Source organism: Chitinophaga sp. 01L420, from assembly GCF_056399985.1.
Genome location: NZ_JBFTSK010000004.1, coordinates 173,015 through 230,685, shown reverse-complemented (window position 1 = coordinate 230,685; position 57,671 = coordinate 173,015). Strand labels below are relative to the sequence as shown.

Annotated in this window: 44 protein-coding genes (2 of these 44 running past the window's edge); 12 read left to right on the top strand and 32 right to left on the bottom strand. The window is 45.7% G+C overall.

Annotated features, from left to right (window positions below; all coding sequences use genetic code 11):
• From AC1DP6_RS06220 to AC1DP6_RS06200, 5 genes are all read left to right on the top strand, one after another.
• Positions 1 to 279, top strand: the final stretch of a protein-coding gene (locus tag AC1DP6_RS06220) for an alginate export family protein (RefSeq protein ID WP_477054050.1). It extends 1,044 nt beyond the left edge of the window; only the last 279 of its 1,323 coding nucleotides appear in the window; its start codon lies beyond the left edge, outside the window; the stop codon is at positions 277 to 279.
• 17 nt (positions 280 to 296) lie between these two features.
• Positions 297 to 1,586, top strand: a complete 1,290-nt coding sequence (locus AC1DP6_RS06215; RefSeq protein ID WP_477054049.1) for a NarK family nitrate/nitrite MFS transporter — start codon at positions 297 to 299, stop codon at positions 1,584 to 1,586.
• Between the two features lie 22 nt (positions 1,587 to 1,608).
• Entirely contained in the window at positions 1,609 to 5,106 is a 3,498-nt protein-coding gene (locus AC1DP6_RS06210) for a molybdopterin-dependent oxidoreductase (RefSeq protein ID WP_477054048.1), read from the top strand.
• A gap of 2 nt (positions 5,107 to 5,108) precedes the next feature.
• A complete protein-coding gene (locus AC1DP6_RS06205) occupies positions 5,109 to 6,563 on the top strand; it encodes a rubredoxin (RefSeq protein ID WP_477054047.1) in 1,455 nt (484 codons plus the stop codon).
• A gap of 156 nt (positions 6,564 to 6,719) precedes the next feature.
• Positions 6,720 to 7,874 (top strand): MFS transporter, encoded by a 1,155-nt coding sequence (locus AC1DP6_RS06200; RefSeq protein WP_477054046.1) that lies wholly within the window; start codon positions 6,720 to 6,722, stop codon positions 7,872 to 7,874.
• A gap of 116 nt (positions 7,875 to 7,990) precedes the next feature.
• On the opposite strand, the gene AC1DP6_RS06195 is transcribed toward AC1DP6_RS06200, so the two are convergent.
• Together AC1DP6_RS06195 and AC1DP6_RS06190 are read right to left on the bottom strand one after the other, a co-directional pair.
• Positions 7,991 to 8,806 (bottom strand): tyrosine-protein phosphatase, encoded by an 816-nt coding sequence (locus tag AC1DP6_RS06195; protein WP_477054045.1) that lies wholly within the window; start codon positions 8,804 to 8,806, stop codon positions 7,991 to 7,993.
• A 29-nt stretch (positions 8,807 to 8,835) separates the two neighbouring features.
• Entirely contained in the window at positions 8,836 to 11,712 is a 2,877-nt protein-coding gene (locus AC1DP6_RS06190; RefSeq protein WP_477054044.1) for a TonB-dependent receptor, read from the bottom strand.
• A gap of 229 nt (positions 11,713 to 11,941) precedes the next feature.
• On the opposite strand from AC1DP6_RS06190, the gene AC1DP6_RS06185 reads away from it, so the two are divergent.
• The gene (locus AC1DP6_RS06185) at positions 11,942 to 13,075 is read left to right on the top strand and encodes a helix-turn-helix domain-containing protein (protein ID WP_477054043.1); all 1,134 of its coding nucleotides are present in this window, start codon (positions 11,942 to 11,944) and stop codon (positions 13,073 to 13,075) included.
• Positions 13,076 to 13,304: 229 nt separating this feature from the next.
• Here the strand turns inward: AC1DP6_RS06185 and AC1DP6_RS06180 are convergent, their stop codons facing one another.
• The 14 genes from AC1DP6_RS06180 to AC1DP6_RS06115 form a co-directional block, all read right to left on the bottom strand.
• Positions 13,305 to 13,448, bottom strand: coding sequence for a hypothetical protein (locus AC1DP6_RS06180; protein WP_477054042.1), 144 nt, complete (start codon positions 13,446 to 13,448; stop codon positions 13,305 to 13,307).
• Between the two features lie 73 nt (positions 13,449 to 13,521).
• On the bottom strand, positions 13,522 to 15,039 hold the full coding sequence (locus tag AC1DP6_RS06175) for a right-handed parallel beta-helix repeat-containing protein (RefSeq protein WP_477054041.1): 1,518 nt from the start codon (positions 15,037 to 15,039) through the stop codon (positions 13,522 to 13,524).
• A gap of 76 nt (positions 15,040 to 15,115) precedes the next feature.
• Entirely contained in the window at positions 15,116 to 16,414 is a 1,299-nt protein-coding gene (locus AC1DP6_RS06170; RefSeq protein ID WP_477054040.1) for an IPT/TIG domain-containing protein, read from the bottom strand.
• Between the two features lie 31 nt (positions 16,415 to 16,445).
• A complete protein-coding gene (locus AC1DP6_RS06165) occupies positions 16,446 to 18,281 on the bottom strand; it encodes a RagB/SusD family nutrient uptake outer membrane protein (protein WP_477054039.1) in 1,836 nt (611 codons plus the stop codon).
• Between the two features lie 21 nt (positions 18,282 to 18,302).
• Entirely contained in the window at positions 18,303 to 21,758 is a 3,456-nt protein-coding gene (locus AC1DP6_RS06160) for a TonB-dependent receptor (protein WP_477054038.1), read from the bottom strand.
• A 115-nt stretch (positions 21,759 to 21,873) separates the two neighbouring features.
• Entirely contained in the window at positions 21,874 to 22,284 is a 411-nt protein-coding gene (locus tag AC1DP6_RS06155; protein WP_477054037.1) for a hypothetical protein, read from the bottom strand.
• Between the two features lie 183 nt (positions 22,285 to 22,467).
• Positions 22,468 to 23,658, bottom strand: coding sequence for a FecR domain-containing protein (locus AC1DP6_RS06150; protein ID WP_477054036.1), 1,191 nt, complete (start codon positions 23,656 to 23,658; stop codon positions 22,468 to 22,470).
• Positions 23,633 to 24,175, bottom strand: a complete 543-nt coding sequence (locus tag AC1DP6_RS06145) for an RNA polymerase sigma factor (protein WP_477054035.1) — start codon at positions 24,173 to 24,175, stop codon at positions 23,633 to 23,635. Before AC1DP6_RS06145 ends, AC1DP6_RS06150 begins: the two co-directional genes overlap by 26 nt.
• A gap of 293 nt (positions 24,176 to 24,468) precedes the next feature.
• Positions 24,469 to 25,581, bottom strand: coding sequence for an acyltransferase family protein (locus AC1DP6_RS06140; RefSeq protein ID WP_477054034.1), 1,113 nt, complete (start codon positions 25,579 to 25,581; stop codon positions 24,469 to 24,471).
• A gap of 28 nt (positions 25,582 to 25,609) precedes the next feature.
• Complete coding sequence (locus AC1DP6_RS06135; protein WP_477054033.1) at positions 25,610 to 26,473, bottom strand: PKD domain-containing protein; 864 nt, start codon at positions 26,471 to 26,473, stop codon at positions 25,610 to 25,612.
• Between the two features lie 12 nt (positions 26,474 to 26,485).
• On the bottom strand, positions 26,486 to 28,006 hold the full coding sequence (locus tag AC1DP6_RS06130) for a RagB/SusD family nutrient uptake outer membrane protein (RefSeq protein ID WP_477054032.1): 1,521 nt from the start codon (positions 28,004 to 28,006) through the stop codon (positions 26,486 to 26,488).
• Between the two features lie 10 nt (positions 28,007 to 28,016).
• The gene (locus AC1DP6_RS06125; RefSeq protein ID WP_477054031.1) at positions 28,017 to 31,250 is read right to left on the bottom strand and encodes a SusC/RagA family TonB-linked outer membrane protein; all 3,234 of its coding nucleotides are present in this window, start codon (positions 31,248 to 31,250) and stop codon (positions 28,017 to 28,019) included.
• A gap of 205 nt (positions 31,251 to 31,455) precedes the next feature.
• Positions 31,456 to 32,583, bottom strand: a complete 1,128-nt coding sequence (locus AC1DP6_RS06120) for a FecR family protein (RefSeq protein WP_477054030.1) — start codon at positions 32,581 to 32,583, stop codon at positions 31,456 to 31,458.
• 54 nt (positions 32,584 to 32,637) lie between these two features.
• The gene (locus AC1DP6_RS06115; RefSeq protein ID WP_477021924.1) at positions 32,638 to 33,198 is read right to left on the bottom strand and encodes a sigma-70 family RNA polymerase sigma factor; all 561 of its coding nucleotides are present in this window, start codon (positions 33,196 to 33,198) and stop codon (positions 32,638 to 32,640) included.
• Between the two features lie 650 nt (positions 33,199 to 33,848).
• On the opposite strand from AC1DP6_RS06115, the gene AC1DP6_RS06110 reads away from it, so the two are divergent.
• The gene (locus AC1DP6_RS06110) at positions 33,849 to 34,211 is read left to right on the top strand and encodes a hypothetical protein (RefSeq protein ID WP_477054029.1); all 363 of its coding nucleotides are present in this window, start codon (positions 33,849 to 33,851) and stop codon (positions 34,209 to 34,211) included.
• A gap of 39 nt (positions 34,212 to 34,250) precedes the next feature.
• Here the strand turns inward: AC1DP6_RS06110 and prfH are convergent, their stop codons facing one another.
• Entirely contained in the window at positions 34,251 to 34,865 is a 615-nt protein-coding gene (gene prfH, locus AC1DP6_RS06105) for a peptide chain release factor H (protein ID WP_477054028.1), read from the bottom strand.
• 4 nt (positions 34,866 to 34,869) lie between these two features.
• A complete protein-coding gene (locus tag AC1DP6_RS06100) occupies positions 34,870 to 36,270 on the bottom strand; it encodes an RtcB family protein (protein ID WP_477054027.1) in 1,401 nt (466 codons plus the stop codon).
• Positions 36,271 to 36,898: 628 nt separating this feature from the next.
• Between AC1DP6_RS06100 and AC1DP6_RS06095 the strand changes: the two genes are divergently transcribed.
• The 5 genes from AC1DP6_RS06095 (at position 36,899) to AC1DP6_RS06075 (ending at position 43,469) form a co-directional block, all read left to right on the top strand.
• A complete protein-coding gene (locus AC1DP6_RS06095; RefSeq protein WP_477054026.1) occupies positions 36,899 to 37,525 on the top strand; it encodes a TetR/AcrR family transcriptional regulator in 627 nt (208 codons plus the stop codon).
• A 5-nt stretch (positions 37,526 to 37,530) separates the two neighbouring features.
• A complete protein-coding gene (locus AC1DP6_RS06090; RefSeq protein ID WP_477054025.1) occupies positions 37,531 to 38,850 on the top strand; it encodes an ABC1 kinase family protein in 1,320 nt (439 codons plus the stop codon).
• 219 nt (positions 38,851 to 39,069) lie between these two features.
• A complete protein-coding gene (locus AC1DP6_RS06085; protein ID WP_477054024.1) occupies positions 39,070 to 40,110 on the top strand; it encodes a sensor histidine kinase in 1,041 nt (346 codons plus the stop codon).
• Positions 40,110 to 40,814 carry a LytR/AlgR family response regulator transcription factor gene (locus AC1DP6_RS06080; protein ID WP_477054023.1) on the top strand — a complete coding sequence of 235 codons (705 nt, stop codon included), beginning with the start codon at positions 40,110 to 40,112 and terminating at the stop codon, positions 40,812 to 40,814. The genes AC1DP6_RS06085 and AC1DP6_RS06080 overlap by 1 nt, the downstream gene beginning before the upstream one ends.
• A gap of 105 nt (positions 40,815 to 40,919) precedes the next feature.
• Positions 40,920 to 43,469, top strand: coding sequence for a TonB-dependent receptor (locus tag AC1DP6_RS06075; protein ID WP_477054022.1), 2,550 nt, complete (start codon positions 40,920 to 40,922; stop codon positions 43,467 to 43,469).
• A gap of 16 nt (positions 43,470 to 43,485) precedes the next feature.
• Here AC1DP6_RS06075 and AC1DP6_RS06070 read toward each other — a convergent pair whose 3' ends face one another.
• From AC1DP6_RS06070 to AC1DP6_RS06005, 14 genes are all read right to left on the bottom strand, one after another.
• The gene (locus AC1DP6_RS06070) at positions 43,486 to 44,241 is read right to left on the bottom strand and encodes a metallophosphoesterase family protein (RefSeq protein ID WP_477054021.1); all 756 of its coding nucleotides are present in this window, start codon (positions 44,239 to 44,241) and stop codon (positions 43,486 to 43,488) included.
• Between the two features lie 36 nt (positions 44,242 to 44,277).
• Entirely contained in the window at positions 44,278 to 44,793 is a 516-nt protein-coding gene (locus AC1DP6_RS06065; RefSeq protein WP_477054020.1) for a DUF2199 domain-containing protein, read from the bottom strand.
• Between the two features lie 20 nt (positions 44,794 to 44,813).
• Positions 44,814 to 45,545, bottom strand: a complete 732-nt coding sequence (locus AC1DP6_RS06060; RefSeq protein WP_477054019.1) for a metallophosphoesterase family protein — start codon at positions 45,543 to 45,545, stop codon at positions 44,814 to 44,816.
• An 8-nt stretch (positions 45,546 to 45,553) separates the two neighbouring features.
• Positions 45,554 to 46,099 (bottom strand): 2OG-Fe(II) oxygenase, encoded by a 546-nt coding sequence (locus AC1DP6_RS06055; protein ID WP_477054018.1) that lies wholly within the window; start codon positions 46,097 to 46,099, stop codon positions 45,554 to 45,556.
• 5 nt (positions 46,100 to 46,104) lie between these two features.
• Entirely contained in the window at positions 46,105 to 46,794 is a 690-nt protein-coding gene (locus AC1DP6_RS06050; RefSeq protein ID WP_477054017.1) for an NUDIX hydrolase, read from the bottom strand.
• Positions 46,795 to 47,289: 495 nt separating this feature from the next.
• Positions 47,290 to 47,943 (bottom strand): Rossmann-fold NAD(P)-binding domain-containing protein, encoded by a 654-nt coding sequence (locus tag AC1DP6_RS06045; RefSeq protein WP_477054016.1) that lies wholly within the window; start codon positions 47,941 to 47,943, stop codon positions 47,290 to 47,292.
• Positions 47,944 to 48,020: 77 nt separating this feature from the next.
• The gene (locus AC1DP6_RS06040) at positions 48,021 to 50,156 is read right to left on the bottom strand and encodes a catalase (protein WP_477054015.1); all 2,136 of its coding nucleotides are present in this window, start codon (positions 50,154 to 50,156) and stop codon (positions 48,021 to 48,023) included.
• 71 nt (positions 50,157 to 50,227) lie between these two features.
• Positions 50,228 to 51,613: an undecaprenyl-phosphate glucose phosphotransferase gene (locus AC1DP6_RS06035; protein ID WP_477021909.1), complete on the bottom strand. Its 1,386-nt coding sequence runs from the start codon at positions 51,611 to 51,613 to the stop codon at positions 50,228 to 50,230.
• A 30-nt stretch (positions 51,614 to 51,643) separates the two neighbouring features.
• On the bottom strand, positions 51,644 to 52,867 hold the full coding sequence (locus tag AC1DP6_RS06030; RefSeq protein WP_477054014.1) for a WcaI family glycosyltransferase: 1,224 nt from the start codon (positions 52,865 to 52,867) through the stop codon (positions 51,644 to 51,646).
• 18 nt (positions 52,868 to 52,885) lie between these two features.
• Positions 52,886 to 54,319: a capsule assembly Wzi family protein gene (locus AC1DP6_RS06025; RefSeq protein ID WP_477054013.1), complete on the bottom strand. Its 1,434-nt coding sequence runs from the start codon at positions 54,317 to 54,319 to the stop codon at positions 52,886 to 52,888.
• Positions 54,316 to 54,897 carry a WcaF family extracellular polysaccharide biosynthesis acetyltransferase gene (locus AC1DP6_RS06020; RefSeq protein WP_477054012.1) on the bottom strand — a complete coding sequence of 194 codons (582 nt, stop codon included), beginning with the start codon at positions 54,895 to 54,897 and terminating at the stop codon, positions 54,316 to 54,318. Before AC1DP6_RS06020 ends, AC1DP6_RS06025 begins: the two co-directional genes overlap by 4 nt.
• Before the next feature lie 6 nt (positions 54,898 to 54,903).
• Positions 54,904 to 55,809, bottom strand: a complete 906-nt coding sequence (locus tag AC1DP6_RS06015; protein WP_477054011.1) for a glycosyltransferase family 2 protein — start codon at positions 55,807 to 55,809, stop codon at positions 54,904 to 54,906.
• Positions 55,810 to 56,940, bottom strand: coding sequence for an XrtY-associated glycosyltransferase XYAG1 (locus AC1DP6_RS06010; RefSeq protein ID WP_477054010.1), 1,131 nt, complete (start codon positions 56,938 to 56,940; stop codon positions 55,810 to 55,812). It abuts the gene before it with no gap.
• A 9-nt stretch (positions 56,941 to 56,949) separates the two neighbouring features.
• Positions 56,950 to 57,671, bottom strand: partial view of a glycosyltransferase gene (locus AC1DP6_RS06005; protein ID WP_477054009.1) — the 3' portion only. 355 nt of this gene lie beyond the right edge of the window; 722 of the gene's 1,077 nt are visible here — the last part of the coding sequence; its start codon lies off the right edge, out of view; the stop codon is at positions 56,950 to 56,952.

Below are 57,671 nucleotides of genomic sequence, written 5' to 3'. Positions count from 1 at the left end.
AAGTTGAAACCCGGCACCCGTTGGGCATTTACAGGAGATGTACATGAATTTTACGCGACTTCTGCCATCACAGGTATGAGCAAGCAATTTGGTACAGAGGCAGATGTTACTGCCAATTATACCCTGACCAAAATGATTGGCCTGGAAGCCGGCTACAGTCACTTCTGGAATACGGCCAGCCTCTCCTCTCCCACGGTAAAAAATATAAAAAATGCCGGCAGTAACAGCAACTGGGCGTATCTCTCTGTAAACATACGCCCCGAATTTCTGATTAAATAACCTGTAAAATCACTACTATGCTCGCTCCACTCAATAAAATAAAAATCTTTAGTCTTGATACCATACAGATGCGCACGTTTCATATCACGTGGCTGATGTTCTTTGTCTGTTTCTTTGGCTGGTTTGGTCTGGCGCCATTGATGCCCACTATCCGTGCTGACCTCGGCCTAAGCAAATCCCAGATAGGCAACATTATTATTGCTTCAGTATCCGGTACCATCATTGCACGGCTCGTCATTGGCCGTCTCTGTGATACCTGGGGTCCCCGGAAAACGGCCGTGCGGCTGTTGTTGATCGGTTCCTTGCCGGTGTTCCTGGTGGGGTTATCAAAAGATTACACATCCTTTCTCCTCTTTCGTTTAGCCATCAGTGTGATAGGTGGATCATTCGTTATCACCCAGTTCCATACATCACTGATGTTTGCGCCGGCCATTAAAGGCACTGCCAATGCCATCACCGGCGGATGGGGCAACCTGGGTGGCGGTGTCACCAATATGGTAATGCCGCTCATCTTCGCCGCTATTGTGGGCTTTGGTTACACCAAAGCGGAAGCCTGGCGCTATGCGATGATTGTGCCCGGCGTAATGATGCTGATAGTTGCGTACCTGTATTACCGTTATACAAAAGATACACCCAATGGCAACTTCGATGAGCTGGGGCATCATAAAAAGAATAGTAAAACGGATTGGTCCGTGTTAGCCGACTGGCGCATATGGGCACTCACCATGGCCTACGGGATGTGTTTTGGCATGGAGATCACCTTCGACAATGTTGCGTCTTTACATTTTGTGGATACATTTCATCTTTCTCAAGGCAGCGCAGGGTTCTGGGCGGGCATATTTGGTTTTATGAATCTTTTTGCCCGTGCATTGGGTGGCATTATTTCAGACAGGGTCGGCGCAAAGTCCGGCATGAAAGGCAAAGGATGGTTATTGGCCCTGATGCTGCTGGCAGAAGGAATTGGCTTATTACTATTTGCGCAGGCGGGATCGCTGGTAGTAGCAATTGTGGCAATGCTGAGTTTTGCGTTGTTCCTGAAAATGGCCAACGGCGCCACTTACGGCATTGTACCTTTTATTAACGAAAAAAATGCGGGGCTGGTCAGCGGTATTGTTGGCGCGGGTGGTAATGTGGGAGGCATGTTATTCGGCTTCCTCTTTAAATCAGACAGCATCACTTATGTACAGGCATTCACGTATATCGGCTTTATTGTGATAGGCATCTCCTGTATTGTAATGCTGACCAGGTTTACCCGGCAACCCGCTGCGGAAGCAGTACCTGTAAGAACGCCGGTAGCCGCATCGTAAATCATTTATTAAAACTTCCGGCATGCAAGCATCATTTAAAACCACCTGCTGTTACTGTGGCGTCGGCTGCGGAATAGTAGTACATAAGGACCGGCAGGGAAAGCTGCATGTAGAAGGTGATAAAACACACCCGGTAAACAAAGGCATGCTTTGCTCCAAAGGCATGAACCTGCATTATACCGTTATGGATACATCAGACAGGCTGCTGTATCCGGAAATGCGATACCATCGTAACCTGCCAAGACAAAGGGTTACCTGGGATCAGGCATTGGAAAGAACGGCAGCCGTATTTGCTGCTATCATCAAAAAACATGGTCCGGATGCCGTAGCCTTCTACGCATCCGGGCAATGCCTTACGGAAGAATATTATGTCGTCAATAAGCTCATCAAAGGGTTTATTGGCAGCAACAACATCGATACCAATTCGCGTTTATGTATGAGCAGCGCTGTAGCCGCTTATAAGCTGGCGTTGGGAGAAGACGCGGTACCCGGCACTTACGACGACATAGAACTGGCCGACTGCATCTTTGTAGCGGGCGCCAACCCGGCCTGGTGTCATCCCATTTTATGGAGGCGGGTAGAAGCAGCCAAAACCGCAAATCCCGCGCTGAAAATTATTGTCAGCGACCCGCGCGTTACACAAAGTTGTTCCGCAGCCGACCTGCACCTGCAGGTAAATCCTGGCACCGACATCGTACTGCACCACGCCATTGGTCGCGCACTTATCACCGCCGGCCATACCGACAGTTCTTTTATACAAGCCCACACCAACGGATTTGATCAATACAAGGATACCGTAATGGAGCGCAGCATTGAAGAAGCAGCTGCCATCTGCGGCATTGCGGCAGCGGATATTTATACCGCCGCAGATTACATAGGCAATGCCACCGGCTTCATGACCCTGTGGACCATGGGACTCAATCAAAGTGTGGTTGGTGTGAACAAAAATCTCAGCCTGATCAATCTGCACCTGATCACCGGCCATATCGGCAAACCCGGCAGCGGTCCTTTTTCCTTAACCGGGCAACCCAACGCCATGGGCGGACGGGAAGTAGGAGGACTCTCCAACCTGTTGCCCGCACATCGTGTACTCAATAATCCTCAACACCGCAAAGAAGTGCAGGACTTCTGGGGCGGTACGGCCTTATCAGATAAGCCCGGTCTCACTGCAACGGAAATGTTCAACGCCATGCACGATGGCAGACTAAAAGCGATCTGGATCATGTGCACCAATCCGCTGGTGAGCTTACCGGATGTTCGTTTTGCCGAAGCCGGACTGCTAAAAACCAAATTTGTGGTGGTGCAGGAAATTTCCAATAAACCGGAAACCCTGCGTTATGCCGATGTAGTACTGCCTGCGGCCGCCTGGACAGAAAAAGAAGGTACCATGACCAATGCTGAACGCCGCATCAGCTATCTTACTAAACTCACAGATGCACCTGGTGAAGCATTACCCGATGCGGAGATCATTTGCCGCTTTGCACAAAAAATGGGTTATCACGGATTCGACTATACGAATATGTCGGAGATCTATGAAGAGCATTGCCGGTTAACCGCCGGTACCAATATAGATATCAGCGGACTGAATTACAAAACATTAAAAGCTGAACGCAGCATACAATGGCCTTACCGTTCCGGCAATGGTACTGCAAGACTGTTTGAAGATCACCAGTTTTACACACCTGATGCCAGGGCAGTTATCCACAGCTTCGAAGATGCCAACCACTCAGAATCACTTACCAAAGAATTGCCGTTGATACTCACCACCGGCCGCATACGCGATCAGTGGCATACCATGAGCAAAACCGGGAAAGTGARTAAACTGAAACAACACATATCTTCTTCTTTCCTCGAAATACATCCCGAAGATGCCCTACAGCGAGGCATACGGGCAGATGATATTGTAACCATCCACAATGGCAGAGGAGAAGTACGGGTAAAAGCACAACTCAGCGACACCATTAAAAAAGGGGTTGTTTTTTTACCGATGCATTGGGGCAAAATACTCAACAATGATTTGCACCGGGCCAATAATCTCACTAACCACCTTCTGGACCCGATATCCAAACAACCCGACTTTAAATATACCGCCGTACAGGTACAACGCTATCAAAAGCCGGTGCAGAAAATTGTGGTCATCGGTGCAGGAGCCGGCGCCTGTGGCTTTGTAAAGTCGTACCGGGAACTGAATACCACCGATGAAATAGTGGTATTCAGCAAAGAAAACCTACCCTTCTATAATCGGGTGATGCTGCCTGATTACATCAGTGGTACCCAGCAATGGAAACAACTGATTAAAATGACAAGGGCGGAAGAAACGGCGCATAACATTACGCTCCACCGCGGTGTGAGCATCACACATATTAACCGCGCCAACAAATTATTAACCGATAGTAACGGTCAGGTACATACGTACGATATCCTCCTGATGGCCACTGGCAGCAGGGCCGCCACCCTTCGGGACATTCCGCCTATTCCGGGTATCTTTACCATGCGTACCCGCATGGATGCAGACGCCTTCAAACAACATATAGCTCCTGCACGCGGGAAAGTAATGATCGTAGGTGGAGGATTATTAGGGATAGAGCTGGCGGCATCTCTCAAAGAAATTAATATAGACGTTGGCGTTATACAACGTACTTCCCGGCTAATGGACCGGCAACTGGATACCCTCGGCGGACAACTCCTTTACGAAGAGCTCACCGACAGGGGTATTGACATTTATTACAATGATGAAATTGATCGTTTCTCCGGCCAGGATAAACTGGAAGGGCTACGCATGAAAAGCGGGTTATACATTCCCTGTCAGGCAGTGGTGATGTCTATTGGTACCGTTCCTAACATAGAACTGGCACAGGAAGCTCAACTGCTTTGCAATCGCGGTGTAGTGGTAAATGAATATCTCCAAACCAGCGATCCGGATATTTATGCCATCGGAGAAATAGCCGCTTTCAACGGCACCTTATATGGTATCACCGCCGCAGCGGAACAACAGGCTGCTGTAGTGGCCCGCTATCTGAACGGAGATATCAGCCAATACTACCAGGGCTCTCTTTTTATGAACATTCTTAAAATGCACGGCACCGACCTCTGCTCACTGGGCATGGTAGAAACCCCTAAAGATCCGGCTTACGAAGAAGTGATTTTTATTGATAAAGCAAAACGATACTATAAAAAATGTATCATTCACCAGGACAGGTTAGTGGGCGCCATCCTGATCGGTGATAAATCAGAGTTCATTGAATTCAGGGATCTTATTCAACAAAAAATTGAGCTGTCAGATAAACGACTGGAGTTATTACGTTCCGGCAAAAAAGGCACACCGCTTATCGGCAAACTGGTATGCTCCTGTGGCAATGTAGGAGAAGGTAATATCATGGAAAAAATAGCTGCTGGTTGCAACAACCTGCAGCAACTCTGTCAGGCCTCCGGCGCCGGTATGGGCTGTGGCAGCTGTAAACCGGAAGTAAAGGCATTGCTGGAGAAATCTATTCCTAAAAACGTTGCAGCACTCGTATAACTATGGCGAAACTCACACATACTTTTCCGATCAATTTCACCGGCGGCATTATTTCGCCGGGGTATCTGCTGGAAATACTGGATACTGCCAGCGCCGCGCAGGCTACGCATATCCGTTTCGGATTGCGGCAGCAACTACTCGTAGACATTCCTGATAAATGTGTTACTTCATTTAAAAGTCAGTGCGCCGAAAAACAGATCAACTTTGCCGACACGCCTAATATCATGAGCTCTTATCCGGCAGCGGGCATTTTCATTCACAACAGCTGGTTAAGTGAAGGCATCTACAAAGATGTGTTTAATCTTTTTGACTATGCACCGGTGTTGAAGATAAACATCTGTGATAGTCAACAAACCTTTGTGCCCTTATTCACCGGGCATATCAACTGGATTACTTCTCCCAACCTCCATTACTGGTATTTATATATCCGCGTGCAGGGCAGTCAGCAGTTATTTGCATGGCCGGAACAAATCTATACCAACAATATTGCAGCCGTGAGCAAGCAGGTGGAAACAGCGCTCAGCAATGGTGATTCCCCTGAACAGGTATATGCACATATAAAAAAAACGTTGACTTATATCAGTCGTATTAAAGATAAGGAACCAGACCTGCCGGCATTTCATTTACCTTATTACGAAGGATTTAATAAATACGATAACAGCTACTGGCTGGGCATCTATCGCCGCGATGAAGATTTCCCCATTCCTTTTTTGAAAGAAGTATGCACTATTTGCCTGGAAACCCGCACCGGACAACTGTATACGACTCCCTGGAAATCACTCATCATTAAAAACATAGATGCCATTCACCGTACGCTATGGGATTATGTGCTGGGCAAGCATGGTATCAATGTTCGTCATGCAGCCAATGAATTGAACTGGCAGGTAGAAGACAACTGTGAAGATGGCCTGATTCTGAAACGGCATATCATCCGTTATTTCGATACCGCCGATGTACGTACCTACGGATTGTGTTTCAGCGTGAGAATCAACCGCCCAGCGAGTCTTTTTGGTACGGTAGTGATCCGCAAACAGGAAAATAAACATGGCAGCAAACTCAAATACATGCAACGCTATGATATCCTGTACACCGCTGATTACAACGCCAATTCCGCACAGCTGTTGCTATACCGCGAAGGGGTATCTAAAGAGCACCTGGGGCCTTACATTGTAGCATTATGCAAAACTTTTTATGAGCAAAAAAGTGAAGCGAATGTACTACAGCATTATGTACGGGAACAGCAATCGCTGGTAACGATACCGGTGGTGGAAAAACAGGTATATCAATGCCGGCATTGTCTTACCGTATATGATGCAACTGTAGGAGATGCAGAACAGCAGGTACCTGCAGGCACGCTGTTTAAAGACTTACCGGGGGGGTACGAATGTTTTGTATGTGCGGCGCCGTTAAGTGAATTTAAGGAAGTGAATGAGGCGGCATTACATGCCGCCGGGTAGTTCAAAGAGATTCAAATGTCCGGGATGGTAAATTTACACCGCAAATTCAATACTACCGCCGTTTTCCGTGTCAACCAGACAATCTATCCCAACTTTTTCCGCAGATTTAGCTAATTTTGCCAACTTCAGCGCCGCAAACAGGTGTGTACGCAGATCATGTTAGCAGATATTCATAACGAAACCGATGCACGGCAATACCGAATCGCCACTTCTGTATTCTTTTTTATTTCCGGATTAGGTTATTCTTCCTGGGCATCCAGGATACCTTCTATCAAGCAACAGTTGCACTTAAATGAAGCACAGCTGGGGGCCGTATTATTTGCCCTGCCCATAGGGCTGATGCTCACCATGCCTGTAACCGGCAAGCTGCTGGGTAACTTCAGCAGTCGGAAGATCATGATGTTTGGCGCCATGGTATTTAATGTGGTACTGAGTTTACCTGGCTTTGCCAACAGCATTGCACAGCTGGCACTGGTATTATTCTGCTTTGGTTCAGCCCGTAATCTGCTGAACCTCTCTATGAATGCCCAGGCAGTGGCAGTGCAGCACCTCTATTCCAGGTCTATCATGACTACCTTTCACGGAATCTGGAGTGTGGCGGGATCTGTGGGAGCGCTCACCGGTTTACTGATGGTGACTATGAACGTAGCACCCTCCTATCATCTCCTGATGGTCAGTGTGCTGCTCCTGGTATTCACGGTTTATTATTACCCCAAAACGTTCCCCGATCAACCGGTAAAAAGTACAGTAAAAAAGCCGGCCTTCTCCCTGCCAGATAAATCATTGCTGAAATATTCGCTGATCTGCTTTGCCTGTATGGCTACCGAAAATACGATGTACGACTGGAGTGGATTGTATTTCCAGAAAGTAGTGGGCACCAGCAACGCTACTGCGGTAGCGGCGTTTGTAATTTATATGGTGGCTATGACCACCGGGCGTTTCATGGGCGATAAACTGGTAAAACGTATAGGGATCAAATCTATCCTCTTATATAGTGGCTGGCTTATCCTCATCGGCTTGCTGCTGGCTATTTTACTGCCTTATCCGGTTACTGCCGGCATAGGATTTATTTTTGCAGGATTAGGGGTTGCCTGCGTGGTGCCGCTGGTATTCAGTCTGGCAGGTAAATCAAAAACCACCAACAGCGGACAAACACTTGCCTCTATTTCCTCCATCGGCTACCTGGGATTCCTGGTAGTGCCGCCACTGATCGGGTTTGTAGCCCAGGCTACCAGTCTACGCCTCTCATTTGCCATTATGGCGATATGCGGACTACTGATTGTGTTGATGGTAAGAAAGCTGGAGGAATAGCGATTTAGCTTTTAGCCATTAGCTTTTAGCTTTTAGTAAATGCAGCGGAATATTAAATGCAGCGAAACGTAAAATGCAGCGGAACAACCAGTGTGTTCCGCTGCATTTAGGAGATATTAGATGCCAGCCGTATATTTTTGTTTCAATATTGCCCGCTCCTTTTCCCCCATTCCTAATTCTTTTTCAAAGAAATTCTCCACTGTTCCGTATTTCGTTTTAATCGCATTAAAGAAACTGTGTAACAGTTCCGGTTTCAGCTCCAGTGCCTTACGGATGGTTTCTACATCCAGGCCGGTGCTCTGCTGCATACCTTTAAACATTTTCGCATTCATCGGCATCAGGTATACATTGCTCGCCGTAAAATCTGCTTCGATGGTGCTTTGTGGCACACCCAACGCATACAGGAATAAGGCGGTAGCCATCCCTGTTCTGTCGCGCCCACCTGTGCAATGATACATAATGGATTCGCTGGCGGGTAAAGTCAGTAACTTCTGAAACAGTGGTTTGTAGCGCGCACCGAGATACTGGGTGTTGCCGTAGAACTTCTCCAGAAAATTACCGCTCTTAATAATCTCTCCCATCTGAGCAGCACCCGGTAAACTATCGCTGCCCGCAGGACACAGCTGATAATCGGTATGTGGCAACAGGTGATCCGGCGCTACCGCCGCCTCTTTTACACCACGAAAATCAATCACAGTATGGATATGTTTCTGTTCCAGCAACAACAAATCCTGGTCTGTTAAATGGATCACATCTGCGGAGCGGAATACTTTTCCCCATACCACCTGCTTGCCATCGGTAGTTTTATATCCACCTACATCGCGGAAATTCACGGTTCCCTGCATGCGTACCACGCGTTGGGCACTGTCTGACAATTGAGCAAAAGCTGCACCTGGCATAGCGATAACCAGCGCCAATATTATTTTCTTCATGTTGTTATTTTTATTTTTTTTGGAGAATATTATTTGATGATGTCCCAACGGATCCCTGCCTGGCCGCGACTACCGTACCATTCTGCAGATGCAATACGGCGCTTATCGCCCAGGTAGGTTTTTAACGGTTCATTGGTGATGTTGTTCAACTCTGCAAACACTTTAATGCTGGCCGTAATGCTTACAGTGGCAGACGCATCTACCGTAAAATTTTTATCTGTCCAGATATAAAAATCTTTTCCCAACTGCTGATTGAGTGTTTCTACTGATGCGCCGCGGTAATTGCCGGCAATACGCACCATTACACCTTTGCGCTCGTAGAACAGGATACTGTTGAAAAGATGTTTGGACTGATTTGGCAAACTGGTCCGATCACTTACTTTGACCCCATTGGTTGTTCTGGGAACATCTACAGCAGAATGTATAAAAGTATAGTTCAGCTCTGCACCAAAGCCACTGAAAAATCCCGGCAGAAAATCAAACCGTTTATTGATACCTGCTTCTAGTCCGGCGAGAGATGCGTTGTTCAGGTTTTTCGCCTGCGCTACCATGTAGTTATTTCCATTCTCTGTATAATAGCTTTTGTCGGCAAAAATGACATTCTTAATTTGTTTGTAAAAAACACCTCCGGAAAGCAAACCTATATTGGAAAAATAGTATTCTCCCATCAGGTCGAAATTATTGGAAAACGTAGGTTGCAGGTCAGGATTACCTTTGGTGATGGTAATGGTAGATCCGGTGTTATCCACTGATTGTCCTGGTGTAAGATCCGTGAAATTAGGGCGGATAAAAGTACGGGTATAGGCTGCACGCAGACTAGCCTGATCGTTGATATTATATTTCAGGTGTAACATTGGTAACAGCGCATTGTAATTATTATTTACTGTTGCTGGTGTTACCGTAGTCACTTTAGGCGTACCTGCGGTAGTGGCTTTGGATCCATGCAGCGTAAACGCGGTATATTCATTTCTTACACCGGCAGTCATTTTCAGTTTATCTGTCAAATCAATTTCCACCATTGCGTAGGCAGCTGCTACGTTTTCTGTGCCTGTGTAAATATTGGTGGCATTGGAAGCGGAGGTATAATTCCCGAATCCGTTTTTGCGCAAAGCCGCGGTATCGTATAAATCAAACAACTGTTGTTTGGTAAGCGGATCCATAATAAAGGAATTGTAATTGCCGCCCATACCTTTAAAGAAGCCACTGCGTCGTGGAAAATCAGTGCGCTGTAGCTGATCCAGCACCAGCAGATCCGGTGATTTGGGGATGCCTAATGCCGCACCGGGCAGGTATACAATGTTGGAACCATACATGCCTGATCTGTCTTTACGCCGGTATTTGGCACCAAACTTCAGATTCACCCGGGAAGATGCATTTACCTTAAAATTCAGCTGGGCTGTTTTATCTTCTTCCTTTGTGTCCAGTTGTGCAATGACCAGTTGCTGCAAGGTCAACTTCGCCGGATCCATTACTTCTGCTGGATTCTTTACACCGGCATCAAAATGCAAGGGATCACCACCTATACCCTGCGGGGAATCAAAGCCCCAGTATCTTTTACCATCGGAAGAAAGATTATTGAAACCACCATTGATCTTTTGCCGGAAGGTGGCAATAGGCAATCCTTTGTTACCATTGGTAGGCGGTGTTTCCAGGAAATATTTGGTGTAGTAGTCGCTCATGGTCCAGTCCATTTTCACCTTGGAAGACAACTGATGTTCACCCCCCAGCTCACCTCCGTTCAATACCGTCTGATAATAGGAATAACGGTAATTGTACTGAAAACGACTGTTGTTATAGTCTACATAAGATTCATATACCGGGCGGATATCATTGAATTTATCCATCAAACCACGCAGGAATATTTTATTGGCCGCATTGAATTTATATTCCAGTCCTATATTACCGCCATACGTTTGCCGTTTGCCCATATAGCGTTTCAGCAATACGGTGCTGATAGATTTCTGCTGTGCCGGATCCGGCAAGCCGGTATTGTACGTTACCTCATAGGCGTCCGTACCCCATTGCCGGTCCCAGATAGCACCGGCAACCATTACGCCGAGTTTGTCTTTGAAGAAGCGATCTCCATAAACCAGGGAAGCATTGTAGGTAGCATTTTTGGAGAAGGTATTATAACCACCGGCGGCGCTTACATTCAGTGTTCTTTTAGCTGGCGCGGTGCGGGTAATAAAGTTAATAGATCCGCCAATCGCATCCCCTTCCATATCTGGCGTAATGGCTTTCGCCACCTGTACGTACTGGATCATTTCAGAAGGAACAGCGTCGAGTACCGAGTTGCGGTTGCCCAATACATTGGCGCTGGGTAATCGGCTACCATTGAACATCGTAGACGTCCAGGCAAATGGCGTACCTCTCACAGTAGCAGCATCTGCTTCGCCATGGTAACGGGCTACTGCCACGCCCTGCACACGTTGTACGGCTTCTGCCGCATTACGGTCCGGTAATTTACCGATAGCATCTGCTGCAATCACCTCCATAATCGCCAGGGAGTTTTTCTTAATGCTCAGCGCCTTTACCTGAGAAGGTGCCATGGTACCGTGTACCAGCACTTCGCCAAGTTTACCTCCTGTAGGTGAGAGTAAAATATTGCCGGCATCGTTGATACCGGATTTTACATGCAGTTCCAGCTTCTTTGTTTCATGACCTATATAAGATACCAGCAAAGTGATTTTACCGGTGGTATGTACATTCAGTGTAAACGATCCGTTAAGATCTGTGGCGGTACCTGATGGGATGCCGGCAGCCTTTACGGAGGCGCCGGGTAAATGTCCTTCCCTGCCATCAATAACCCCTTTGATTGTTTGCGCCTGCACCGTTCCTGCTGTTGCCAGCAATAACGCCAATATACAGTAGCGGGGATGGGATAATTTCATAAAAAGGTGATTCATATGAAGGTAATTTTCAGCAAAAGTGGTGGCTGTGTGTCAATGCGGCGACCGCATGCAACAAGGGGCACCTGTACAGGTATTTATCCGCTTAAACGTACCAACTTTCGTTGAAAACCAATGTATTAACATGTGTTACCAAATCATTACCAAATAGCGTATGGGTATGGCAAAATGCATGGTTTAACATTCCGGTAATATTGCTTTTCTACTTTGGGGGCATATCCAGGCTATGATTTATGTAATTGCTATCGGGGCATTTCAGGCACTTACTGCTGTTGCGTTATTATGCAGCAGCAAATTGCGGAGCAAAGCAGATTTTTTGCTGATACTGCTCCTATGTAGTATTGCTGCACATCTGGCGATTAAATTCTTTATTTACTCCTTTGTGGAAGATGACCATGTGCGAACACAAATGAATACATTCATTGGCTTTTGCTATGGACCGTTATTGTATTTATATGCACGGCGGCAGCAGGATGCCAGCTTTATTCCGGCTTCTCACTGGTATGTATTCCTTCCATTTATTGGGGGCGCAATAGGCTATCTGACAGTGATGTGTGTGCTGGCCTGGTCGGCAGCCGCAGGGCATGCAGTACTGTACTTTTACAATGAATCTACTACCTGGACGATCCTGCTGATGGGCTTTCTTTTTTCGGCGCTGGCGATCCGTATCAGCCGGAAATACCTGGGTGACAAGCCTCAGGAGAAAAAGCTGATCAACAGCATCAGTTACCTGCTGATGAGTATTAGCGCCATTTCACTGGTATTTAAGCTGGGGCAATCAGCTAATATCATTAACGTTCAGCATATTATTATTTGCAGAGACATCGTGTATTCCTTGCTGTTAGTAATTTGTCTCGTTATTATCCGCTACAAATATGTAGGGATCATGGGTACGTCACCTGTAAAAGAAACAGTTGTGGCGGAGATCCCCGTAATAGCTGAAATAGCTGTTATCCGCAAAACACTACTCACTGCCACCGAACATCAGCACATCCTGCAAACGCTGGAAGCACATCTCCATAAAACAAAAATATTTACAGACGCAGAACTGAGCCTGGATAAGCTGGCACAGGGTGCGGGTATCAGCAAATACCATATCTCTGAAGCGTTGAACAGCTATGCGTGCAAATCATTTTATCAGTACATCAATGAATGGCGTATACAGCGGGCCACAGAACAGATCCGGTTTATGAATGAAAAAGCATTGCCGGTAAATATGCTGACACTGGCCTATGATTGCGGCTTTAAAGCCAAATCTTCTTTCAACCAGTATTTTAAAAAGATTACCGGCCTTACACCTACTGAATATAGCAGAAAGCAAAAGGCAGAAAGCAAAAAGCCATTGAAGCAAATGATCTAAGCGGAAAATAATATTTGTTACAGCCATTTGCTTCAACCAGCTGCAGTTTACCCGCAGCAATTTCCCGTCTGCATAAAAAATCAGGCACAACAGAATAGCCGGTTTCTCCACTTAAACAGCGGATGATTACCCGGTGTATGAAATAACAGAAAAGGCTTAAATAAATGAACCCGCCGTAGTAGCGGGTTCAATGACTAAAACAAAACTTGAGCCATTGGGTAACCGGCTATTAGCATACCCAAAAAGTTTCTCCGCAGCTGATAAACCGCGTTGTTGGCAAGGTGCGCTGTTTATCTGTTTCCTGCGGTGCTTTGCTCAAACTTGCCACCGTGATTTTTGTGAGCTTCAGTTTTGAAGTGATTTTCTTTTTCATGATTGTACAGATTATGGTTAATTGAATCTACGCAAAGAACCTATCAATAACAATCACGTAAAAAGGGGATTTATTATTGTTGTGCCCCCTTACTGATCTGATTATTTACAATCCGGGCTTTGCCGTCTATATCCAGGCTCCCATTCACTTCTGCCGAAATCACCACCCCTGTATTTTTCGCAGGGGAATTTGCGGAAATATGCAGATCAGGTAACGTAGTACTGATCAGCAAAGGATCTGCGCCATATACGGAACTGGCATCTGCACCGGAAGCTGCTTTCCACGCTGCAAAATCTGTAATCACATTGTCTTTCGTACTTCCCCAGATCCATTGCGGTGTGCCGGTGGTATAAAAAAGGTTATTGTCTATCACATTGCCGGAACCGGTGTTGGTATACTTATGTATAAATATATCTACCGGTCTCGCATATACGATATTATTTTTGATCACATTGTCAAAGCATGATTCTGTCAACCTGATCTCTCCTTCAATTTCACCAAAGGCGCCCACTTCTTTATTATTAAACAGCAGCGTGTTGTTCACCACATAGCAGTTACGGGTACCACCGGAAGTGTAGCCCAGGTAACCACCCAGATAAATACCGGTGCGCCAGCAGTTAAACACAAAGTTATTTCTGACAATGCAGTTGCTGGTAGGGTAGGCATCGTTTTCGCTTACAATCCCAATACCGCGATCGGCTTCATGTATGCGATTTCTCTCTACGGTAATATTCCTGGCTCCGTCTACATAAATAGCAATGGCGCCATGTCCGTGGGTACCGCCTACAGGACCACGCGTCATATCAATGTTATACAATTCATTGTCGCTGATCACACCGTTGCGGGCGTAATTAAAAGCAGGGTTGGTGTTGGCGGCATAACCACCTGCTGCATCAATACCGATATTTTCTGTATTGTAGATGGTATTTCTGCGGATGGTAAAGCCATCTACATATCCGTTGATGGTAAGGTTCTCGCTGTAGCCCGTTTTGGTATCATGGATGATATTATCTTCTACCAGGATATTCTTCATCACGTCAGGGGTATTGCCAATGATTTCTATGCCATGACCACTTCTCCCCTGAGAAGGATCCACATTATGTTCGATGTTATAAATTTTATTTTTACGGATAATGATATTGCCTGATCCTGCGTTGGCGGTGATCCCATTTACGCTTGCCCAGGATACGCTGCTCTTTAGGTTACAGATATCAAAACCCTCCAGCACTACGTAGCTGACGTTACTGATGGTAACGAGGGCTTCCTGACCGGAAACTGTCAGTCCTGTGCCATCAATAACAGCTTTTTCACCGGCGTATGCTTTTAATGTAATTAGTTTTTCGAGCCGGCCCGCTTTGGGGAAAGATACTTTTTCGTAATAATTACCTGCTCTCACAATAACGCTGTCGCCCGGGATCGCCTTTGTTAAAGCGCTGTTGATACTACGCATGGGTGTACCGATAGCGCCATTTGCGGCATCATTACCGGTAACAGACACATAATAGGTATGTGTTTTTGCAGTTACAACGGGTTCGGTTGTACTGCCTTTACTACAAGCACCTGCAAGGAATGCCAATAAGAAAATATACATGTTCCTGTTTAACATAGTTATTAAAGTATAAGGCGGCAATACGATGTATTGCCGCCCCGGGTTCGCATTTAGATTATTATTCTGTAACTATCTTTCTTACCCTGTTATTATTCTTATCCAACACATACACGATACCTTTTTTATCCACCGCCACACCCATAGGTGCATTGAAAGAGGCGGCTTCTCCGATAGCATCTGCAAAACCAGCTTTGCCGTTACCGGCATAGGTAATTACATCCCAGGTATTAGCGGAGATAAAACGGATACTTTCATCCACATTAGCACCATAACTACCGTTGCCTGCTACATAAATATTCCCACTGCCATCAACTGCTACGCCCCATGGATTGGCAAACCGTGCCGCTGAGCCAATACCATTTACAAAGCCAGGAACTCCGGTGGCGCCAGCAATCACACTACGAGCCCAGGTACCTGCTTTAAACTGAAGAATGGTTTGATCTCCGTAGGCGGATACGTAAAGATTACCCGCTTTATCGAAATTCATACCACCAGGATTATTAATGCCACTGATAATCTCCTGGCTGCTGCCATCCGGCTTCATTTCGATGACGTTTCCTGCACCAACACTGGAATAGTATACTTTCCCGGTTGTTTTATCTACCGCTATATTCCACGCTTCTGCAATGGCATTTCCCAGTGTGGTGGTAGTCCCATCCGGTGTAATTTTACGAATAGCTCTTCCCGGATCCGCTACATATACATTTCCTGCGGCATCAGTAGCTACCCCGTATGGAATCCCAAAACGTGCTGTCGGTCCTTTTCCATCGTCAGTACCCGTGCTGCCCGGAAAGCCAGCCAGCACACTCACGTTGCCTACACTATCGATTTTACGGATGCAGGCATTACCCGGATCGGCCACGTATACGTTTCCGTTATCGTCTGTTGCCATCCCCATCATTCTGTACCAACCTTCTTTATTAAATGCAAACATCGCATCTGTTCCTGCGCCATCTGCATAACCTGCTTTACCATTACCAGCCAGCGTAGTAACTGTTCTGGTAAAGATGTACCGGAAAGTACTGTCGCTGGTCACCGTGTCATTTCCAATTTTCACTACCACTTTACCGGAGCCACAACGCTTTGGCACCACTACCATAATTTGTTTGGTATTAGCGCCCACAATAGCGCATCGTTTACCATTGATGGTGACACTTATTTCCGAAGTATCTGTAGAAAAATTATTACCCGTAATTAATATTTCGGTGGTGGCTCCGCCCTGTGCCGGAATGAAGTCAGCCACTGAAATGGGTGAACCTGTGGTGTGTTTTAAATCATTGTCTTTTTTACAACCGGCCAATACCGCTGTCATCAAAAAACAACCCGTCAATATATATGAATTCAGTGACCTGATCATAGCAGTTAATTAAGATTGAATAAATAAAAGATTACCAGCCCGGGTTCTGCATTAATGATCTGTCTCTTTCCAGGTCACCCTGGGTGATCGGAAACAGGTACATTTTGTTATTCCAAACCCTTCTCTGGAAAACAGTGCGCTTATAATAACCGGTGAAAGAAAATCCAAGGTCATTGTCATTGGCATTTACATCCATGCCATAGATCACCTGGTTTTCAGGATTGCCGAGCATTTTCCTCCGCAGCAGTGTAAACGTGCGATCACTTTCGAAGCACAGCTCTACCTGTCTTTCTCTCAGGATAATTTTCCGCATCTGGTCTTTATTGCCTAAAGCGCCGGGATAAACGTCTTCTATGCCGGGTAGTCTGGCTCTTTTCCTTACCATGTTCAGGTAAGTCACGATGTCAGCATTGCCAGGATCGTACTCATTCAATGCTTCCACATAATCCAGCAATACTTCTGCATAACGGATAAGGATATACGGCCCGCGGTATGCGGTGTTATCAAGGCGGATATTATCATTCGGACTAATTCTTTTCAGTGGCAGGTAGCCGGTAATATTGCTGCTCGCCATCGCTCTCTGCCCGGATTTACCGGTATAGTAAAACTCTTGTCTGCCTGTACCATTTATATTGTTGGTGGAAGAGTAATAGTTTTTGTCATCTACTGTTACTGCTGGTAATACCGGACGTCCGTTATAAGCGATGTAGGCATAGAACCGCGGCTCTCTTTTCACATACATGTTCCAGTCTCCCTGCTTGTAATCCCAGTCATGCGTACCATTGTCAGGTGAAAATCCTGTTTCCACATATCCCGAAGCCGGATCATCAATGGTACGGCCGTTATCCATGGAAAAAGCGTCTACCACGTTCTGTGTAGCATTATACATGTTATAACCACCTGGTCCGGGAGAGGCACATTTGGTGAATCCCCAGCGGCTCCAGTCGAGACTGGCCAGGATGATTTCATCATTCCAGGACGTAAGGAACAGGTCACGAACGGAAAGGTAGGGATCCACATTACCATTTTTATCCGTGGCGGTATACAGTTTATAACGTGACGAGTCGATGATATCTTTTGCTGCTTTCGCGGCAATCCTCCATTTATTGGGATCTGCTGAAACTGGTGCCAGTGCAGTTCCATCCAGATTTTTGAAGTTGCTGAAATCAGGATTACCATTCCATAAAGGACTGGCGGCCAGTTGCGCTGCTTTCTCTTTAATGGCCATGCAGGCGCCTTTGGTGATTCTGCCGAGGTTACCAGAAGAACTCCACGCAGAAGGCAATCCTGCTGCAGATTGATCCATCAGGCTATTGATATTGGTCACACAGGCATCGAAAGGTGCACGGGAAAATTTACTGTAATCTTCATCCTGTCCCAGCAGACCGGGTACAATTACATAGGGGCCATATTTTCTTAGCAGCAACCAATAAAAATAACCGCGCAGAAAATAGTTTTCTGCTTTGTACTGCTTTTTTAAATCCTGGCTTAGCTGTATTTCCGGTACCTTATCAATATTCTGCTCAAAGATGAAAGTCTTCCGAATGAAGGAATACTGCGTCCCCCAGTTATCCCAGGGTGAATTAGAGGGATCCCAGTTGCCCGATACCATGTTTCTTACAGCAACGGTAGGAATGGCGCATGAGGATTCGTCCGAAAAGCCAAGGGTAGCCCAATCGCCACCATCCGGACCACGCAGGCCGGTGTAAATATTATTCAGATAGGCTTCTGCGTTAGCTTTTGTTTGCCAAATCTGGTCTTCTGTTAACAGGTTATCCGGTTTCTTATCCAGGTATTTGCTGCAGGATACCAGGCTAATGGAGATAATACCACAAAAGAAGAGAAACAGGTATTTATATCTGGTCATAACATGATCTTTTTTGCTTGATTAGAATTGCGCTCTCACGCCAATGGTCACTGTTTTCGGATAAGGATACTTGGCTGAGTTATTACCCAGTTCAGGATCCCATAATTTAAACTTCGTGAAAGTGAGGAGGTTGGTAGCTGCACCATACACCTGCAAGCTGCTGATACCTCTGCGCTTCATCTGAGGCGTAATAAAAGAGTAGCTGAGGGAGGCCTGTCTGAGACGCATAAAACTGCCGTTTTTCATCCACCAAGTACTGTTTACATAGTTATTGTCGCTGGTACTTGCCTGTGTTAATCTTGGATAATGCACATTCTGGCTCGGATTATCAGGTGTCCACCTGTTCAGCATGTCTGTAATGCCGTTAGCCGGATACTGACCCATCCCTGCAAAAGGTACCACACCTACACCAGCCGCACCGTCCTGGTCATGGGATATATCTGCTCCGTTTGCCATGATGCTTACATCCGCCACACCGGCGAAAACAGCGGACAACTCAAAGTTTTTATATCCTACATTAAATCCATAACCATATGACCATACCGGGAAGTATGACTTGCCAAGATAAGTTTGATCGTTAGCATCTATTTTTCCATCACCGCTTAAATCAGCATACTTTATATCACCAGGATATACCTTTCTTGTTTGCGTAGGACTTTTATCTACATCCGTTTGATCTACAAACAATCCCAGGCTCTGATACCCGTAAAACTCACCAAAGCTATGGCCTTCCAGCTGTTGATAAGGGAAGATCGCTTTAGGCCTGTCGGCATACAGGATCTTGTTTTTAGCGTAGGTAATGTTACCAAATACGCGGAAAGTAATGTCTTTGCCGATGCGATCGGAATACTCTACACTTCCATCGATACCTTTATTTTCCAGTTCCCCAAGGTTACCATAGATATTAATGCCACTATAACCACCAATAGACGAAATAGAGCTACGTTGCACCAGGATGGAAGTTCTTTTATCGCGGAACGCATCCACCACCACATTCAGTTTATTCCAGAATCCCAGTTCCAGGCCAATATTTGTTTTAGCTGATTTTTCCCAGGTAAGATTCTGTGTACCAATTACAGTAGCGGCGATACCGCCATAATAAGTAGGAGTGCCAGAACCACCAAAAGAGGTGCCGTTAGCACCTTCCAGATAGGTCAGATAACCAAAACGGTCGGCTCCATTTCCATTTCCAATCAGGTCATTACCTGTCATACCATAAGAGCCTCTGATCTTAAGCAGACTGATTGTTTTGGTCAATGGCTGGAAAAAATCTTCCTTTGAAATGACCCATCCTATGGATGCTGCCGGGAAATATCCCCATCTTTTTCCTTTCTCAAAATTTTCAGAACCGGTAGCACCCATATTCACTTCCGCCAGATATTTATCCATATACGAATAAGTAACCCTGGCCGCAGCATTCTGACTGCGGAAAGGAATGGATCTTTTCAGATTATCGGCAGATCCTATTAACCTGTTCCGGAGTGCTCCTACCACCAGCGCACCTATGTTATGTTTACCAAAGCTACGATCGTAATTAACGGTACCTTCCAGGTACATCATGCGTTCTCCCTGAGAGGAGGAACTATAATAGAGATAGGTATCGCCTGTACGGGTACGCTCAAAATTCAGGCTACCATCTTCGTTCCTTCTATCGGCATACCAGAGATCATTTGCTCCACTCCGGCGGTTATCAAATTCACCATAGGTATCAAAAGAAAATTTTCCGTTGGCACTCAAGCCAGGTGTAATAGCATCCAGTTTTTGATTAAGACTTAACACGGATTGCACAGAAGGTCTGAACTCTGTGGCATATCCGGAATTTTGTACCAGGTTAAAGGGATTGGTACCTCCATTATTTCTGGGACCAGCCCATTTATTACCGGGGTATTGAACAGGGAATGAAATAGGATTAGTGCCATAGGCAGAGTACCAGATGGCGCCGGCAGAGTTGCCGGGATAGCGGCTGTTCACCAGCATCGAAGCAAGGTTGAGGGAAAGAACGGTTGTTTTGGTGACATTCAGATCTACATTGCTTCTGAAATCGTATCTCTTAAAATTAAGGTTGGGATTATATTTTTCTTTAGATACATTATATTGACCATCCTGGTTGTAAAAGGACATGGAAACATAATAACGCATGGCTTCTCCACCACCGCTGACGTTTACATTGGCATTGGTCATGGATGCCCATTTCTTGTAAATTGTATTGAGCCAGTCTACATTCGGATACAAATAAGGATCCAGTCCGCTTTCTGTTTTCCTGATTACTTCATCAGAATAAGTTGCTTTATTCCCCATATTCACCTGCGCTTCATTATACAGCTTCATATAGGTAACTCCATCCAGCATCTTAGGTAATTGCGTTAAACCACTGAGACCAGTTTCTGCTTTAGCGGATACTTTGGGTTTACCAGCAACACCTCTTTTGGTAGTAATGATCAGTACACCATTAGCGCCTTTGGCGCCATATACCGCTGTAGCAGATGCATCTTTCAACAGGGAAATGCTCTGAATATCTTCGGGATCAATATTATTAAAAGCCCCACCATAGGTGCTGTTTACATCTTCTCTTTGCACCCCGTCTACAATAACCAGCGGAGAGGTGCTACCTGTAAAACTTCCGATCCCACGAATGGTAAAGTTAGGATTGTCGTAGCCTGGTTCGCCACCCCCGCTCTGCATGGAAATCACACCGGCTACTTTTCCCACCAGTGCATTCGTTAAAGAACGAACCGGTGTTTTCATATCCGCCATGTTTACAGACGCCACGGAACCCGTAACCGTTACCTTTTTCTGCGCGCCGAATCCCACTACCACTACTTCATTCAGCTCATCTACTTTCGCAGCCAAACTGATTTTCAGTGTTTTCTGGCTACTCACCCGAACTTCTTCCGGCTTCATACCCATCATCGCAATTTTCAGGACATCATCTTTGGTGGCATTAATGGAAAAAACACCCATTACATCGGTAACGGTGCCTTTCTTTGAATCTTTTACGGAAATAGTGGCGCCGGGTAAGGGATTACCATCGGCGTCCATTACAAGTCCCCGGATAAGCCACTCTGCCTGTTTTTCCGTTGGAGCAGAAGCTGGTGCTGCAGAAACAGATTCCTGCGGCGCTGCTTTCTTATCCAATACAATGCGGTTCCGCTGTACAACATAGCTGATGTTTTTACTTTTGAAGATAAAGTTCAGTACATCATCCAGTTTGGCTTGTTGAAAATTGAGTGAAATTTTTTCCCCATCATTCAGCAACTGATTGCTGTACACCAGCGTGAGACCAGTTTGCTTTTTAATGGCACGGAATACCTGCAGCAGCGATACATCATTTCCTGTAACAGTAACAATAGACTGTAATGAAGGCGTTGGAGTTTGTGCCTGCACAGTGAAAAATGAAGTACATACAAGGCCGCATAGCACCAGTAAGCGTACCACTCTTCGCATAGCCAGTTGGCAGTGGCGTATACTTTTTCTCATTCGGGAATTGTTTACAAGTTAAAACGATTATACAGCAAATGGCATTTACAAATGCTTATCAATAGAACTACATCGATTTTGCAAAAACGGGTGACAGGCAGAGTGGACTTTTTTTTTAATAAGTATACCCTTCGTAGGTGATGTTCACGGCAGTACCTGAACCTGGCCAGATAAACTTGGTGTACCAGTTACCTTCACTGGTAATTCTTTGCTCTACTCCCGGCTGTACAGGCAATCCGTAAAACGTAACGGTATGCGAGCCGTAATAATAAGCTGTTTTGGTATCCGACTGGAACTGTACCTGCACATCACCGGTGAAAACAGATACCCAGTTCATGGTCACCACCAGGCTTAATGCCGGATACGGATTAAACACGATGCTGGCTACTTTAGCAGATGGACTAAAATGCCGTACAGCAGCTGGTTGCAGGTGGCGACTGCGGTCACTGGCAGCCGCTTTTACGGTGTTAACAGACTGCCATCCTATCATCAGGAATAGCACAGGAAGTACAATGAACTTTTTCATGTTCGTTCAATTTTAGATTTACGGGTGAGGAAATACGAATTGAGAACAACAGTTGAAAAGCCCATCTCTGTTTTTACAAAGTATACGGGAAAACAGCATACTTACATGCACGAATGCTTTTCAGTATAACTACTCGTTTTCGGAAAAACGGGTGACAATCTTATGGAGTTATATGGAGAATATTTACTTCAGAATAATTTCACTGCCGGACAATTGATAGTCGACATGCGCAGTGGTTTTAAGATCAGATAAAAAATCATCTAACCTATTCCGGTCCATCAATCCTGTAACGGATTTGCCGGCAAATTTATCTTTATCCATGACGAAGTGCATCCCATAGAAACGGGCGGCTTCCTGTATAAGCGAAACCAGTGGCATCCGGTGATAGTAGTATACCCCGTTGCGCCAGGACAATACCTCTTCTTCATCGAAATGACTGGTGGTAAATCCTTTATCTGTGCCGTAGTCGGCTTGTACACCAGGTTGCAGGGTTTGTTTTTCCGTTCCCTTGCCATGGGCGATCACGCTACCTGATACCAGCGAAGTTTTCACAGTGCCGGCCTGATAAGTATTAATATTAAAAGCAGTACCCAATACCTGCACACTGTTCAATGCAGTATGCACGATAAAAGGACGCTGTGCATCCTTTGCTACATTAAAATAAGCTTCTCCTGCTACATATACTTCCCTTGAAGACTTCCCGAAACGGAAAGGGAAACGTAAACGGGTAGCGGCATTCAGCCATACCTCTGTGCCATCGGACAGGGTTAATTTATAACTTTCTCCCGCAGGTACATCCAGTGTATTTTGTACGGTATCTGAAGAGGTATATTGTAAAGCGCCGTTGCTGGTATTCAGCGTGGCATTATTTAAAGCGATTGTTTTGGTGCCGCTATCTTTACTCAGCTCAATAGCTTCTCCATGGCTCGTCAGTAGTCGCACCGGCTTTTTTTGTTGCTGCTGCACGGCGGCAGCAGAATAGTATACCCGGGTAGTTTTATAACGAGTAAAAAAGACAAGAATACTGCTACCCAGTAACAGCGTCACTGCTGCAGCAATCATTATTTTTTTCAGCGTCACTACTTTGGTGGATACAGGATCTTTTCTTTGTTCCCTGATGGCATTCAGCATGGCATCTGAACTAATACGTTGCACGTAGCCGCTGGCATTTATGCTTTCATCTTCCTTCACCAGCAAATCCCACTGAGCTTTAAATGCAGGATCCTGTTGCAGTTGCTGCTGCACATAGCTTTCCTCTTCTGCAGAGAGTGTACCCGACAAACGTTCTATATATAATTCAAATATTTTTTCCGCTGCTACTTCCATGATTGTTAACAAAAAACGCGGGCTAATACCCTTTATTAATGATTGCATGACGTAACACTTTCAGCCCCCGCTTTAAATGAGTTTTGAAAGAATTGATACTGATGCCCATCTCATCTGCCGCTTCCTGATATCGCTTACCCTGTATATACACCATTTCTATAGCCGATCTTTTTTGGATGGCCATATCATTTATAGTCGTCAATACCTGTTTATAATAATCTGGTGAAGTCTCCGGGATGCCTATACAAGTTTCTTCCTGCAACTGGGAAAATGCAGCCTGTTTCTGCCGTTCCGCCTTTTGCTTTTTCAGCAGTGTCAGACAACGGTTTTTAATTGCCTGATGCAGGTATCCTTTGATATCACCATTGAATTGAAGATATAACTTTCTGTCCCAAATATCCAGGAAGAAAGTTTGTACAAGATCATTTGCTTCCGCTTCATTGCGYAGGAACCAATAAGCATTCACACAAAGCAGCTTATGATACTTCATAAATAAAGCATCGTACGCGGTGGCATCTCCGTCCTTTAACCGTTCAACCAATTCTATGTCTGAAGGATGATTCATTTAACAAGACAGCCTTATTAGTGATAATACTTTACAGGTGACATAAACACATAACTATTCTTATTGCTGTATGCAGACAGCTGGTTACCGATTCTGATGATTATAAATGATATTGGAAGAAATCTACTTCTTCCATTGTTCAACTGCTGTTACTAAAGATTTTGGCTAAATGACTTCTAAATTGAAATCAAGGTAAATAATAAAATTGTAAAAACATAAGGGTATGTTAAAAAAAGTAAAAGCCCCGGCAAAGTATGCCGGAGCTTTTTTTCACAGGGGTTTCAGTAGACAGCTTATAACTTAAAGAAGATTTTTTTCTTATATAACCAGTAGCACAGTCCCCATTCCAGTGCAAGCGCAGCAAAGGCGGAAATGATTTCCTGTATACTTTCCGGTACCCCCACCATTCCGGTGAAGCCTTTTACAAAAATACCAGTGGCTCCATTGACCCATTGTACACCTACTGTTTCGAAAAAGAGGTAAATAAAAATAGCGTTCATCCCTACTACCGTGGCCAACCAGGCATACCGCACATTTTGCTTTACATCTATGATCCAGTACAGCAATGCCAGTAATAACATCACCCAGCCTCCTGACGCCAGTGTAAAAGACGAAGTGGCTATTCGTTTAATAATAGGGGTGATACCCGTCCAATCCAGCCCAAAACCGGCAATTAGTCCTATTACTCCGGCTACCAGCAGTATTTTAATTTTCCCGGCAGATGACCGGCTGCTGATGAGTAACTTCCCCGCCAGTACTCCCCATATGGTATGCGCCGCAGTAGGTAAAAAATTAATGGTGACCCAACCGCCGCCATCATTTAATTTCCCCATCAGCACCATATCCATAAAAGATCCAAAATTATGATCCTGCACAAATGGCTGTTCATAACCAGGTACCAGTATAAAACGATAAAGCAGGTCGGTGGCCAGTAATAATAACAGACTTACCCCCAGCTGGAAACCATAGGAACGGCGTATGATCAGGTAAGCAATGAGGGTAGTAACGGATAGTTGTGTAAGCACATTCCATAGCTCCCATACTAACCTTCCTGCATATACGCAATGGAGGGCAGTACCAAATATAAACAACTTTAAACAACGAATTGCAATATGCCGGAAGTTTTGTGACCAGGTAACGCCCTTTTGTGTTTTATAATAATAAGAGATGTACATGGCAGATCCAGCCATGGTCATAAACGCCGGCTGTACCAGATCCCAGGCCCTCAGGCCATTCCAGGGATGATGAAAAAACTGTTCTGTCAAAATACCGGCTATGCCGGCGGGATGCAACTGCGCTATCGACTCATATATGCGGGCACTTTCTCCGGCCAGGAGAATCATGATAATTCCACGCATCACATCCAGGGAAATCAGTCGTTGGTTGACATTGGTTGTACTGTTCATTGTCCTGATTGTAGGCTTAAATTAATAATTATTCCGGCATATTTAATAAAAAAGATGGAGCGCCTTCGTCAGGAATAGTGCCCAACTGTGTTCCCCAATCGCTGGTAGTGGCCACCATGCCCAATCGTATAGCCGTACCCGTAAATCCTTTTATTTTTGACCGGTCCAGTTTTCCTTCAAAACGAAGTACTCCACCAGCCTCCGATACCGTACCTATTGTAAAGAAATCAGTGCCGGATTGCGGATCAAAGTTGAACCCGGCTTGTGCCCCGCTATGATAATACATCGCCATAGGTATAGCCGGCGCCTTCAATAACCACTGTCCTTCCAGCAACACATCATATGCTCCGCCAGTGAAAAGTGACGTCAGATAGCCGGTACCTGCATTATTATCGCTGTCGATATAAACATCGAAGATCACCCCATCCGATTGCTTACCCGTCATCTCCCCATAGAAGTATACGTACTGTCCATCATAATCAAATTTGGCCTTTTTAAATACCCCTCCTTTCGGACCAGCCACCATCATGCTCTGGCTGATAGTATCCCAATCAGCCAGACTGTTATCCGTCAGTTTCACCGGCGATGTTTTGGAGATCCTTATTACCGTTGACCCTTCGGCGGTCACTCCATCTCCCGAAGTAGCATACAGGGTAGGTACATACTTGCCTTTACCTTTATAGGTATGCACCGGGCTTTGATCAGTAGCAGTGGTACCGTCACCAAAATCCCATTTCCAGGACGTAGCGCCGGTAGTGGTATTATTAAACGTTACCTTATTACCATCTACGTCAATGGTGTATACGACCACTGGTGCAGGTTTCACATCATCTTTCTTACAGGCGGATGCTGCACAGAGCAGCAATAATATATATAGCAGTTGCTTTTGCATGTTCAGGGAGTTTTAAGGATTCTGGATGCACAGTTTATTCGTTTCTACTTCATCAATCGGGATGTAATAGATGATCTTGGAATTATCCGGCTGTATCAGCATGTTAGGATAACCGGAAGGATTCTTAGCCGGGTTGATATCCGACTGTTTCAGTCCGGGTAAATGATAGCCCCAGTAAGTTCTGTTCATCGGTCTTTTATTCCGATAGAGGTCATAACTCCGGTGGCCTTCAAATGCCAGCTCCAGCCTTCTTTCCTTTAATACAATATCCAGCGCTGATTTACCGGCAGGCAATTGCCGGTGATACAACGCATTGGCCAAACCACGGTTGTTGCGGATCATATCCACATCATCCAGTGCGGCACCGGTGTTACCCGCTTTGGCATTCGCCTCTGCCCTGTTCAGGTACAATTCCGCCAGCCGGAACATAATCGGAGAACTCAGCGTAGGGCGTCTATCCTGCCCGGAGAATTTGGAGATATAATAAATGTCTATGCCATTCTTCTGCTGTAATACACCATTGTCATCCTTTAAAGGCACAATATATTTCCAGCGTACATCTTCCGGATTAGCCGACATGGTATCTCTCAGGGAAGCAGAAGCAAACTCCTCTCCCCAGCCGGAATTACCATCAGAATAAATCATGGAGGCAATAGAACCAAATTTGCCGTAGTCATCTGACTCGGCACTAAAGGCCACACAAAAAATAGTTTCGCTACCGGAAATCGCCTTGGCAAACAAATCAGGATAAGTAGCCGCCGTCGTCAGCGAAAAACGGCCGCCCTCAATTACTTTATTGGCAAAATAAGTGGTGCTGTCGTTCACCCCTTCATACAGGTAAGCCCGGGAAAGCAAGGCCCATGCCGCTTCGCGGGAAGCATACTGCGCTCCTCTTGCCTGCGTCATTAAATCCGCTCCCCGCTTCGCATCTGCGATGATCTGTTTATACACTTCCCCTACGGAAGCCCTGGCCTTCTGTGCCGGATCATTGGTGGAAGTACGTAATATAACACCAGGAGCAGCCGGATTTAATGTATACGGCATGGCAAACAACTTCACCAGGTTAAAATGACTGAAGGCACGCATAAAGTAACACTCTCCCAGCAATTGCTGCGTAGTGGCATCAGGGTTAGACAACTTCTCAACGGCTTCTATTACCGTGTTAGCATCGTTGATGATCTTGTAAGAAATATACCAGAAATAACGTGTATTCGTTTGCGTCGGCGAATGATCCAGCGAGAAACTATAAAACAACGGATCTTCTGTTGTTTGTCCGCATACAATATCATCGCTGGCAAAATCAGATAGCTGGAAATACTGACGCAGGTACATGTTATTATCATCGGTCGTACCATTAAAGGGCACGTGATCTTTCAGCAGGGAATAAGCCCCGTTCACGGCATTCTTCAGGCCTTCCGGTGAACCGGTGATCGTTTCTGTTGTTAGTGCATCGCTGGGATTTACATCTTTCATACAGCCGGTTTGCCATAACAACAACGGCAGTAATATCAATATTATAATAGCTGATCTCATGACAGGCAGTTTAGAATCTGAAATTAATGTTGAACAGGTACTGGCGGTTATTCGGATACTTGAAATCCGACACACCAGGCATCACCTGTGATCCGGGCGTGATAGTCGTTTGCGGATCCTGTCCTAAAAAATTAGTGAACGTATGCACATTGTCGGCTGTAAAACCTACAGTAACACCTTCCATCTTTAACCGGCTCACCAAAGCATGCGGCAGTTCATAACTCAAACTGATATTACGCAACGCCAGGAAGCTGCCGTCTTTTAAAAAGCGTGTAGACGTTTGCGTTGAATTCGCTGAATTCTGCGGACTGGGCTCTGTGGCTTCATCTCCCGGCTTACTCCAGGTACTGCTGCCTTTAGGCAGATTCACCTGGTTGTAATAGGGTTCGTTACCATCATTTTCCACAAAACGCAGGTTGTTACTATATACTTTGTTGCCGGAAAGGAAGTAGATATTCACCCCAAGCGAAATACCGTCATAAGTAAAGGTATTGGTCATGCCTCCCTGGAACTTTGGTAAAGCAGATCCCACTTCCTGGTAAGTAGCGCTGGCATAATCGGAGGTAGCTTTCCTGCTGCCATCTTTATTGACTACTTCCCATAACGGTGCACCGGTTTGTTTATCCACCCCTAACCATTTAGGCATGTAAAATTCATAGAGGTTACCACCGTTACGGTAGATCTGTGAAATACTCCAGGTAGATTGTGTATTGATAATATTCGCCGGGAATTTCTGTAGCTTATTCGTATTGAAATTGATATTAAAATCGGTGTTCCAGCGGAACTTACCGGCGCGAACATTCAGGGTACTCAAACCCAGTTCCACCCCATTATTCACCAGCTCTCCCACGTTTTCCCATCTGGTTTCAAAACCAACAGACAGCGGTTGTGATACCTGCAGCAACAGGTTTTTTGTGATGTTGTTGTAGACATCTACGCTCAGGTCTATACGCTTAAACAAGCTGATATCCATTCCACCATTCCACTGGTATTTGCTTTCCCAGGTGAGGTCCGGACTGGGCAGCTGCGAAGGAGTGGCAGCCGATTGCTGATTGTATTTACTGGACAATGAAAACAAGGCCAGGTAACGGGATGACCCGATGTCCTGTGTACCGGTAACACCATAGCTTGCACGGAATTTTACACTATTGAAAACAGCATTGTCTTTCAAAAAATCTTCATTGCTCATTAACCAGGCAGCAGATATAGCCGGGAATGGAGCATAGCGGTTGCTCGAAGGAAAATTGGAGGAACCATCTACACGGAAAGATCCGGTGAGAAAATATTTATCCAGGTAGCTGTAGTTCACCTGTGAGATGAATGATTGTATGATAGCCTCATTTACATTACCATACGCCTGTTGATTACGGGATACCACATTCAGGACCTTTAAGCCCACTGGCAGGCCTTTTCCGGAAGCGCCCAACAGATCGGTATTGCTCCCTTCAAATGCCACACCTGCAAGGCCACTGATGCGATGATTTCCCATATGAAAATCTACTTTCAACAGGTTGTTAGACACATAGCCATAGTTGAGGGTACTCTGTTCATTCAGGAAGCCATCACCATGAAACTGTCCGGCTACCTGCGGTGAATACCAGGTTTTACTTTTGTTATAACCGAGCGACAACCGGTTGGTACTCGCAAAGGTGAGCCAACTGGTGATGCCGATGTTGAGTCCCATATCATAATTCACATCAAAATTTTTATAGGGATGCTCGGAGTTTTGAATGGTATGAATCGGATTTACTTTATCACGCGACCACCATTTGAAAGGAGAGTTGCCATCCACGTAAAGCGCCTTGCTACTGCTGTCGTAGGGGTTATCCCAGGGCATGTTCAGGTACGCGTAATACATGTCGTTATAGTCGTACGTTTTACCGAAATTGCCACTCAGGTTAATGTTGTTGGTAAGACTGATATTTTTGGTGAAATGATAAGTAGAATTGGCTCTTAAATTTATCCGCTGATAATTGGTATTCATAAAAGTACCTTTCTCGTTATAGTAAGAGAGCCCGAGGTAGTAATCTGACTTTTCCGTTTTGCCGCTGGCAGAGAGGTATACATTCGTCATAGGTGCGCGGCGGAACATATCTGTTAACCAGTTATAGTTTTGATTTTTCAATGCCAACGGGCGTTCATTGTAAAATTTGATCAGGTCTATTTTGTAGGAATTATCTGTTGCGCCTGGAATATAATCGCGGTAAAATTCTTTCTGACGCTCATACAATTCACTGCCATTCATCATATCCATGGTGCCGAAATCCGGGGTACGAAAGCCGGTGGTGATCTTCGCCTGGAATTGTGTTTTGCCGGTAGCCGCTCTTTTGGTGGTAATGATGATGACGCCGGCATTGGCCTGGGAGCCGTACATGGCTGTGGCGCCCGCATCTTTCAACACGGTTACAGTAGCAATGTCATTTGGGTCGTAGTTGCCGCCAATGATACCATCTACCACTATCAGTGGGCTTTGGGAGGCATTCACCGAGGAGATACCGCGCATGCGTATTTCGGCGGAGGCGCCGGGTACACCGGAGCTGCTTACCACCTGTAAACCGGCCACCTTGCCCTGCAGCATGGTGCCTACATCGTTGGTGGTCACATCCTTCAGCTTAGTGGCATCTACTACGGTAACGGCACTGGTCAGTTCACTTTTTTTCTTATCGGAGTAGCCCACTACCACTACCTGGTCCAGCTGACTGTTGCTGGCATGGAGTGTTACCTGCATACCTTGTCGGGCGGGCAGTTCCTGTTTATCATAACCGGTAAAAGTGAAGATCAGTATTTCACCCGGATTGGCGGCAACGGTAAATTGCCCGCCACCATTGGTGGCATTGCCCCGGGTGCTCCCTTTTACCATCACCGTAGCGCCGGGCAGCAGTATACCGTCTGCTGCCTTTACGATGCCGGATATTTTACCCAGGGTATCGGCAACAGGTAGTGGTGGCGATGATTTAGGGCGGATCACAAATACACCGTCGTTGATCGTAAAGGTAACCGGTTGATGGAGCAGGCATTGCTCCAGAACGGATTGCACCGAAGCGCTGTTGACCTGCAACGTAACAGGGACGGTATTTTTAAGCGTCGACTCGTTATACACGATTGTGGCGCCGGATTGCAGGATTATTTCTGCAAACACTTTTTGTAACGGCATATTTTTCACAGAGAGGGTAACCTGTTGTGAAAAACTCCTGGCGCTTACATGTAAGCAGGCAATCAGGATCAGCCAGGTGGTCATTTTCATAACCCGCAAAATTTTGGTTAATAAAAGTCCCTTGGGGAGAAATGGTATCTCCTTAAATTTTAAATGCATACTTTTAATAAGGTTTAGAATTCTTAAATGATCTTTTGCTTGATCTTACAGGATGCTGGACTTTGGCCGGGGGTGTGTCAGCACCTCCGGTTTTCCATTGTTCAAAAGTTTACTTCATCTATTTTTTTTACAGGTCTTACGGTAATACAATTACTTTATTTCCATCTATTTTAAAGTGATTTGTTCCGTTTTCTTCCAATACGTGCAATACGGCTGATAAATTAAGATTCCGGCTGATCCCGCCACCATACAGTTCCTTACCGGGTGCGGTATTATATACTATTTCCACATCATACCAGCGGGCTATTTCCCGTAGTATGGTTGGCAGATCCATATTATTAAATACAAACAGCCCGTTTTTCCAGGCCATAATTTTATTAACATCGGCTTCTTTTACCGTGAGCTGATGTCCGGCAAGTGCCAGTACGGCCTGCTGACCAGGGCGCAGGATCTGGTCCTGCACTTTTATTTTCCCATCGAGCAACGTAGCGTTGATGGTAGGTTCATCTGCATAGGCCATCATATCAAAACGGGTTCCCAGCACCACTACTTCCATTTCATTGGCCTGTACTTTAAAGGGCTGACTGGCTTTACCTGCAATTTCAAAATAGGCCTGCCCCTGCAGGATCACTTTTCTGTCGGCACCTCTGAAAGCAGTAGGATAACGGAGAGAGGAGGCGGAGTTCAGCCACACTTTGGTACCATCGGGTAGTATCAGCTGGAATTGTCCTCCACGTGGCACGGTGAGGGTATTGTATACCACTGCTCCACCGGCTTCATCGGCCTGGTAAGAAAGCTGCCCTTTTGTATTTTTAATTATGCTGGCACCACCTTGTTTTCCGAGCGCGCCGTTGGCGGCATCATCCAACGCAATGGTGCTGCCATCTGCCAGGGTAAGCAGGGCCTTTTTATTGGCGGGCTGCACCTCTTTGGCGGGTAGGTTAGTTGCTATTATATTTTTTTTGTGAGATGAAAACCTGAGCTGTAGCCCGGCAATTCCTGCCACTCCTATCAATATAATGACAGAAGCCGCCACGAGGTAACGGCGGTAACGGAGTGGTTTCACCCGTTCCTCCGGCTGCATCACTGGCCGCAACCTGTTAAGTAAACGTTGTTCCAGCAACTGACGGTCTTCTCCCGGCTCCATCGGCAGGGATACTTCACTATCGTCAAAGCTATCGTACCACTCGTGGAGTGCGCTGGCTTCTTCGGGCGTAGTGTTGCCTTTGAGATAACGTTGAATCAGGTCTTTTAAATGCTGCATAATAGTAGAGTACAGAAATACCCGATCTACCCTTAGTCCGGATCAAAATAATTTTCAGAAGAAGAAAGAAAGATAGGGGTATACATCCTTCAGACGAATACGCAGGTGTTTCAAAGCCTTGGTGAGATGAGCTTCTACCGTTTTCTCCGACAGTTGCATGGCGGCAGCAATTTCCTTATTACTGTATTGCTCCCTCCTGCTGTATAAAAATACCAGCCGGCATTTTTCCGGGAGTCGGGCTATTTCCATACCGAGTCTTTCCTGTAAACGACAATAGTCCAGGTGGTTCATATCCGGGTCTTCCACCAGTTGCTGCACTACCTCCGGATTATCGAGTGGCTGATCGGGTAATAAACGGCTGATTTGCCGGAATACGGCGTAACGGGTGGCAGTAGCCAGGTAACCGGAGAGATGACGTATTTCCAGCGCATTTTTACGTACCCACAAACTGGCCAGCACCTCCTGTACTACATCTTCCGCGGCCGTACGTATACGTAAACGGTTATATGCGATGGCATATAATTTTTCCCAGTATCGATGAAATATTTCGGTATAAGCCGCTTCATCAGCCTGCTGTAGTCTTTGTAGTAGCGCTATGTCACTCAGTTCCTCCACGTGTTGTAATTGGTTGATATGCGGCGTTAGCTATAAAAATAGTGAAAAAGCATCATAATTTACAACGCATATACATGCACTCTCCAGGAAATGTTTGCCTCCTGGCACCCCGAACCTTATCATCCGTGTATAACTATTTTTTATGCTCTCTGTCAGAAATCGTGATATTCAAATGCAAAACATTGGTCGCATTACAACAATATCCATCTCCGAAAAATAGGCCGGTCGTTTATCGCTTGATATAAACAGATTACAGTGTATTTCTTGAAATGTAGCATACAAAGGTGATTGAGCATTTTTATAATAAAAAAAATATTAGGTATGCGAACTAAAAAATTTATAAAATGCCTATATTGCATGAATACAATTTACAACAATGTTTCCTGCAATTATTAATACAATCATTTTGATAGTAGCTGTAATAACATCCATTTTACCCTTATTACTAGCCATCAAAGAAACCATATCGTTTAGAAGCAGAGAATCCCAAAAACAGAAATTAAGAATTGAGAGTAAATCCGGAGTAACCATTGAATTGGAACTGCATAAACAAAACGATACAAAAAAACTGCTTCAAACCATGGATGTATTGTTAGGCAGGATATAATCCTACTATTTTGACGACATCAATCAATTCAACTGTTACGACAATGGAAAGTAACAGCACTGCAAATATTGCGGGTGCGGGAGGAGGAACATTGCTTTTAATGCTGGCAAGAAATATTCCGGAGCCGTCCGACATAAAGTCATGGCTTATTATTATTGCGCCTTCTGTTTCCTTATGCCTGGCTTCCATATGGAAGTTAATGGCTAAAAAATATAGACGATATCTTCAACAGCGTAAAGTGAAGAAACTTAGTATTTTACTGGATTCAAATTTGAAAATTGCCTTGGCTGATCCTGGTATTTCAAACGAAGAGAAAGAAATATTAAAAAGGGAAAGGAAAGAAATACAGTTAGAAAAAATCACTACGCTCGCCAGAAAAATAAGATCTATTCAATCCGAAGATTAAAAAATGCCTCAATGCAAATTCACTGAGGCATTCCATCATCTACAATCTTTCCCTGATCACTTTCACTGCCTGTCCTCTTTCCAGTTCATTGTGCTCCTGCCATTGGTCCTGTTGCTGACTCACCAGCAAGCCCGTTTGCCGGGCGAGAAATTTTGCTTCCAGCCGTTCCAGGCATAACTGTTTATTCTGCAATTGTGAGCGACTATCCATGGCCAGCACCTGCAATCCACTGGGGCGGTGTATACCACGAACGGCGGTTTCCACTTTATTCACATGTTGCCCGCCGGGACCTGCCGCACGGCAGGTTTCCAGCGTTACATCCTTAGGGTTCCACTGCAATTGTTTTTTTACATCAAATACCGATACGCCCACAAACCAGTTTTTGCGTTTATGAAATTTGCGGTAGGGGCTTTGGGCGATCCATTGCACCGTGCCTTCCCATTCTTTCAGGAAGGTGGTAAGCTGACTACCTTTTGCCAGTAAGGTGGCAGAAAGCAGCGTACCGTTGATATCCCCTTTTATGTTTTCCAGTACCTGTATGCTGATATCTTTTGCCCTGGCCTGTTTGATGATGAGTTCCTGCACCCTGGCAACCACCCTGCAACATTCTGCAGGGCCGCGGCCGGAGGTGATCTGTATAATCATTTGTTCCATATACTTAATCTTTATTCATTCTTACAATGGCCGGCATAAAGCGGCCTTGTATGTCTACTAACTCCTGCTGTGCGCCAATCACCTGTTCGATGTCTTTATACGCCAGCGGATTTTCCTCCACGCTGCCACCAATCAGTGTTACGCCTGCACTGGCCAGCATTTTCTTTAAACCGGATACGGTCATACTTTCTTTGGCTCTTTTACGGCTCATGGCTCTGCCGGCGCCGTGGGAGGCGGAGTACAAAGCGTTGTCAACACCTTTACCCATTACCAGGTAAGCTGCTGTACACATGCTACCGGGAATGATACCCATTTCGCCGGCATGTGCCGGCGTAGCACCTTTACGATGAATGATCACCGACCGCCCATCTGCCAACGTATCTTCCCAGGCAAAGTTGTGGTGGTTTTCTACTTTGGCGAGGGCCTGCAAGCCTAATGCTTTCGTCAGGTTGGCATGGATGCGGTCATGACAGGCTTTGGCATAATCGCCCGCCAGGTTCATCGACAGCCAGTATTCCTGTCCGGCTTCACTGTTCATATCCAGCCATGCCAGTTGCTGCGCAGCGCGCGGCAATTTGCAGGTGTCCATGGCAATGCGGGTGTAGTGCTGTGCAATATTGGCCCCCAGTCCACGACTGCCGGAATGCGACAGCAGCGCCAGGTATTTCTTTGCCGGCAACTGCAAGGCATTGTCTTCCTGAAGTTCTATTAATCCAAACTCCACGAAGTGGTTACCGCTACCAGAGGACCCCAGCTGCCGCGCAGCTTTGGCCTGTAATTTTTTCAGCAGTTCGGTAGACTGAAACACCGGGCTATCCAATACGGCATGCTCCTGTGAAAACTCCAGTCCGCCTTCCATACCAAAGTGCGTATATTCTTTCATCGCAACTTTTACCTGGTGAGAGAAACGTTTTAAAAAGCTCTCTCCTTCATCCAGGATGGTGAGCGCCATGCGGCAACCAATATCTACGCCTACTGCAAATGGCAGTACCGCATTTTGCGTGGCCAGCACACCGCCTATTGGCAGTCCGTAGCCGGTATGTGCATCCGGCATTAAAGCTCCCTGAACGGTGACCGGTAAAGACATCGCCAGTTCCATTTGTTGTTTGGCGGAACGCTCTATTTCTTTGCCGCCGTATACTTTCAACTGTCCCGTTTTTTCCAGCAGTTCATACGACTGGAAATTACATTCCACCGGTTCATCCATAAAAGTATCGGCAATTTTACCGAGGATATCATCTGCCCTGTATCTGGCCGGATCTTCTTTTATAGCTGTTAATAATTGCATGATCTCCGGCTTGCTGTGATGCTTAAAATGCCGGGACATGATATTAATGACCAGGCTTCTTGCCCTGTCATTGGTATAACCTATTTTACTAAGTTCTTTTGTTTTTATGCTGCCCATAAAATGGAGATATGTTATGTGTATTGCGACTTTTCAGTGCGTGCAATACCTGCACAAACAATGTTGTTTGCGTATAGATCAATTAAAAAAGTTGTGAATTTTTTCCCGAAGGGAACTACCTCCCGCTGAGGTGACAGACAAGCAAACGGCAGGTATAACTTATACGCATATACGATAATATCCGCCAGATAGGATCACGATATATACCGTGTGGTTATCACCATTGTTTGGTGAAAATATCTGTGTATAGAAGACCGGGGATTATACAATGCTGTATACATCCATGTCTTTATAACTCCGGCTTATGCAAAAGTAAAAACACTGCGTTTGCCTGATCAGGCAAGGAGCGAAAGGGGCGATATGTGAGTACGTTCTGTCATGATTCCTTGTAATTTTAAAAATGAAGAATAAGGAATTCGGGTGCAAAGATATATTTATTTCTGAAATACCAAACACTCATTTTTTACCGCCCTCATTTCCTCCTYTTTTCAAGCGCAGATTTTAACATTTCCTGGCAGGATAAAAAAGGGTTTATAACCCTGCATGACGTAAATTTGTATACCCGTAATTATTAACCTCGGCAACCCGCTCCGGGCGGGCTATTTCAACAATAGTAAAACTTTTTCTCATGGACAAACAGCTCATCCGCAACGCTTACAAAGTGTACTGGCTGGAAAACGGCAAAGCACCTGTATCTGTTTATGCGCTCTGCAAAATTGTAGACATCACGGAAGCAGCCTTTTACGAACAATATAGTTCGCTGGAAGGTGTAGAAAAAGACATCTGGTTAGCCATTTTCCAACAAACGCAGGAACAACTGCAGGCAGATGACATCTACCAGCAATACAATGCACAGGAAAAGTTGCTGGCATTTTATTTTCTCTGGGTGCAGAAACTGAAAGAGGACCGCAGCTACCTGCTCCTGCAACGCAAACACTTCCGTTTACCTGACTTTTACCGTAATAAACTGGAAACATTCCGCCACGCTTTCAACAACTACGTAAGCGACCTCGTGAAAGAAGGCTACCAGTCCAGCGAAATCAAGGAAAGAAAATATATTTCAGACCAATATGTTCATGGCTTCTGGCTGCAGGCACTGTTTGTGCTCAAATACTGGCTGGATGATACCAGCAACCAGTTTGAAATGACAGATGCTGCCATTGAAAAAGCAGTGAACCTCAGTTTCCAGCTCATCAAATCCAATACACTGGATAGTTTGCTGGACTTCGGGAAATTTATTTTTACGCGGAAATAAGCACCATGAAAGAGCAATCCAATATACCCACCTCCAAGGTGGAAAGGGCAGGCAAATTCGTTACGACCGGACTTAAAGTAGGTACCAATTATATCAAACACTACACGCGCAAACTGATGGACCCTTCTACCACTAAAGAAGAGCTACACCAGGACAATGCCGCTGATATTTATGATACCCTGAGCAACCTGAAAGGCAGCGCGCTGAAAGTAGCACAGATGCTGAGTATGGACAAAGGAATGCTCCCAAAAGCGTATACCGAAAAGTTCGCAATGTCGCAGTACAGCGCTCCCCCGCTCAGCGGTCCGCTGGTAGTAAATACTTTTGTAAAAACACTGGGAAAATCACCTTCACAGCTATACGATACCTTTGAAATGCAGGCGTCCAACGCCGCATCCATAGGCCAGGTACATAAAGCCACCAGGGAAGGGAAAACACTGGCGGTAAAAATTCAGTATCCCGGAGTAGCCAACAGCGTGAAATCAGATCTCCGTATCGTGAAACCCTTCGCCATCCGCATAGTAGGTATGAACGAAGTGGATATGGATAAATACTTTGATGAAATAGAAAGTAAGCTGCTGGAAGAAACCGATTATAAGCTGGAACTCCGCCGCTCGATGGACCTTTCCCAGGCATGCGCACATATTCCCAACCTGAAGTTCCCCGGCTATTACCCGGACATGTCATCCGATCGTATCATTACCATGGATTGGCTGGATGGTCAGCATCTGAAGGAATTTTTACTCACCAATCCCTCACAGGAAGTACGTGATAAAATAGGGCAGGCATTATGGGATTTTTACCAGTTCCAGGTACATAGCCTGAAACAGGTGCATGCAGACCCCCATCCCGGCAATTTTCTCATGCGCCCCGATGGCACCGTGGGCATTTTCGATTTTGGTTGTGTAAAAGAAATACCGGAAGATTTTTATGAAAACTACTTCCTGTTGGTGGATAAAGAAGTATTGAAAGATGAAAAACGCCGGCATGAGATCTATACCAACCTGGAAATGATCCACCCGACAGATACACCTAAAGAGGTGGAATTCTTCTCCGGCCTTTTCCAGCATATGATTGATCTGCTGACATTACCATTTACACTGGAAAACTTTGACTTCGGTAATGAGGCTTATTTCAACGAAATATATGCCTACATGGATGAGTTATACAACATGAAGGAAATCCGCGATTCTAAAGTGGCCCGCGGATCCCGGCATAGTCTCTATATTAACCGCACTTATTTCGGGTTATACTCTATTCTCAGCGACCTGAAAGCGAATGTGATCACTGGTCAGGGCAGAATACACGACCTGATGAAAGGATAAAGCGTAAAGCATAAAGCAAAAAGCTATTGAAGCGAATGATCAGATCGGAAAGATTAATATCCGCATTGATCATTCGCTTCAATAGCTTTTTGCTTTATGCTTTATCCTTCCTCAAAATGTTTTCTTCCTTTCCAGCTCCGGCAATCTGTTGGTCGTATAATTATAAAGGTTGGTCGCAACCTTTTGCACCACAATTATATAAATCCCTAATTTGCCGGCATGAAAGAAGAATGGTACCATCAAAAATGGGCGATAATAGCCAGGCATATCCTTGCGTGGCTGATATTTTTCTCATTGCCCTACCTGTTGCATCCTACCAATGATAACTGGGAACGGGAACACCTGAACGACAAGCAGGCATGGACCTTCTATCAATACTTTACTTACCTGATTCTCATCGTTTTCTTTTACCTGAATGCCTGGGTGTTTATTCCGAAGATGGTGTATAAAAAGCGCTTTTTTGAATACACGCTGTATATCCTGGGCGCCTTCGTTTTTATGTTTGTTGTCAGGTACCTGTTTGAGAACTTCTTCCTGACGTCGCATACCGTAGATATAAAACCTGTCATCCTCTTCACCGTATTCACCGTTTTCTTTGTGTTATGCGCCAGTACGGCCTTTCAGATGATGGTGGATAAAATGCAACAGGAAAGGAAAAGCAGCGCCAGGGAAAATGAAAACCTGAAAACGGAGTTATCCCTGCTACGTTCCCAGGTGAGTCCCCATTTCATGTTTAACGTGTTGAATAACATGGTATCCCTGGCCCGCAAAAAATCGGATGTACTGGAGCCTTCCCTGATCAAGCTGTCCTCGCTGATGCGCTACATGCTCTATGAAGCAGATGAAGACAAGGTACCCCTGCAAAAGGAAACGGAATACCTCCAAAGCTATATAGACCTGCAACAGCAGCGGTTTGGCAAAAATGTAGCCATCCAGGTATCGCTGGAGGCAGCCGACAGCACCTATGAGATAGAACCTATGCTGCTCATCCCCTTTGTGGAAAATGCATTTAAACATGGAACCGGCCTGATCTCCAATGCCAGCATAGATATCAGCTTATATACGCGCCCCGGCATGTTGTTTTTTTCCGTACGCAACAAATTCAACGAAGCATCTTCAGAAATAAAAGATAAAACCAGCGGTATTGGCCTGGCCAATGTAAAAAGGCGTTTGAATTTATTATATGGAGATAATTATGTTTTGCACATAGCTAAAAAAGATGATTGGTTTATAGTATCCTTGCAGTTAAATCTCCACTGATGATGAAGTGTATTGCCATAGATGATGAACCGCTCGCGCTGGACCTGCTGGAAGACAATATCAGCAAAGTTCCTTACCTGCAGCTCACCGGCAAATGCAATAACGCCTTTGAAGCCATGGAAATACTGCGGCATCAGCAGGTGGATCTGATATTCCTGGACATTCAGATGCCCGGGTTAACCGGCTTACAGTTCCTGGAATCGCTTCCTAATAAACCCATTGTGATACTGATTACAGCCTATGAGAAATATGCCCTGGAAGGCTTTAACCTGTCAGTCACCGACTATCTGGTGAAACCCGTTTCCCTGGAGCGTTTTATCAAAGCATGCAATAAAGCACAGGAGCTTTTCCAGCTCAAAACCGGTGGTAAAAGCGCTAAAGAACAGGCCGACTTCTTCTTCGTCAACGTAGACTACAGTTTGCTCAAAGTGGTATTTGCAGACATTGTATGGATTGAAGGGCTGAAAGATTATATCAAAATACATCTCAAAAGCACCCATAAACCCGTTATTACCCGCATGAGTATAAAGGGTATAGAAGAGCAGCTCCCGGCCACAAAATTCATCCGTATCCATAAATCCTATATTGTGTCGGTGGCGGCCATTTCTTCCATCCGGAAAAACAGTATTTTCCTGTATGAACTGGAACTCCCCGTGGGAGACACTTACAGGGATGCTGTATACGCCATTGCCGGCAAAATCTAGTCGGTATCCCTTCCATTTCGTAGCTATATTTCCCCCGCTCATCTCATTTCATTTATATAATCCATTACGGCGATATACTTTTGCAGCATCTGAATTTATAATAAAATGCAAAAGATTTATTTGTTTATCACCCTGTTTTTGCTTTCAATGAGTACCTGGGCGCAAGCTCCGGGCGGAGCTGCCGGCAGAATGCCGATGGGCATGAGTGGGCATGTTTATGGAAAAGTTATCGACCCCGATGGAAAACCTGTTAACTATGCCTCCGTTATCGTGCTGCAAAACCGTATGGACACCGCGACCAAAAAAATGAAGGAAAAACTGCTGAAAGGCGCACTCACCAAAGGTAATGGTGAATTCAGCCTGGAAGACTTGCCAGCCAGAGGCCCCCTGAAGCTGAGAATCACCGCTACCGGGTACAAAACGGTGGAGCAGGCAGTTAGCTTTCCTCCCTTTGAAAAAGACCTCGGCAACATTAAACTGGCCGTTAGTACCACCCAGCTACAAGGGGTAACCGTAGCCGGTACCAAGCCACTGATGCAGATGGATATCGATAAAAAGGTATTTAACGTGGAAAAAAACATCGTCAGCGCAGGCGGTACTGCCCTCGATGTCATGAAAAATGTACCGTCTGTAAATGTGGATATCGATGGTAATGTGACCCTGCGTAACAGCGCACCACAACTTTACATCGATGGCCGCCCTACCACCCTGACCCTGGAACAGATTCCGGCAGATGCCATCGAAAATGTGGAAGTCATTACCAACCCTTCCGCCAAATACGATGCCTCCGGTGGTAGCGCCGGTATTCTGAATATTGTACTGAAAAAGAACCGTAAAACCGGATACAACGGTAACCTCCGCGCTGGTGTGGATAAACGTGGCGCCCTGAATGGCGGTGGCGACTTTAACCTGCGCCAGGACAAGGTAAATATTACCGCCAGCGTAATGGGTAACCAGATGAAAGGACGCACTACGGGTACTACTGAGCGTAATAACTTCGCTGATGTACCTGCTACCATGATTAACCAGTATAACAGCAACAAAACCAATGGGGGCTTCCTTTTTGGTAAGCTGGGCATGGACTGGTTTGTGACCAACCGCACCACCCTCTCTATTGCCGGTATCAAAGTACACGGTGAGATGAACCCTACCGAAAGAATTGATATTAACAGCGATACACTCGGTAAAACCGGTTCCATCCCGGGCTTCAGTCAGCGTAACTCCTCTTCCCACAACAAGTTCAATGCAAACGGACTGGTACTGGGCATGAAACACCTGTTCCCTAAAGAAGGAGAAGAACTGACCGCCGACTTCAACTATTTTGGTGGTAAAAGTAATAACAACTCCGACTACAGAACGGATCGCTACAGCAACAACAAAATTACCGGCAGCGATATCCAGCAAATCCTGGGCGGAGGGTCTGTGAGCTTCATGACGCTGCAAACAGATTATGTAAAACCATTTTCCGGTAAGCTGAAACTGGAAACAGGGTTGAGAGCCTCTATCCGTACAACGAAGAGTAAATTCGACAACTCCATGTTCGACCCGGCAACCGGTAAGTACGTACTGATTCCTGCGGCATCCAATAATTACAAAAACAGCGATAACGTATATGCGGCATATGCCAGCGTATCCAACAGCATCCGGAATTTTGGTTATAAGGTAGGTCTGCGTGCGGAAAGTTCCAACTACACCGGTGATCTGCTGAACAACGGCCAGCATTTCAGTAATAACTACCCGATCAGCTTATTCCCATCCCTGTTTTTAAGCCAGAAGCTGAAACACGACCAGGAACTGCAGTTGAGCTTTACACGCCGGATTAACCGTCCCAACTTCTTCCAGCTGATACCATTCACGGATTCTACCGATAAACTGAATATCACCAAAGGTAATCCAGGCCTGGTACCGGAGTTCACCACTTCATTGGAACTGTCGTACCTGAAAACGTTCAAGGGCAACAATACTTTACTGGGATCTCTCTACTACAGACATACCAACAACCTGATTACCCGCTACCTGACTAAAGAAACCGATCCGGTAAGCGGACAGGAATTGCTGGTAAACACGTATATCAATGCCAATTCCAGCTACTCTGCCGGTGCGGAAGTCACGTCGATGAATACCATCGCTAAATGGTGGACAATGACGACAAACGTGAATATTTACAATTCGAAGATCAACACCAACAATGTTAGCCAGTCGCAGGATGCGCTCTGGAGCTGGTTTGGAAAGATCAATAACAGCTTTAAGCTGCCGGCAAATTTTGAAATACAACTGACCGGCACTTACCAGTCTAAAACCAATCTGCCGGTAAACGATAATAAAAACGTACAGGCGGGCCCTCCTATGCAGCAGTCACAGAATGCTTCACAGGGTTATATTGCTTCTTTCTATGGTGTAGATGCTGCCATTAAGAAGAGCTTCCTGAAAAACAATGCAGCATCCGTTACTTTAAGTATCAATGACATTTTCAGAACCCGCTGGTCTGATCAGTATTCTGAAAGTCCTTATTTCACACAATATTACAGTCGCTTAAAAGATCCTCAGATGATCCGCCTGAACTTTGCTTACAGATTTGGTAAAATAGACGCCAGTTTGTTTAAGAGAAAGAATATGGGCGCAGGCATGCAGGGAATGCAGGAAGTGATTCAATAAGAAGTTGTCTTCAAGTTTAAAGCGCCGGAATGCGAAGGGGGTACACCYAAGCGTTCCGGCCTTTTTCGTCCGGATATAACAACTGTACCCAATCGCTCTGCCATACCCGTTTCGTATCTATATTCATGGCAGAAAGCTTCCCTTTATAGGCTGCCCCGGTATCCACATTATACACGTTGCAGGCTTTCATAGGCATGCTTTCTTCATAAATCAGCGTAGGTGTATGCCCGATATAAATTTCATGAAACTGGAGTAGCTTCTTCGGATATAATTCAGGATGCGATATCACCCGCTCATCCATGGTAAGGGCCATCTCCCACAGCGATCTGTCTTTATACATAGCGGAACTAAAAGGGATGGTACCTGGTGTAGCCGAAAATCCGGAATGAATAAATAACCGGTTCTTATTATCTACATGGAAATCTTTCATGTTAGAAAAGAAGGCGATGTGCTGTGCCTTTTCTGTAGCAGATAAGGGATGATAGCTGGCGATGGTGGCCAGATGCCCGTTCTTTAAGCTTTTATAATCGGGTATGGTTCCTTTGAGCCAGGATTCACACCACTCATCGTGATTTCCTTTAATGAAAATACAGGCATGTTCCAGTTCCAGCGCCATCAGGTAAGTGATTACTGCGGCGGAGTCAGACCAGCCATTCACATAATCTCCTAAAAAAATCAATTGGTCGTTTTCCTGCAATGCCAGCTGTGCAATCACCTGTTGCAGGGCTCTCAATCCCCCATGGATATCACCAATAACGTAGGTTGAAGACATCTTTTTAGTAGGTTTACCGGATAGAAAACAACGATATTACTGGTGAAATTGTTTTAAAATATCGTCTACTCTTTTCTTCGCCTCTTCAAAACTGATTCCATTTTCCTGATCCAGCGTCAACGGGTGATGCTCTTCTATTACTTTAATGGCAGGTATCATTCCCATTTCGCTTTCATAGGCCATTGTCTTAATGTTAAGCGTGTGCTCATATCCGGGAACAATGGTCTGCAGCCAGCCAAAGTAAGGGTCGTTATGGATTCGCTGCGGATCTTCCCACATTTCATCTCTTTTGTAGAAATTTGCTTCGCTGATGCTGGTCCATACGTCGAAGAGCAAATCTTCTTTGTGATCGTTGATGGGGATGGTGATACGGCCACGGTGAAAAAAATGGGTATCGTCTATTGCACAAAGGCTTTCTGTCATCTTGATTCTATTTTCCCGTTCTTCGGGAGGAATGGAAAAATAGTAATCGGGAAATTCGCCGCCAAAGCATAAAGGCATTTCATCATATTCCTGTCCGCAACAGGCGCATTTGTAAGTAAAGTCTTTCATCTTCAATGCTTATTTCAATCTTAGACGTTCCGGCCTTTTTCATTTGGATACAGGGTATACACCATATCACTCTGCCACACTTCCTTGGTATCAATATTCATGGCAGAAATCTTTCCCATAAAGGCAGCGCCGGTATCTACATTATGTACGTTGGCGGCAATCATGGGCATATCTTCTCCGTAATTTACACTGGGAGTATGACCGATATAAACCTCATTGAAAAGGGCTAATCTTTTGGGATATCGCAGCGAGCCTTTAGGAATACGCGGGTCTACGGCGAGTGCCAGTTCCCAGAAACTTCTGTCCCAGTAAAGCGATGGTTCAAACCTTTCATACGCGGGGCCATGGGTAGACGTAAATCCTGCATGAATAAACAAACGGTTTTTATCATCTGTATGATACAGCAGCATCCGTTCCAGGAAGGCGGTGTGACAAAGTAAACCAGCCTCCGATAATTTGTTGAAGCTTTCTACGGTGGCTTGTCCTCCATTCCTCAGCCAGGAGGCATCCGGCATAATACCGTGCAGCCAGGATTCGCACCAGGCGTCATGATTTCCTTTAATAAAAATGCAGCGGTACTTTTGCTCCAGTTCCATCAGATAGCTGAGTACTTCTGCCGACTCAGACCAGCCATCCACATAATCTCCTAAAAAAATCAATGTATCCTCTTCTGTTGGTGCGATCCGCGCTATCAGCTGTTTCAGAGCTTTCAGCGCACCGTGTATGTCACCTATAACGTAGGTTGCGGGCATGTTCTAATTTATTTGTACATAATATCCGTCCTCAGCACATATTTCACACCGGCGGTAAGCAATGCACCTTCATGCCGTAGCGGGTGATGAAAGATCAGGGCGGTACCTGTTTCCGGGCGAATAATTTCTCCGGAAGCAAAAATGGTTTCCCCGCCGGTATAGGCTTCGTTCAGATAGATCATAAAAGTATACTGGCTGGCTTCAAAACGATTCCGCTCAAAGCTGCCGTCCTTGTGCATTTTAAAGCGTTGTCCCGGGCTGTATTTATAAAACCGGAACAATTCGTTCAAACCAACCGCGCTTCGGTTATCTGTCCCTTCCGGGGCAAAATCCTTCAGCCGTTCCCAGATAAAGGTAGCATAAGCATCGTCCTTATACAATACCCGTTCATTATTTCGTACACCTTTTATCATGCGTTGCACGCCATTACCCACGTCTACAGTGGCTTCCTCGTATCCTATGGCTTCACTTTTTTCTATGAGGGCGGTGCATTCTGCCAGGGAAAGAAAATTCTTCACAGTGAAGATGCCGGGAGTATATACTTGCTTTTCCATAAAAATTATGATTCTGTGGGAACATTAATCTGGAAATTATTCTTCTTTAATTGCTTGTTGAACTTATACAGTTCGGGATGCCTGTTTTTCAGGCCTTCCCGTTTCATGCCGGTGTTGATGATATATTCTGCATCTAAAATTTTTCTGCGGAAATTGCGCCGGTCGATCGTGGTTTGCAGAATACATTCATATAGTTCATGCAGCTCAGTAATGGTGAACAGGTCATCCAACAATTCAAAGCCCACCGGGTGGTAGAGTATCTTTGATTTCAGACGTTGCAGGGCCTGACGGAAAATCTGTTTATGATCAAAGCCCAGTGTGGGCAGCTTTCTTACGTTAAACCATTTTACATCATTGGCCATGCTGCCGGCTACTACCTGGAATTTAGCCGGGTTAATGAGTGCATAATACCCCACTGCAATTACACGTCCTCTTGGATCTCTGTCTGGCGCATCAAAAGAATACAGTTGTTCCAGAAATACCTCATCCATTCCCAGCTTTGTTTGCAGAATACGTGAGCAGGTGCTGAGGAAGGTTTCTTCCATTTGCAGAAAGCCGCCGGGTAAGGTCCAGCAGTCTTTAAATGGTTCCTCCTTGCGGTTTAACAGCAATACGGACAGGGTATTGTCGTGGTACCCAAATACCACCAGGTCTACCGCCAGGGAGGGGTTTTTATACTCGTGAAAGGCCTTCATGTTTTGTTTGCGTCAATTTAACGTGAAGTAACTAATTTTTCAAGAGATAACCTAAAAATTAGTTGGAATTTCACAACTACGCCTGTCTTCAGGTAAAATGGCAACTTGGGGGATAGCGTAAATTTAGTCAATCTATAAGGAAGAATGTTACAGATCTACGCCTGGCAACTGCCTTAAAGCCTGCATCACGGATATCGATGCTATGCCTGACACCCGCTAAGTACATATAGAAGCACCGCAGCAGAGGTGGACTTGATGCGGGGATGAGTTTCGGATATGGAGGCCGGAACCAGCCATAGCAGCGCTTCTTCAGTCGGTGGTAGCAGAAAAACAAAAAGGCGGCGCTTACGCACCGCCTTTTTTATTTGGACCCGGGATAGGATTATTCCAGTCATCTCATAACCTACAACTGTTACACTGTTAAAGTAACAAGTCGCAAAGATACATGTCGAAACGCATATAAAGTAAACCGCTATCCCGAAGGTTACCAATATTTTATGGCCGATGCGCCAATATCACGATATCTTTTACTTCCAGCACCTTCTTCGGAAAGCCGTACCTGGTAACGTTTATCATGGCCAGGCCCAACTCCGCCAGGGTCGATACACCCTGCGGAAAAAACTGTCTTAATACCGGGTATAACCAACTCATATATTTATAATATGGCTGCGTATACTGTAGTCCTTTTGTAGGCTGCATATAGCCAGGGCGGAACATATAGGCGGCCTTAAAGGGCAGGCGCTGTAAATCATTCTCCGTCCGTTTCTTGATCTTTGCCCACCTACTTTTACCGTCAGTTCCTGCTCCTGACACATAACAAAAAACCATATCCGAATTCATGGTGGCCAATGTCTTCGCCACTTCCATGGTCAGGTCATAGGTAGCGTGTTCGTATGCATCGGCTTTCATTCCTACTGAAGACACACCTAGGCAGAAATAACACGCGTTATAATCATGCAACTTTGCCGCCACCGGCAGCATGTCAAAGAAGTTGCTATGAATAATTTCCTTCAGCTTAGGATGCTTCACCCCACAAGGTTTCCRGTTAATCACCAGCACTTCCTTTACTTCCGGATGCTGTAAACACTCATGCAATACACCTTCTCCCACCATTCCGGTACTACCTGTAATAATGGCTTTTATGTCCATAGGAATTTTTTGTTACAGCTGTTAGCCATTAGCTGCCAGCTTTTAGTTTGCCATTTGATAAATAAAATAATGGAGCATTATGCGGGAATACCCGGGCCGGTTTCCCTTTCCCAAAAACGATGTTGCGCAATGGCTTTAATAAAATCCTTGCTGCCTGCATTTATCAACAGGCCAGGTTCTTTTTTACCATCAGGCAGATAGGTCTCCCTAAGCACATCTATGCCTTCCCCACTTACGGCAATTGCCTTGCAATGCTTAAATGCTTCATTGACGAAATGCAGGGCAGTGGCATCATTTTTCAGGGTGGCTGCACTGGTAGCCCCACCGGGAATATACACGGCATCGAATAATACAGAAGCTGCCCCCAGGAAAGACTGATCTGCCTCCCCGTCTATCCCCTTTATTTTTCCCAACCAGGGCGCTATCAGTTGTACCTGGGCGCCTGCTGCCAACAGGTCAGCTTTCATTTTATTCACATCTGCCCCGGAAACACCATCAGCCACCAGGAAGGCCACCTGCCTCGACACAATCGTATTCTTTACCGTATTGGCCATACTCAGCGCAGGTGAAGCAGCGATCTGCTGCTTTACAGTCCGGGGTTCATATTTCTTTACGTCTGCATCTGCGGGCCGCACCTGGTTCATAGGCAATTCCGGTTTGGCAGGCACTTTTATACCCAATCCCTCCGCTACACGGGCAGCCAGCGAAGTATCCACCTGCGTTAATAATCCTATCATCCGAACGCGTATGTCTGGCCGCGTTACCTTACCCAGTTCAAAACGCAGCGCATTAACAATATGATTTTTTTCTACCTCAGACTGACTGTTGTAAAACAAGGTAGCCTGGCTGAAGTGATCGAAGAAACTCTCACTGCGGCCACGAATCTTCCTGGCATCTATTCTTTCTTCATAAGCAGTAAAACCGCCCTCCTTTGCCTTTGCCTGGAAAGGACAACCATTGCTGATGGTGTTGGGTTCGTAGGCCGTTTCTCCGCGATTGATGGTCTGGCGCATATGGCCGTCCCGCTGATTATTATGTACCGGTGAAACAGGCCTGTTAATGGGAATCTCATGAAAATTAGGGCTACCTAAACGCGACAACTGTGTATCTGTATAAGAAAATAACCGGCCCTGTAACAACGGATCGTTGGTAAAGTCAATACCCGGCACCAGGTGTCCGGGGTGAAAAGCTACCTGCTCGGTTTCTGCGAAGAAGTTATCCGGGTTGCGGTTCAGCACCATTTTACCAATACGTATTACCGGCACCACTTCCTCTGGAATTAATTTAGTTGGATCCAGTAAATCGAATGGAAATTTATGCTCATCTTTTTCTGCCACGATCTGTACACCCAGCTCCCACTCCGGATAAGCACCCGCTTCAATAGCATTCCATAAATCACGGCGATGAAAATCAGGATCTTTTCCAGATATCTGCTGTGCTTCTTCCCAGGCAACGGAATGTACACCTAGTATAGGTTTCCAATGAAATTTCACGAAGCTGGATTTACCGGCTGCATTGATCAAACGAAAAGTATGTACACCAAAACCTTCCATCATCCGCAGACTACGGGGAATAGCGCGGTCGCTCATCACCCACATAATCATATGCATGCTTTCCGGCGCAATAGACACAAAATCCCAGAAGGTATCATGCGCAGAAGCTGCCTGTGGTATTTCATTGTGTGGCTCCGGTTTCACGGCGTGTACAAAATCAGGAAATTTCATAGCATCCTGTATAAAAAACACCGGCACATTATTACCTACTAAATCATAGTTCCCTTCGTCTGTATAAAACTTTACTGCAAAGCCACGCACATCACGGGCCAGGTCACTAGATCCGCGGGAACCAGCTACGGTAGAAAAGCGAACAAACACAGGCGTTTGTTTGCCGGGGTCCTGCAGGAAACCTGCTTTGGTATATTTCGCCATAGATTCATATACCTGGAAATAGCCATGTGCACCCTCTCCACGGGCATGCACAATTCTTTCCGGTATACGCTCATGGTCAAAGTGGGTAATTTTCTCCCTTAAAATAAAATCTTCCAGTAAGGTAGCGCCCCGTTCTCCCGCTTTAAGCGAGTTCTGGTTATCGTTAATACGAAGCCCCTGGTTAGTAGTCAGAAACTGGTCAACACCCTCTTCTGTATGAGGAGCAAGGTTTTCTATTTTCTTACTGAGTTTTCCGGTGGTAGTAGTACTTTTTTTCTTTGCCATGGTTCGCGTGATTTAATGATGAGGTAACCTCCATCAAATCACACAAACCATACCATGGCCGTCATCCATGATCAGAACGCATTATCATCTCCTTTCACGGTATTCCGGATCGTTAAAAATATAATGCGCAGATCCAGGTATACCGACCAGTTTTCCATATACCAGATATCGTGTTCAATTCTTCTACGCAGGTGTGATTCTTCTGTGATTTCCCCGCGCAACCCGCTTACCTGCGCCCAGCCGGTGATGCCGGGTTTCAGAAAATGACGGATCATATACTGCTGAATGACACGGGAAAACTCTTCCGTGTGGCGTAACATATGAGGCCGTGGACCTACAATCGACATATCTCCCATCCACACATTCAGGAACTGTGGCATTTCATCGAGATTAGTTTTACGCAAAATACGCCCGATCCTGGTAAAGCGGCTATCATGACGGGTAGCCTGTTTGGAGTTGGCGTCATTGTTTACATACATACTCCGCAGTTTCAGGCAGGGAAAATTCATGTTATTACGACCTGTACGATACTGTATAAAAAACACCGGTCCCCTGGATTCGAGTTTAATCAGCAACGCCAGCAAGGGGATCAGCCAGGTTAATATAAACAGGATCACCAGGCTGCTGAATACAATATCAAATACCCGCTTACGGATCCGGTTGGCAATATCATCCAGCGGCTCTGCACGCAAAGAAATAATGGGAATGTTGTTGAAGTAATCCACAAAGATCTGCCGGTTCACAAACAGTTTGAAGTCCGGTACAAACCGGAAATGGATCAGGTTCATTTCGGCCTCCCTGGCCAATGTATACAGGTAAGGAAATTTTTCCGGCGACAACGTAGAATAGATCTCGCGGATGTTGTTGGATTGTGCATAAGGCACACATGCTTCCAGGTTGCCGATCACCGGGTAGTACGACAACTCATGCACATTGCTGTATTCTTCAAAATAACCCTCAAATTTCAGGTTGCTGTTATCTTCGAGTAGTTGACCCGCCAATTGTTTTGACAGCTCGTTATAGCCCAGTATCACCACTTTTTTTTCCACACCTGTTCGATGCAGAATATGACTGGTGACCCGGTAAAAAAGCCAGCGTCCTAATAATACCATCGTAATAAAACCGGTACAGTAAATAAGAATAAACAGGCGGGAGTATAATTGCTTGGATAGAAATAAAAACAGCAATAATAACAACAGATACAGCAGAATGCTCTGCACCGTTTTCCGCGCAATACGATCAAATGCCAGTTGCTGACTGAGAAAATAAATGCCTGTGGTATACAGTGCCACCATCCAGGATAGATTAGACACTACCAGGAAAATATCCACATTAATATCCTGCATGCGATCATATCGCTGCAACCAGGAGCTGCTGAGGAAAAACAACACATTCAAACAAATAAAGTCCAGCGCAATTAGCTGGATACTGCAAATTTTAAGATACCGGTTCAGCATAAAAAAGAATATGGTTGTTCTATAAAATCGCTACGCCACCTGTTCTTTAAAGCGCGTCATCACTCCCGAAACAGAAAGATGCGTTGCTGCGTAGGCGCGTGCATTTGTGGCAATGTCGGCAGTGTTATCCCACACCGCCCTGCCAATGCCCGATTGCAGGGCTTCCTGGTTTTCCGCATCCACCAGTATACCCATATTATGACGGCTCACCAGCTCATGTAAACCCGTACCACTGTTGGCGGTAATCAGGGCAATACCACCTACCGCCAATATGGTGGTCAGTTTGGATGGCATCACCAGGTCGCTGGCATGCGCCTTTTGTATGACCAGGTGTACATCTGCCATGTTCAGAAAATTATTAAACTGCGCAGCCGGTTGAAGCGGCAGGAATACGGTATTCTTTAGTTGTAGCTGTTCCGCCAGCTGCTCCAGCCGTACCTTATAGGGCCCGGAGCCACAGATCAGAAAGCGCATCTCCGGCTGATGCTGCCAGGCGGCCGCTGCATGCAACAATGCTTCCAGTCCCTGCTTTTCGCCGATAGCACCGGAATACAACACAATTTTATCCGCAGCAGAAAAACCAAAAGCTTCTTTCAGCGCGCCCTTATCTGTTAGTGGATAGAACCTGGCTACATCTACCCAGTTAGGAAAAAGCAATACTTCTCCTCCCGTCTTATCACTTATCTTCCGGATCATCCCATCCGCTATGCTGCTTACATGATCTGCCCTGCGCAGAATCATCCTTTCCAGTTTCAACAGCCACCCGATCAGCCGCTTTGATTTAATCATCTGTAAATCCCTCGCAGCCTCAATTTGCAGGTCCTGCACATGATACACAAATGTAGCGCCCCGCAGTTTTTTGTACAGCACCGCCAGCAGTCCCAGGTGAAATGGCGGCGCTACGGTAATTACCACATCGAACTTCCTCTGCCATACCAGCTGCATTACTTTTACAAAAGCAGCAGCGGCAAAAGAAGCATCCTGCAGCATTCTCTTCTTCCCGGATGGTATAGCCGGCACATACTGCGGACATCTGTATATTGTTATCTTTCCTGTCACTTCTTTTTTAAACCAGTTCCTGACGCGATTATAAGGCGGCTGCACCTGCCATTGCGGGTAATAGGGATAGGTAGTAATTACCGTGCAGTCGTATCCGTTATCTGCCAGCCAGCTGATCATTTCACCATTATACTTTCCTATCCCCGTTGGCTCCGGTGAAAAATTGCCGCCTATCAGTAATATTCGTTTACCCATATACGTTATTTTTAAATCTTATTTCTTCCAGTTCCATAGCACTCCCAGCATACATCCTGTGTTATTAGTCAGATCCCCATGATCTAAAGCCACCGAGAAGGTGAGCGTAATACCCTTTTCCGACAACCGGTAATGCAGTTCTTCCAGTGTATACCATTGCCTTTTCATCGGTGTAAAAAGCGCGGGATTGGTATATGTCCCATAATTTTGCGTGTAGGTGATCAATGTTTTGCCCGTTATTTTTTTTGTGAGATGATAAAGCAAACCGATATGTCCGCCTACTACGCGGTTATTGATAATGTTTCCTCCCCGCCCCCGGAGTGAATCTTTTGGCGCATCCCAGTTCAGTGGTTTCATTTCCGGGAAATATTGCTGTCCCCTGTTACGGTCAATAAATAAAGGCGTACCTACAATACGTTCATGATAATCCCATCCTGTCAGGTATACGCCGTTGTTATAATAGCTTTCCCGCAAACGCAGCAAAAAGAAATCATTGGATTGTTTGGTGTAAATAAATTCCGCGTTGATCTTCTCCAGCCAGCTGCCGGCTCGTTTATTGGTATATGCAATGCCCAATAGCCGGTCAATGTTGCGGATATCAATACCCTGTCCTGATTCAAAGGGGGTTTGATTATACAGGTGTAATGCCAGCTGATCATTTTCCCAGTCAATACCACCTTCTATAATGCCCCGGTGATCGCCAGGTCTGTTGGGTTGTATATCTGTATTGCCCACGGTACCATCATCTTTCGTTTTCACCAGCAGCACATCCATAAACCCCTGCCAGTTATTGGTAATAGTAGGTAAGTCCTTCCGGCTGCCACCCCATACCGCATAGTGCTGTATACCCCCATATAATTTGAGTTTGTTTCTTCCTATCCGGAGATAGAAATTCTTTTCATGCAGATAAGCATTTTTAATAAACTGGTCTTTCCCCATCCAGCCATGACTCAGCAAGCCTTTGAACTGCAGCCAGCCATTGGTGAATGGTACTGGGGTGTACTCCGTTACCGCTATCCCGATTTTAGGAATGGGCAGCGCATTACCACTGATCCCCATAGAGCCGCTACTCAAATCTTTATCTACCTCTCCGATAATTTCTTCGTACTTGCCACCGCGAATCTCCCAATGTTTATATCCTGCCTTTACATACCCCTGTTCCAGGAAAGTACTGTTGAAATGATTGTTGTTATACACATCCAACCCATACTTTATATAAAATTTATCCTGCCATACCTGCTGCTTGCTGAAGCCGGCATGTATAGACACATCTCCTTTCCTGTCACTGATGGTACCAAAGTGATTAGACAACAGCCATAACGGTTGATAATCTTTAGCAGCAGCTGTGCCGACGGCGCCTGCATGTACTTCCAGTGAATCAGTTAACCAACGCTGTGCGGCAGCGGGCACACATATACATCCTAACAGCAGCATGAAACAGATCCTTTTCATATAGCCCTCGCATTTAAAACTTTCACGGAAGGAGATACCATTTCCCGTTTGCGCACCGCTACCGCAGGATTACCGGAATAAATCAACCATGGCTCCAGGTCTTTCGATGCCACGGCATTTACGGTAAGTACCGCATGCGCCCCACAGGTAACGCCTGCACAAACCACTGCCATAGCTCCAATCCATACGCCTGACTCCACGTGGATTTCTCCCAGCCGGTAAGGAAAATCCGGTTGTTTATAATCGTGATTACCTGTCAGTAACAGCGCCCCCTGCGAAATACATACATGGTCATCGATGGTAACATCTGCCAGGTTATCTATCCATACATCTTCTCCCAGCCAGCAGTGATCCCCGATTGATAAGCGCCAGGGACACTTTATCCGCACCCTTGTTTTAATAACCAAACCTTTGCCTATACGTGCACCAAATAAGCGCAGGAGTCCGCGCTTCAACGCAAATGGCCATGGAAATGCGCTGTTCAGAATATAGTAATTACAAAAGTACCAGGCCAGCACTTTCCATTTAGGTCCGGCGTAATAACTACCCGTATTAAAAGCGGCGAGATTGGTTTTCATATAATATCAGATATGAATGTTATAATCCTGTTTTAGCAATGCCATGATATCTTCCCGGCTTTCATTTCCCTGCAACTTCTGCTGAAACTCCTGTACATTAACGTCTACGAGTAAACGATACCAATACCCCTGCATAAAGTGAAAAAGAAATCCCTTATACCCATCCAGGAAACCGTAGCGCAGCACATACCGGAAAAGAAAATACAGCGAGGCACGCGCGCCGGGCGACAAAGCCGCATATACTTTTTCTTTCAGGAACCGCTTCCGCTTTGCCTGTGAGCCCTCCGCCTTCAATAACCGCTGATCTGTTTGCCAGAAGCCATACCGGATATTCAGCAAATCCACCATTTCCCGGATCGCATAGTTATTATGCTTATTCACCCACCAGTGAATGGAGTTCAGGTTATCATCCACGATATGTTCTTTAAACAACATCGTGGTCCCTTCCGACAACACAATATGTTCATCCATCCAACGCTGTTCTATGCTGCCAAGTCCATTGCGCCAGATCCTCAGCAGGGTATGCGGATAGAAACCACCGTACCTGATCCATTTGCCTTTAAACAATACCTTTCTACGTATATAGATCCCCGTTATTCCGTCAGCAACGCTGTCCATCCGGGTGTTTATTTCCTGCAGCAATCCCGGCTCCAGGTACTCATCTGCATCCATACGCATTACCCAGGGTGTGGTGATACCACAATGCTCCAGCGCCCATTGGAACTGATCCGCATAATTGACCCATTTACGTTGAAAAACCTTTGCACCATAGCTTTCGGCAATAGCTACCGTATTATCAGCAGAAAAGGCATCAACTACATATAGCTCATCTGTGATCTGCCGGAGATTTTCCAGGCAGCGCGACAGATGTATCGATTCGTTGAAAGTCAGTATAACTACAGCCAGTTTCATCTAATTACATTTTTCATATAGTTCCACATAAGAAGATGCCAGCCTGGCATCATTAAAATCATCCCGGATCTGCGCGGGCGCTTTCCGGGTGATCTGTTGTCGCCGGACTTTATCTTTATACGCCGCGGTGAGCTGATCGCTGATCCCATCCACGCTTTCTATGCCGGTAATCCATCCCAAACCATGCTCGCTGACATAGCCCGCCAGTCCTACCTGATCGCTGATCAGTACCGGCGTACCTACAAACAATGATTCAATCACCACAATAGCAAAATTTTCATTGCGTGAGGTGAGCGCAAAAAGGTCGGTGGCAGCGAGGAAATGAAACTTATCCTCACTGCCTTTCCAACCTGCCCATTCGACGCTATTATCCATATTCAGCGAAGCAATTAATTCCTTTAAAGACTGCACATAAGCCACATCGCCTGTACCGGCAATCAGCAACCTATACTTAAACGACACCCTGGAAAGCGCCCTGATCAACAGGTCCAGTCCCTTCTTCGGATCTACCCGGGAGAGAAAGCTAATCGTAAAAACATCATTGTCGGTACGGCTATAACCACCTGCAGGCAGGTCTACCAGGTTAAACACCTGTCCACCTTCCCAGCCCTTATTGATCTCCTGGCACTCTTTCCATTCCAGTTCAGAAGAAACGTGCAGATAGGTGCTGCGCAATAATCGTTTTCCCATAAGCGTATGCAACAGTTGTTTAATGCGGTTATTCCTCGCAGTAAGCACATAATCGCAGAACATACCATGTGGCGACAACAGCGGTTTCAGCTTTTTCCATTTACAGATAAAAGAAGCTCCCAGCACCAGGAAATTCCACCATGAATGAATATGTACTTTATCAAACTGTTTGGCATTCCTCCACACCGCCTTCCATAAGGCAGGTGACGCATGTGTATGATCACCGGTGATGCGTTTAAAATAGGTCACCTTTACGCCATCAATCATCGCGGTTGTATTGGCGGCGATATCCAGTTCCTGCCCTCCATTGGCGGTGGTAGTATATACTGCCACCGCATGTCCCATTTGCACCAGTTGCTCCGCTAACCGCGCTATCACCACAATGGGGCCGCCGTATACATAAGCGGGCTTATAAGAAGGAACAATAAAAAGTATATTCATATTCGGATATTAATGATTCATTGTATGCAGCGAATGCAGGGCATTATCCACCATCGCCGTCATTGTAAGGTGTTCCTGCACAAACCACCTGGCCTGTTGCCCCATGGTATGGATCTCGTCATCCGATAGCTTATCCAGCAGGTACAGGCACTCCTCCATATTTTCAAATATCAACCCGTTGTAACCATCACGGATATAGCTATACTCCACACATTGCAATACTTCCGCGGTGCGCTTAAAGGTGCATACCGGCTTGCCATAAGCCATCGCTTCTACCGCCGACAGGCCCACCCATCCCGGCTGAAAATAAAGGTCCGCCAGCCCAAACAGTTCCTGCTTAATAGCCGGATCATACACGGCACCAAAATCATGCACATGCGTATAGCCGTTGAAGTCAGGTTTGTATTTGCCTGCACCGATAATGATAAAGCTAAACTCGGTGGGGTCAGTTTCTGCGATGAGCTTTAGCAGCAGATCTATACGCCGACCGGTTTCGTTGAAGCGTGCACAGTAAATCAATACCCGCCTTGAGTGGATCTGGTATTTCTCGCGCAACGCTGCCTTGTCGGGCAAAGGCTGCTGCATAATTTTTTCTACTTCCGAAATGGTATTGTTCAGCGCCACTGCCTTCATTTTCGGCATCACCTGCTGCCACAGCGCCATTTCTTTAGGGGTATAAAACCAGGTCGCATCCGCCAGCTGCATCATCCATTTCAATAACCGGCTGGGCT

Excerpts from the sequence above, each read along its gene's own strand:
- AC1DP6_RS06215 (WP_477054049.1), top strand. The coding sequence starts at position 297 with ATGCTCGCTCCACTCAATAAAATAAAAATCTTTAGTCTTGATACCATA.
- AC1DP6_RS06205 (WP_477054047.1), top strand. The coding sequence starts at position 5,109 with ATGGCGAAACTCACACATACTTTTCCGATCAATTTCACCGGCGGCATT.
- AC1DP6_RS06200 (WP_477054046.1), top strand. The coding sequence starts at position 6,720 with ATGTTAGCAGATATTCATAACGAAACCGATGCACGGCAATACCGAATC.
- AC1DP6_RS06195 (WP_477054045.1), bottom strand. The coding sequence starts at position 8,806 with ATGAAGAAAATAATATTGGCGCTGGTTATCGCTATGCCAGGTGCAGCT.
- AC1DP6_RS06190 (WP_477054044.1), bottom strand. The coding sequence starts at position 11,712 with ATGAATCACCTTTTTATGAAATTATCCCATCCCCGCTACTGTATATTG.
- AC1DP6_RS06185 (WP_477054043.1), top strand. The coding sequence starts at position 11,942 with ATGATTTATGTAATTGCTATCGGGGCATTTCAGGCACTTACTGCTGTT.
- AC1DP6_RS06180 (WP_477054042.1), bottom strand. The coding sequence starts at position 13,448 with ATGAAAAAGAAAATCACTTCAAAACTGAAGCTCACAAAAATCACGGTG.
- AC1DP6_RS06175 (WP_477054041.1), bottom strand. The coding sequence starts at position 15,039 with ATGTATATTTTCTTATTGGCATTCCTTGCAGGTGCTTGTAGTAAAGGC.
- AC1DP6_RS06170 (WP_477054040.1), bottom strand. The coding sequence starts at position 16,414 with ATGATCAGGTCACTGAATTCATATATATTGACGGGTTGTTTTTTGATG.
- AC1DP6_RS06165 (WP_477054039.1), bottom strand. The coding sequence starts at position 18,281 with ATGACCAGATATAAATACCTGTTTCTCTTCTTTTGTGGTATTATCTCC.
- AC1DP6_RS06160 (WP_477054038.1), bottom strand. The coding sequence starts at position 21,758 with ATGAGAAAAAGTATACGCCACTGCCAACTGGCTATGCGAAGAGTGGTA.
- AC1DP6_RS06155 (WP_477054037.1), bottom strand. The coding sequence starts at position 22,284 with ATGAAAAAGTTCATTGTACTTCCTGTGCTATTCCTGATGATAGGATGG.
- AC1DP6_RS06150 (WP_477054036.1), bottom strand. The coding sequence starts at position 23,658 with ATGCAATCATTAATAAAGGGTATTAGCCCGCGTTTTTTGTTAACAATC.
- AC1DP6_RS06140 (WP_477054034.1), bottom strand. The coding sequence starts at position 25,581 with ATGAACAGTACAACCAATGTCAACCAACGACTGATTTCCCTGGATGTG.
- AC1DP6_RS06135 (WP_477054033.1), bottom strand. The coding sequence starts at position 26,473 with ATGCAAAAGCAACTGCTATATATATTATTGCTGCTCTGTGCAGCATCC.
- AC1DP6_RS06130 (WP_477054032.1), bottom strand. The coding sequence starts at position 28,006 with ATGAGATCAGCTATTATAATATTGATATTACTGCCGTTGTTGTTATGG.
- AC1DP6_RS06125 (WP_477054031.1), bottom strand. The coding sequence starts at position 31,250 with ATGAAAATGACCACCTGGCTGATCCTGATTGCCTGCTTACATGTAAGC.
- AC1DP6_RS06120 (WP_477054030.1), bottom strand. The coding sequence starts at position 32,583 with ATGCAGCATTTAAAAGACCTGATTCAACGTTATCTCAAAGGCAACACT.
- AC1DP6_RS06110 (WP_477054029.1), top strand. The coding sequence starts at position 33,849 with ATGGAAAGTAACAGCACTGCAAATATTGCGGGTGCGGGAGGAGGAACA.
- prfH (WP_477054028.1), bottom strand. The coding sequence starts at position 34,865 with ATGGAACAAATGATTATACAGATCACCTCCGGCCGCGGCCCTGCAGAA.
- AC1DP6_RS06100 (WP_477054027.1), bottom strand. The coding sequence starts at position 36,270 with ATGGGCAGCATAAAAACAAAAGAACTTAGTAAAATAGGTTATACCAAT.
- AC1DP6_RS06095 (WP_477054026.1), top strand. The coding sequence starts at position 36,899 with ATGGACAAACAGCTCATCCGCAACGCTTACAAAGTGTACTGGCTGGAA.
- AC1DP6_RS06090 (WP_477054025.1), top strand. The coding sequence starts at position 37,531 with ATGAAAGAGCAATCCAATATACCCACCTCCAAGGTGGAAAGGGCAGGC.
- AC1DP6_RS06085 (WP_477054024.1), top strand. The coding sequence starts at position 39,070 with ATGAAAGAAGAATGGTACCATCAAAAATGGGCGATAATAGCCAGGCAT.
- AC1DP6_RS06080 (WP_477054023.1), top strand. The coding sequence starts at position 40,110 with ATGATGAAGTGTATTGCCATAGATGATGAACCGCTCGCGCTGGACCTG.
- AC1DP6_RS06075 (WP_477054022.1), top strand. The coding sequence starts at position 40,920 with ATGCAAAAGATTTATTTGTTTATCACCCTGTTTTTGCTTTCAATGAGT.
- AC1DP6_RS06065 (WP_477054020.1), bottom strand. The coding sequence starts at position 44,793 with ATGAAAGACTTTACTTACAAATGCGCCTGTTGCGGACAGGAATATGAT.
- AC1DP6_RS06060 (WP_477054019.1), bottom strand. The coding sequence starts at position 45,545 with ATGCCCGCAACCTACGTTATAGGTGACATACACGGTGCGCTGAAAGCT.
- AC1DP6_RS06055 (WP_477054018.1), bottom strand. The coding sequence starts at position 46,099 with ATGGAAAAGCAAGTATATACTCCCGGCATCTTCACTGTGAAGAATTTT.
- AC1DP6_RS06050 (WP_477054017.1), bottom strand. The coding sequence starts at position 46,794 with ATGAAGGCCTTTCACGAGTATAAAAACCCCTCCCTGGCGGTAGACCTG.
- AC1DP6_RS06040 (WP_477054015.1), bottom strand. The coding sequence starts at position 50,156 with ATGGCAAAGAAAAAAAGTACTACTACCACCGGAAAACTCAGTAAGAAA.
- AC1DP6_RS06035 (WP_477021909.1), bottom strand. The coding sequence starts at position 51,613 with ATGCTGAACCGGTATCTTAAAATTTGCAGTATCCAGCTAATTGCGCTG.
- AC1DP6_RS06030 (WP_477054014.1), bottom strand. The coding sequence starts at position 52,867 with ATGGGTAAACGAATATTACTGATAGGCGGCAATTTTTCACCGGAGCCA.
- AC1DP6_RS06025 (WP_477054013.1), bottom strand. The coding sequence starts at position 54,319 with ATGAAAAGGATCTGTTTCATGCTGCTGTTAGGATGTATATGTGTGCCC.
- AC1DP6_RS06020 (WP_477054012.1), bottom strand. The coding sequence starts at position 54,897 with ATGAAAACCAATCTCGCCGCTTTTAATACGGGTAGTTATTACGCCGGA.
- AC1DP6_RS06015 (WP_477054011.1), bottom strand. The coding sequence starts at position 55,809 with ATGAAACTGGCTGTAGTTATACTGACTTTCAACGAATCGATACATCTG.
- AC1DP6_RS06010 (WP_477054010.1), bottom strand. The coding sequence starts at position 56,940 with ATGAATATACTTTTTATTGTTCCTTCTTATAAGCCCGCTTATGTATAC.